A 57,671-nucleotide genomic window follows, 5' to 3' on the forward strand; every position below is an offset into this window, starting at 1 on the left:
GCAGAAGAAGAACCTGAAGGACCTGATGAAGCTTCGTGAGCTCGACAAGCGCATCGCCCCGGGTGGCTGCGCGAGCGCCTCGCGGTACAACTGGGCGTAGTCGACAACTGTCTGGCTGGACCACGGCTCGCGGGTGAAAACCCAAGAGGCCCTCACCTCGGCGCCCTAAGTCCTACGGGATATGGGCGGCTGAAGTAGACGGAAAGATACCATGCAGAAGAAGAACCTGAAGGACCTCCTGAAGCTTCGTGAGATGGACAAGCGCATCGCTCCGTGTAACGCGCGCAACAACCGCTACAACTGGGCGTAGTCCACTGCTGTCTGGCTAGACCCCGGCCCGCGGGTGAAAGCCCGCGGGCCGGCACCTCAACGCCCTAAGTCCTTGGGGGATATGGGCGGGCGATGTAGACGGACAGCTCACATGCAGAAGAAGAACCTGAAGGACCTCCTGAAGCTCCGTGAGATGGACAAGCGCATCGCTCCGTGCCGCGCCCGCAATAACCGCTACAACTGGGCGTAGTCGCATACTGACGAGTCGGACCAATCAACCGCTTGTCATGCGGCGCGGCTCGTGAGAACGTTTTATCTCGGCTGGAGGGGCTGACTGTAGCTTTCTTCGAAGGAACGCGCGGCACGTGGGTGAAAGTTCTCGTGCTCTGAAATCGACACCCTAAGTCCTTGGGGGATATGGGTGAGCGACGATGACGGAATGAAACCATGCAGAAGAAGAACCTGAAGGACCTCCTGAAGCTTCGTGAGATGGACAAGCGTATCGCTCCGTGCAGGGCGCGCAACAACCGCTACAACTGGGCCTAGCCGTATAGCGCTCTCGGGTCGGGGCAAACGACCGCTTGTGACGCGGGCTCGGTCGTGAGAACGTTTGACTTCGGCTGGAGGGGCAGGCTGTAGCTTTCATTGGAACGCGCGGCACGTGGGTGAAAGCTCTCGTGCTTCGGACTCGACGCCCTAAGTTCCTCGAGGATATGGGCGAGCGACCAAAGACGGAACGATACCATGCAGAAGAAGAACCTGAAGGACCTCCTGAAGCTTCGTGAGATGGACAAGCGGATTGCCCCGTGCAACGCGCGGAACAACCGCTACAACTGGGCGTAGTCCGTATCGTAAGAACGGCCTAAGCACAGCGTAACATCCCAAGACAGGCAATTCTGCAGCCGGCCCCTCCGCCGAACCTTTCTTGCAGCACCTTCAGCTTCCATCTAGCCGTATAGCGGAGCGGGCCGCTGGCCTCGCCCGCAAAGACCCTCGAATCCCTCTCGTCAGATGACCAGCTCGACCCTCACCCAGCGAATGATTCGCCGCGTGATGAGATAGAGGATGGAACGCCTCCCCGCGTAGATCTTCGCGTGCCCGGTCATCCCCGGCTTGAGCAGCCGCCCCGCGTTCTGGATGTCGCTCGAAACGCGCACGGTGTTCACGAGCTCGCCTCGCTCCACCTTCTGGCCCACGGCCAGCACGCGCCCCCAGAACGAGCGCTCGGGATATGCCGTTACTTTGACTTCTACGCCGAGGCCCGGCCGTACCGCGTCGAGCTCGCGCTCCGGCACGAAGATGTCCGCCCGCATCACGGCCGAGTCGACGACCTCGACCACGGGATCCCCCGTCCGGACGTGCGTATTCACCTTCTCGTCCATGCGCGGCGTCACGACCCGGCCGGAGATCGGCGCGTAGATCCGACTCAGGTCGAGCTGCGCCCGCTTGAAGCGCAGCTCCACCTTGTAGTGCTCGATCTCCGCCTCCGTGGCCTCGATGGTCTCCGAACGGCTACCCGCACGCAGGAGCGTCAGCGCCGCCTGCGCCTCCGCGTATTCGCGCCGCCGCACCGCCACCTCGCGCTCGGCGGCGTCGAGCTTCTCCTTCGTGACCAGGTTCTGCCTGGCCAGCTTGCTAAGTCGCTCGGCCTGCTTGACGGCGAAGTGCACCTCCGTCGCCTTGGTCGCCACCGCTTGGCGCGCCTGCGCCAGCTCCTCTCGCCGCGCACCATGCCGGAGCCGCTTCAGCTCCGACATCGCGCGACGCATCTTCGCCTCGGTGTTCTCCAGATCTGCGCGGTAGCCGTGATCGTCGAGGGCCACCACGAGCTCGCCCTTGCGGATCTCGTCGCCTTCCTTCACGTGCACGTAGCGAATCTGCCCGCTCAGCTTGCTCCGCACCACGACTCTGCTGCTCGGAACCAGCACGCAGCGCTCGTTGACCCAGAGGTCGAAGGGGATCACGGCCAAGGTTGCGACGATCGCACCCAGCGCCACCAGAACGAGGAGCGCCCGCCACCGGCGTCGTCTCCGCTTCGTTCGGGCCGCCTCCTCGATCGCCCGCTCGTCCTCGGACGCGCTCTCCGCCGCCTCAACGTCGACCGGCCTCTCTCCCTCCTCCGTGATCTCGGCGTCATCCGGTAAGGGGAGCATCTGCTCGTCGGGAGACGCGACGACCTGGGTGGGGTCGTCCGCCGTGAGGATATCCTCCGCCCCATCAGTGTTCTGATCGTCCCCGTCCTGATCCTCCCCGCCGTGCTCTGACCCAGGCGCCGGGATCGGGCCTCCACCTACGTCCGTCTGCTCCTCCGGCTCTTCCAGCGTCGAGGTGCCAAACCAATCGAGCGCCTCGGCCGTCGGACCCACTCCTCCCGGCGTCGCCTGATGCGCATCGCGCATCTCCTCGACGAGGAAGTGCAGAGAGCGCAGTCTCGCCACCAGGGTCAGCAGCTCTGTCGGTGATGGGTCCCAGCCGAGCCGCGCGCGAGCGGCTCTCGCCACCTCGGGCAAGGATCGCTTGCCGTCGAAGAGCGAGATCACGCGGTACTGGCGCTCGGTGAACTCGGCGGCGCCGGTCAGGCCAGGGGCCGCGACCCGCACCACCTTCCCGCGCGCACCGTCCATGGATTGGATGCGCAAGTCAGAGCGAAGCTGCGGTCGAGTCGAACCAGTTGACATCTATCGTCGCGCGCCGCAGGCGCCACCGGGGCACCGCCATTCGGGCGTCGCCGCCCGGGCGAACGCCTCGCCGTCAACCGAGTCCCAGCGGCCTGGCGCCGCAGCCTAATGCGGTTGCCCCGGGGCCCCTAGGGCTTATCCGCTTGGCCCTTGCGCTGTCGCGTGAGGAAGGCCTCAAGGGCAGCGCGGTCTGGGTCGTTCATGGTGAACGAGATGCCCATCGCCTGGGGATGCTCGAGCCCCTCCGCCCCGCCACCGTGCCTCACCACCTCGCCCACGCACCGCATGGACCCATCTCGTCCGAGGAGCAGCAGCTCGACCTTCGTACCGACGCGGAGCGGATCGAGCGCCGCGCCGCGAGGATAGACGAGCGCCCCGAGCGAGGAGATATCCCGCACGCCGTAGTAGTTCTGTACCTTCGAGCCGAGCTCCGAGAGCCTGACCTTCAGGCCCGCCGCGACCTTCGAGTCGCGCGCAGATCCGCGGTCGGTGAAGGGCTTCGGCGCCGGCGCTTTGCGGCTCTGCACCTCGGCCCGCGCCGCCTCGCGGCTCACTAGCGCCGCCAACTCGGCTTCGATCGCCGTCACCAGGGCCTCGTCCGGCGCCTCGAAGTGCGCCCCCACGAGCAGCTCGTTCCCCTCGAGCAGCCGCCGAACCACGGTCGCCGCCAGCTCGTAACTCCGATCGTTGGCCAGGGTGAAGCGCACCGTGCAAGCCTGCCCGATCGCCGGACCGTCGGACCCCTGGACACGGGCCAGCACCCCTGTCGTGCTCAGGTTGACCCCCCAGGCCGTCCACTGCTTTCCGTTGGCGCTGAAGTAGACGAGGTTCGAGAACTTGTAGCGGGGCGCCAGACGCAGGCAGGTGCCCAGCATGCGTTCGAGCTCACCGAAGACGCGGCCCTCGACCTTCGTCTTCCCCGTCACGATGATCACGTTCGGAACCCGGTACAGGTCCCTCAACCGCCGGTCGTCCTTGATCGACACGACGATCATGCCCGTGCCCGTTTGCGGGATCATCCGCGAGAGAAGGATACTCTCCGGATGGGCGTGGTCTGCTATCACGACCCGCGGCCAGTTGCCCTCCTCGACCCACGGAGGCACCTCGCTCAGGCGTCGGACGTGCTGTAGCTGGATCTCTGGCTTGGCGTTGAGCTCGATCAGCAGCTTGTCCAGCGTGCCATCCGCCAGCGCCAAGATACGATGGTAGACATGACCCGTCTCAGTCACGACGTTCTATCCCTTCCCTGCGTCCATGGCGACCTCTGTCTGAGCCATCCCCTCGGCTCGCGTCGGCCGACTGCCCCACCTTCGCCCTGACGTTATCACAGCGACCCTCACTTGTTAGGGTCTTCGTCCCACAGGTTGACCGCCGGCCTCTCGCCCCGTTCGTGTCCCCCGGAGCTCCCCCCCCCACGCGTCCCCGCACGCGCGCGTTGCATCTTCGGCACGTTCAACTGATGCACGAGCTCCGGCGCGTCTCCGCGCTTGGTGATGACCTTCAGCTGGCCTCCCGTGGTCGCGACGTAGGCGACCTCCTGCTCGGCCACCCGGCGATAGTCGGCAGCGTCGCGTACGCGCCGGCCCTGGATTGAGAGGATCAGGTCCCCCACGCGCACCCCGAGGTGCCGCAGCATCGAGCTCGACTCGAGCTTGCTCACGATCACGCCACCCGTCAGGTCGCCCCGCCAGCCGGCGCTCGGGAAGACGCTCAGCACCGTCGCGCCGAGGCCCACGGCGGAGCTCGCGTAGTGCTCTGCGAGGCGGGTGAGCGCGGACTTGGAGATACGCACGCGTGCCCAGACGCGATACCGGTCGCCCGCCGCGGTCCGGGTGCGCTCCCAGTAGAAGTCGGCCGGGTCGGGAGCCGCGACGTGCGCCGAGCTCCAGGCGAGGTTCGCCGCCACGCGCTGCTGCCGCTTTCGGACCTCCCCCCTCACGCGCTCGATCTCGCCTCCGTCTCCCGAGATCAGCGCTCGCTCGAGCTGCTGCAGGTAGTTCCGGCGATGTCCCAGGAAGAGCGGGGCGACGATCTCGCTCCAGCCCGCGTCGCGAATGGAGGTCCCCACGTAGTCGGCGATGAGATCGTGCGCCGCGGCCTGCGCCTCGGTGAAGGCCAGCGTCTTATCCCCTGCGAGCGACGAGTCGGCCACCGCGTAAAGGTAGTCCCCGTCGTGGTAGGTCTTCTTGTCCCTCCACTCCGGCGCCTGGGGATGGCTCGACTCCGTCGTCGGCTGCTCGGTAACGCCTCCACGAGACGGCCCTTCCCCTCCGCGCCTCGTCCAGAGCAATGCGGCCGTCGTCGCCCCGCCAGCGGCGAGGAGCGCCACGAGACCGAGCCCAACGAGACGCGTCGGCGCCCCGCCCGAGCTGGCTCGCGCGACGGGCGGCGCCACGGTTCCGGAGGCCGCGGGCGCAGCGGGCGCGAGCGCGGACTGCAGCTGCGGCCGTTCCTGCTCGGCGCGAAGGCGCGCCTCCGCCACCAGGTCTCGGACCTCCTTCGGGGCCATGGGCTGCGAGAGGCCCGACGCCCTGACCAGCACCGAGTCCTCGGCCGCGCACTTCGTCGTCCCCTTGCATTCCGTGCATTCGAGATCGGGCGCCGACGCGAACCTCAGCAGGTCGTGGAAGGCGTCCATGTCGATCTCGCGCCGCAGAACAGTCGCGCAGCGACCGCACCGGTAGGGCAACGACAAGGTCACCACGTCGGCGGGGGTTACCAGGTCTTCGGCCACATCCAGGTCGCCGAGCAGGGAGGCCGGCATCCCACAGATCCAGAGCCGCTCCACGAGCGACCGGGACTCCGCGATCAGCTGTCGCCAGAGCTTCCGCCCCGCGGTGGGCACGCGGCGCACACCGATGACGTCGAAGACCACCTCGCCCTCCAACCCCTCGACGACCTTCGAGGCCGGAAAGGTCTCGTCCACGTCGCCGGAAATCTGCACCAGGGTGCGCGCTCCAACGACCGTCTTCTGGACCTTCGTACGTCGCGGGGTGGCCGCTATCTCGTGGTCCAGGTTGCGCGCGAGAAAGGCCGCGACCTCCTCGGGGATGCGACTCGGGGTCTGGCGCGAGAGGTACGAGAAATAGGTCTCCGGGTCGTCGCTGAAGCGCATCGTGCCGCCGCACGACTCGCACGGCGCCGGCTTCGGATTCCGCCCGTGGATCTCGTCCCGGTGCGCCACCATGTCCATCAACCGCGCCTGGTCGGCACCGCAATCGTCGCAAAGGTAGGGCGCCTGAAACGACAGGATCTGCACCGACTGCATGAACCCGACGACGAGGTTCGCGTTGTCGATCACGCGCGGCGTGCAATCTATCGCATAGGCCTTCACGTCGCGCTGGTGCATCGCGCGCAGGAAGTCCATCCACTGGCGAATCCCGAACGAGGTGATGCGGCGTATCCGGCTCAGATCCAGAATGACCACCGCGCGCACGCGCTGGGCCAGCTCCTCCGCCGCGAAACCCTCGTCGACGACGCCCTCGATTCGGAGGAGCGTGATCTCCCCCTCCTCGGTCTTGAGAATGTCGAGCTTGGGCTGGACGGCCTCGGCCGGCGGCATGCGCTAGGTCATTCCGTGCGTAATGGGTAGCTGAGCGACGGACAACCGTAACACCCTCGGTGCATCACTTCAAGTTCTGCACCGTTGTCGGCGCTGGCGCGTAGCCCGCGCGCATCCCCTCGGGTGCGCGCTCGTGGTGGGATCTGCTCCGAACTCTCACTCGCGGCGCAGGCTGTCACGCGCCCCGCACCACGAGCGAGGCCACCTCCCCGAAGACGGGGTGGAAGTGCGCGGGCAACCCCCTCTCGAGCCTCTCGACGAGCTCGGCGATCGGCCCCTCTCCCTCGCGCGTGACCAGCGGCCACCGCAACACCAGATCGTTGATGCCTCGCCGCACCAGCCCCGCATCGATCCGCACCCGGCCCGTCGTCCAGCCGGTCGCCACGGAGATCGTCCCGCACGCCTGCCCGTTGACCAGCACGCCCACGCTCCGCGGCGACGCGTCGCGGTGCGAAGCGGGTGACAGCCGAAGGGTGATCTCGGCCTCCAGGGTCTTCCCCCCTTCCGTCGGCAAGAAGAAGCTCGAATCGGGCCACCACGCGCGAAGCGCGAACGGCGCACCGATCGTCCCGCCGTGGCTCGTACGGACCACCGAGTCGCAGTAGAATTCGTCGGCCAGGTCCAGGCCATCGCTCCGTCGCCCGTGCGTCGTACGGAGCACGGCCTCAACGATCTGCTCCCCGGATCGCCCGTGGCGCTCGAGGGTCCGCAGGATGGCGCGGATGGTCGGCCCCGACAGCTCTCTCAGCCCATAGGGCTTCGTGCTGAAGCCATACGGCGAGCCGTACACCCGCCGTGCCCCACCGGCCAATACCGGCGAGCACCGCGCCAGACGCGCGAGCGCGAAGTCGACCATCGTATCCAGGATGCTCGGCGAAAGCGTCACGGCCTGCTCGAGGAGGAAGTCGGCCAGGTCTCCGCGGCGCGCCCGGCTATTCAACGCGTCCACGTTGTGGCTCGCCGCGTGAAGATACGCGCGAGCCCGTAGCTCCGCCGACGGCGGGTTGAGCGCAGGACCGTGCTCGAGAACCTGGCGCCACTCGACCTCCCTCTCGTCGGTGCTGCCTGCGGCCCGAAGCACCCCGGCGGCCACCGCCGCGGCCGTGACTCGAAGACCCTCGTAGGACATGTGGCAATAGTCGAGAAAGAGCCGCCGCCCGGGCACCGGTCCGCCCGTGTACTCGGCAAAGACCTTCGGCAGGTCGACGCGCGTCCAGCCATCGAGCGCCTCGCTCTCGCGAAAGATCGCGGCCTGCTCCTCGATGAGCCGCGCCGGAAACTCGATCGTCGCGTCCCACCCCGACGCCGCTGCATCTCGCCGAAACGCGCGCTCCGCCTCGTCCCACTGGCCGAGCCCGAGCAGGGCCCGCCCGAGGAGATGCTGGCTCGAGGCGCACATGCCGCCGTCCAGCTCGATCATCCTCTCCGCGAGCGACACCACCTCGCGATACTCGCCGGCCGCGAGGAGATCCTGCCCCTTCTGGTAGAGCGCATGCCACGCCGCCGTGCCGCCCCCCGGCAGCCAGCAGACGGGCTGCCGCGCCTCCCAGTCCGCGAGGTTGTCCTCGGGAATGACGAAGACCCCCTTGATCCCCGCCACCGTGACGATCTCGTTCAGGTTGTGGATCGTATCGTCCGAGTAGGTCGCGGAGCGCCGCACCATGGCGCGGGCCAGCTCCGGTATTCCGCCCTCGCGCACGAATTCGGCGTGACCTTGCGCCGAACTCACGTCCAGATGGGCGTGGGTCCGAATGGGCCAGTTATTGCCCGTCATGAATACCATGATATCGGGCTTCAGCTGCAGAGCCTCGAGGGCGATCTCCACCGTGCCGGAGGGCGTCTGCGCTATGCGCGTAAGATCGATGATCTCAAAGATGCCTGGCCCACGCAGCGCCTGTAGCTGGTCTTCGATCAGCGAGGCGAGCGTCCGCTCGGGCAGGTGAAAGAGACCGGCTGCTGCCGACTCCCCGAAGTAGCAGACGCGAATCGGCAAGGGCCCACGCCGGGGGTACAGAGTCTGCCGGCAAGACCAATCCTCGTCGCAGTTGATATGCGGCTCGTACGATCGCTCGAAGCGCAGCTCGCCATCCTCGCCCCGAACGGGGTTCCAGATGCCGATCGGCGTGGCCTCGTCCTCCTCGGACGACGACGCCTCCGGGCCCGAGCTCGCCACGTCGCCCCCACCGTCCCCCTCTCCGCTGGCGGGCAGACCCTCCATCGGCGGGCTGGTCAGCGTCCCCGTCGCTTGCAGCAGGCGTACCGTCCGGAGCCCATCCGGACCGGTGAGAAGTCCCGCCAGCGCCTCACAGCGCTGGCGTCGAGGGTCCTTGTTCGTCTCGTCCATGGGAGTATTCCTCGAGCTGCTCGGCCTAGAAGAAGGAATAGATGGTGGGGCTGATCTCCCCCGGCGCCTCTCCCACCATCGGAGAGTAGTTCAGCGAGCGCAGAAGCGGCCGCCACTCGGCGGGCAACGCCCCGCGGTCGACGATGAAGTCCTCTAGCACCACGGCATCGATGTCCGAGTTCGCCATGCAGCGCAGCGCATCGTCCGGAGTGCAGACGATCGGCTCCTTCCGCACGTTGAAGGAGGTGTTCACGATCATCGGACACCCGGTCCGCCGATGGAAGGCGTCGATCAAGGCCCAGTACCGCGGGTTGTCCGAGGCGGAGACCGTCTGCGGACGCGCGGAACGGTCGACGTGGGTCACGGCCGGCACGTCGATCTCGGAGGTCACCTGGCAGGTCTCGAGCATGAAGGGGGAACGATGATCGAGCGCGAAGTGCTTCTCGGCCTGCTCCTCGAGCACGCTGGGCGCGAAGGGGCGGAAGGCCTCCCTCTTCTTCACGAGCTGATTGAGACGTTCGCGCATGTCCGCGACCCGCGGATCGGCGATGATGCTGCGCGCCCCCAGCGCCCGCGGGCCGAACTCCATCGCTCCCTGAAACCAGCCGATCACCTGCCCTGCGACCAGCCGGTCGACGACCGCCTCGAGCAGCTCGGCCTCCCGCCCGCGGAAGTCGAGGGCCGGGAGCTCCATGTCGGCCAGGATATCGGCCACGCGCTCCGAGGAATACGACGGGCCGAGGTAGACGTGCGCCAGCCGTTCTCCCGAATGTCGGCGGCCCGTGAGCTTGGCGTGGGCGAGGGCCGCCGCCCCGAGGCACGCGCCGGAATCTCCGGCCGCCGGCTGCACGAAGAGCCGCTCGAACGGCCCATCTCGCAGAACCCGACCGTTGGCCACGCAGTTGAGCGCCACTCCCCCCGCCATGCAGAGATTCGGCGAGTCGACCTTCGACCGCAGGTACTGCGCCTTGGCCAGCAGGACCTCCTCGAGCACGACCTGCATGCTGCGCGCCACGTCGTGGTGAAACGGCAGAATCTCCGACTCCGGGGCGCGCGGCGGCGTTCCGAACAGCTCCGCCAGGGCATCCGAGAACATGCGCGACTCGCGGAGGAAATCGAAGTAGCGCATCGAGAGCGCGTACTGACCGTCCGGTCCCTCGGTGATGAGCTCGCGCACCTGGTCCACATAGCGCGGCTCCCCGTAGGGTGCGAGCCCCATGACCTTGTACTCGGCGCTGTTCACGCGAAAGCCGAGATATCCCGTAATTGTGCTATAAAGCAAACCCAAGGAATTCGGGAAATCGACCTGTTCGAACAGCTCGACGCGCGCGCCGTTTCCTCGCCCGTAGCTCGTGGTCGCCCACTCGCCGACGCCGTCGACCGTGAGGATGGCGGCGTCCTCGAAGCCCGAGTAGAGGAAGCTGCTCGCCGCGTGCGAGAGGTGATGGTCGAACAGCTCGATGGGACCCTCGTAGCCCAGGCGCTCCCGTATCTCGAGCTCCGGGCGCTGCGCGTCGAGCCAGGGGAGCGACGGATCGCCGCCGACGGGCATGCCCGTCCAGAGCTGCCGCGAGAGCTTTCTCGCCGGCAGCTCATAGTAGGCGATGCAATGGAGGTCCTGAATGCCGATGCCGCCCGCCTCGAGGCAGAACCGGAAGGCCGCCAGGGGGAGACTGGAATCGTGCTTGATGCGCGAGAAACGCTCCTCCGCCGCCGCCGCTATCAACTCACCGTCGCGTAGCAGGCAACAGGACGCTTCGTGATAGTAGGCGGAAATGCCCACGACGTTCATGGTTGGGTCTCTCCGCACCTCGCGGGGAGGTGCCTCGCGGGCCTTGGGGCCCAGCTCTCGTTCGACGTCGTTTGAGTCGGATGATCCTCGGGCAACTCCTCGAGGCTGTCAACTCGACTAGAGGAGCCCCCACAGGTCGACCTTCAGCAGGCGCCACGCCGGCCGGAACAAGACCTTCGCCAGCGGAACCGGCTCGAGGACGATCTCGGCGCGACCGGTCATCCCCCCCACCAGCGCCAGCGACTCCGGGTTGTTGACGGGGCAGCGGGTCTCGAAGACGCGCCCGTAGCCGCGGGTGGCCGTCGCCTTCTGACCCACCTCGTTGACCGCACACTCCACCGTCTGGTCCGACGGCAGGGCCCAGAGCTTGAACCGCACCGGCGCGCCGACGTGCACGTCGGCGACGTCGTCGGCAGGAGCACGCAAGATGGCCTTCATGCGCCGGGCATCGGCAATCTCGAAGAGCCCCTCGCCGCTACCCACCCAGCGCCCCACGAACTCGGCGGGTCGCACGGTCAGGACCCGCCCGCCGATCGGCGCACGCACGACGCTGAGCTGGATCCGCCGCAGGAGCACTGCCTCCTCCACGTCGGCGCGCGCGAGCTCGGCGCGCAAGCCGAAGATCTGCTCCCGGGGAGCCTTCGCCGCCACCGTGCGCAGGCGCGCCACCGCCTCCCCGATGAGGTTCTCGCTCGAGGCGAGCTGCCGCCGCGCCACCATCTCCGCCTCTTGCGTCGCCCCACCCGCCGAGGCCAGCCTGCGCGCCCGCTCCCACTCGGCCGCGGCATAGCGCGCCCGGGTTTCTTCCAGCGCCACGCGCGCCCGCGCGACCTCCAGGCGAGGGCGCACCGCGCCACGCTTCGCCTCCTCGAGCTCGAAGCGAACGATCTGACGGGCCGCACGCACGGCCGCGAGCTGCGCCTCGAGCTGCGACGTATCCAGCCGCAGGAGCGGCTGCTGCCGTGCGACGGCCTGCCCTTCGGCCACGTAGACCTGCGCCACCCGGCCCGGCTCGCTGGCCCGCGCCATCGCGTGCGCCCCGGGCTCGAGCGTCACCGGCGCCTTCACCTTCACGCTCCACCGGACGAGCCCCATGATCGCCACCGGCGCGCCCAGGATGAGGACCAGTTGCACCAGGTGCGCCGGACGGAAGAAGGCTCCGAGGTTGCTCCGCAGGGTGCTCCAGAACATTCGCGCGAGCGGGAGGATGATGCCACCGACGGACCCGACGATGATCCCCGCGCTGATGGCCACGCCCCACCCCCCGAGGTTTGCCACGAGATAGACGCAGATCACGCCCAGCACGAAGGAGATGAGGATGTAGAGGCGCCAGAGCGTAGCGGGGATCTGATACGCGACGTACAGGGCGCGGATCGCCCCGCTCACCGGCGGCAAGATATTCGTTCCCGTGAGCAGGGAGATGAGAGCAGCTTGCGCGTAGCCCGCGGCCTCCTGGTAGAGGTTCGGCCGGCGGAGCAGATCCATGAGGATGTAGTAGCCGTCGAGCTTGATGAAGGGGACGAGGTTCAGCAGCGTTTGCAGGGCGGCAACTGCCGCCACCACCGCACCGATCGTTCCGGTGAAGGTCCCGGGAGCCGAGACACGCCAGAGGATGGTCCAGAGGGAAGTCATGAAGCAGTCGCTGATGATCCCCGCCAGCGACACGAAGACGCGGTTTCGGCGCGAGAAGAAGTAAGCGTCGCTCACGTCGCAGTAGGCCACCGGAACCATGTAGACGAAGGCCATCCCGATGGACTTGACCGTGCCACCGAAGTGCTTGCACGCCAGGCCGTGGGACATCTCGTGAAGGAACACGGCGACGGTGAGGTAGATGACGGTCGTCACCCCGACGGTCGAAACCCCGAGCGCGGAGACACTCTGCTTGATCTCCTCGGTGTTGGCCAGGAGGATGGCGACCCCCGTCACGACGGTGCTCGCCCATACGAGGAGAAAGGCAGGCGAGAAGACGAAGCCCCCGATCAGCCCATCGAGCCGCGTCAGGAACCGATCGGGGTTGAAAAGTGCGCGCCGAGTGGCGCCGGCGAACTCGCTCTTGCCGGCCGACGATGCCCGAATCGTCAGGCACGCGCGCTGGATCGCATCTCGGAAGCGCTGGGCCCGCGCGTTCTTCGGGAAGCGCTCGAGCACCCGATCGAAGCAGCCGAGGGCGCGCTGGGGATCGTTGCTGTGGAGAGCCTCGAGCCCCTCGGCAAAGAGGCTACGCTCCTCGGATCGATTGGTTCTCCGGTCGGACGCCTCCCGCGACGCCCGGCGGCGCTCCGTGGTCCCGATCGAGAAGCCCTCCTTGACGAGGTCCTTGCGCGCGATGGCGGCGATACGGGCCTGGATCTCGGGGCTGCGGTAGTTGATGGCTGTCACCACCATCAGCTGGTTGCGTCGCAAGACGTCGACGAACTCGGCGACGTCTGTGACGTCAACCTCGACCTCGAAGCTCTCGGACAGGTCGCGCGCCACCTCCGCTATCGACCGCGTGCCGTCGAGGCGATTCAGAATCTCGATCTGGAAGAAGTTGAACTCGAAATAGCGATCGAAGATGGGGTCCTTGACGATGTGCACCCCCTCCACATCCTGTGAGGCTCGGATGATCACGTCAGGACGCAGTCTAGGGCGATACGTCCGCGCCACTATCCCACTCCGCTTCGAGCACGGGGCTCAGAAAACGAACTCCACGCGCATCCACCGCATCAGCCTGCGCGTCGCCAGGTGCAGCACCGATCGCTTGCCGCAGTATATCTTGGCATTCCCGGTCATCTCGGGCTTGAGAATCTCGCCGGGATTGTGAAGCTCGCTGACCACCCGCATGCTGTTGACGAGCTGACCGACCTCGACCTTCTGGCCGATCGAGACCACCTTTCCCCAGAAGCTGCGCTCGGGATAGCTTCGTACCTTCACTTCGACGGGAAGGCCCACCCTGACCGCGTCCAGCTCCCGCTCCGGGACCTGGATTTCCGCCCTCATCACCGAGGTGTCGACGATCTCGACCAGCGGATCCCCGACCCGCACCTGGATGTTCTCCTTCTCCTCCATGCGCGGCGTCACGACCCGCCCGTCGATGGGGCTCGTCACAGTGGCCCGGCCGAGCTGGAGCTGTCGGTAGCGGAGCTCGGACCGGTATTGCTCGATCTCCGTCTTCTTGGCGTCAATCGTCTCGCTTCGGTTTCCCGCGAGGAGGAGCGCCAGGGCGGCGCGCGCCTCCTCGAACTCCCGCCGACGCACGGCGAGGTCACGGCTCGCGGCCTCGAGGCGCTCCTTCGAGACCAGGCTCTGGCTGGCCAGACGCCTGTTCCGGGCCTCGGTGAGCTGCGCGAAGCGCACCTCGGTGGCCTTGGTCGCGACGACCTGGCGCGCTTGCGCGATCTCCTCGCGCCGCGCCCCTTTCTGCAGCCGAGCGAGCTCGGCGGTCGCCCGCCGGACGCGCGCCCGCAGCTTGTCGATGTCCGACCGCAACTCGCGGTCGTCGAGCTCGACCAGGCGCTGGCCCCGCTTGACCCACTGCCCCTCGCGCACGCCGACGGCTCGAATGAGCCCATCCAGCTGGCTGCGCACGACCGTGCGGTGCCCCGGGATGAGCTCGCAGGGCTCGTTCACCCACAGCCGGAAGGGGGTCAGCGCCGCCGCGCCGACCAGCAAGCCGAGCACTCCCACGGCCACAGCGAGCCGCACGAGCCGGCGCCTGCGCCGCGAGACGACGGCCTTGAGGACCTCCTCGTCCTCCTCGTCCTGCTCACTGGGCTCCCCGGCCTCGTCGGCCTCGCCCTCCCCCGGCGCTTCGGTGGGGGGCTGCTCCGTTGGCACCTCCCGGGAGCCTTTCGCCAGGGCGCCCTCCGGCACCTGCTCCGACTCCTCGGAGAGGTCGGCAAACGAAGCGCTGGCCGAGGAATCGTCTTCGACCGGAAGGGGAGGGGGGGCAACGCGCGCCCCCGCCGGAGCGAGCGGCCACCCGCGAACCTCCGTCCGCTCGTCATCGACCGGATCGGCGTCCCCGGGGAACCACTCCTCGGGAGACATTCCCGGGGCCAGGCCGCCGCGCGGCAGGGGCACCACCACGCTGCCGTCGTGCACGAGCAGCTCGAGCGAGCGCAGGGTGGAGACGAGATTGTCCAGCTCGTCGACCGAGACGCGGACACGGAGTCGATCTCGCGCCTCTCGGGTGATCTCCTCCAGCGAGCGTCTGCCGTCGAGGAGCTGGAGGATCTGATACTGCTGGCTCGAGAAGGTCGCGGCACCAGCCATGCCGCTGCAGCTCACCTTAACCAGACCTTCCGCGGATCCACGAAGGGGTTGCACCAGCAGGTCTGGGCGCAACTGAGGTCGCTGAGCGGCCATATCTCCCGTCTGACGACGTGTGTAAGCGGAGGATATCACATCTCCGGGAGGCGCAACGGCTAGCGGGTCGGCATGAGCTGGCCGACCACCTCCTCGAGCGCGTCCGCGACCCGATCGATCTCCTCGAGCGAGTTGTAGAAGTACGGTGCGAACCGAACCGTCCCGCCGTGACCGCGCGCCGAGAGGTACGGGTGTGCGCAGTGATGCCCCGCCCGCACGCAGATCTTGAACCGGTCGTACAGCATGCGAGCGACCAGGTCCTCCCAGCGCGTGCCCTGCTGCGCGAAGGTGATGCTCGTGACCGCGGACCTGCGCCCTTCCCACTCGGCCTCGAGCCGGACGACCTGAGGAATCCGCGCGAGCCTTTCCGCGAGCCTCGCCCGGAGCTGCTCTTCGTGCGCCTGGAGCCGCGCCCAGCCGAGGCCTTCCAGGTACTCCGCCGCGCGAGCCAGCCCGAGCACCTCGGGGATAGGCGGCGTACCGGCCTCGAAGCGTGTGGGGATCCCGCGCAGGGTGTAGCCGTCGGAGGAGACGCGCTCGACGACCCCACCGCCCAGCCACGGCGGGGCGAGGCGTTCGAGCCACTCGAACCGCGCCGCGAGCACTCCAACGCCGAAGGGCCCCACCATCTTGTGGCCCGAGAGAACGTAGAAGTCCCCGCCGAGCGCAGGCAGGTTACCGCCGTAGTGCGGCACGTACTGCGCCGCATCGATCAGCACCGGAATGCCCTGCTGGCGCGCTGCTGCAGCGTACTCGGCGACGGGAGGGACCACGCCGCTGGCGTTCGAGCAAGCAGTGAGCGCCAGGAGCCCCACCTTCTCCCGGCGCAGGAGGTCGGCCAGCGCGTTCGCGTCGCAGCGCGCCGGATCGAACCACACGACCCGATGGCGGGACATCCAGGGCAGGATGTTCGCGTGGTGCTCGTAGAGCGAGAGCGCGACGGCCTGGCCGGCCCCGAGCTCCAGCCCCGCGGCCACGAGGTTGATCGCCGCGGTGCACCCCGCCGTGAAGACCACCTCGGCCGCCTCCATGCCCAGGAAGCGCGCCACGGTCGAGCGCGCCTCTTCGTAGGCCTCGCTCGCCAGCTGCGAGTGCAGGTACTTCGCGCGGTGCACGTTTGCCGAGAGCCTGACGTAGAAGTCCGTCATGGTCTCGAGCACCACGCGAGGCGTCAGCGACGTCGCAGCGCTGTCCAGGTAGAGGACCTGCGCCCCATCCTCCCGCTCGGTGAAGAACGGAAAATCGCCGCGAACGTCGTCAGAGAGCTGGCGAGGAAGCATCGTCTTCCAGCTCGAGGGCCTGGGCCACCCGCTGTCGGAGCTGCGGAACGCGCGAGACGAGCGGCGAGAATTTCATCGACGGTTGCGTGCGGAGTCGCTCCACGACCGTCACCGCCCCGACCTTCAGGTCGCACTCCGCGAGGACCCGGCGCACGTCGGCGACCACCGTCTCCGCGCTCGCCCCGCTCTCCGGATCGACCCCGATGTCGGCGCCCACCGTCTCGTCGGCCTGCTGCAGGAGCCGGTAGAAGAGCAGCGCGGCGACACGTTCCAGTCCTCGGTCGACGACGCGCACGGGTACGACGCGCGACCCGGCGACCAGGCAGTCCCCCTGGCGACCGAGCAGCTCTATCGTCGGAGAAGGGATCCCGCACTCGCAGGACTCGGTGGGGGCCGCGAGGTCCCGCTGGCGGTACCTCACGAGCGGCATTGCTTCGTTGTCGAGAGTCGTCACGACGATCTCGCCGAACTCTCCCACGCCAGCCGGCCTGCCGCGGCGCAGGATCTCCACGTACGACTGCTCCGCCAGGTGGTACCTGCCGAGGGGGCAGGTAACCGCCAGCGTCCCGCACTCCGTGGAGGAATAGCCGTCGAACGGCACGAGGCCCGTCTTGCGCGCGAGATAGCGGCGTACCGGCGCCGTGGCGAACTCCGTCAGCGTCTGCACGACCTCGATCGAGTCGGGAAGCGGAAGTCCGAGCGCGTCGAAGCTCCTGAGGAGCGACATGAGGTACCAGGGGTTGCCGAGGAGGGCCTGCGGGGCCCAGTCCCAGAGCTCGGCGTGCACGCCTCTCAGCGCCGCCTCCGACATGTACATGGGGTCGGGGGCCGACGGCAGCAGGAGGTAGCCGCCGAAGGTCCTCTCTTCGCGGCTCTGCTGCTCGATCGAGCATTCGTGGCCCGAGCAGACGGGCGGTGTGAAATCCGCGGCGCGATCCGTGCGGCTGAAGAAGGGCACCGACGAGACGGCGCTCGGTCCGAGCTCCGAGACGAGGTGCAGGGACGGCACGCGATCCGTGACCGAGGTGGACCCCGACGAGTACTCGACCGCGGCGCGCCCCGAGGAGATCAGCTCACCGTAGTCGAAGCCCGCGGCGAGGAGCCCGGTGGGAAACTGCGCTCGCACCTCCTCGCGCGAAAGCAAGGGAATGCGCCGCGCGTCCTCGATCCCCCGAAGCTCCGGCAGCAGGTGACCCCATCGGGCCTGGTAGTATGGGACCTTTGCGCCTGCCCACCGAACGAGCGCCAGCAACCGCTCCTCGCGCACCCGCCTCGCCTCGCCCCACGCCTGACGTAGACTCGCCGCCGCGTGCGTCGGCGTGGCGAAATAGCGGGAAAGCGACGCTTCGACGAACTCGCCGAACCCGTCGCGGTCGAGGCCGTCAGCCAGGCCGCGGCGCTCTAGCACTTGCCAGGCGTCCTCGAGAGAAGGCGCGCCGTCGAGAGCCCGGAGCACTTCGAGGACGAGCGGGTCTACGACCGCGCGCGTCCCCTCGACGCAATCGACGATCACAGGCCGCGTGTTGCTCTGCACCTGCACGCGAATATCGGGGCGCAACTCGAACAACGGCGGTCTCTCCTCCGGCCTGCGCGCCCACGCCCGGGCCACTGCGCAACCCTGGTCGGAGCTTCGTCGCTTCGTGCGTCACATCGGCGGCGGAAGGGGCCGGCCAAATCCGTCGGCTAGGTCAACTCGCTAACGAACCACAAACCGTCGAGACGCCTGAGCTAGGCCCAGTTGTATCGAGAGTTCCTCGGCTCGCCCGGCGCAATGCGCTTGTCGAGTTCGCGAAGCTTCATCAGGTCCTTCAGGTTCTTCTTCTGCATGGGTTTCACTTTCTCTGCAGGGAACCATATCGTCTCCGACTTAGGCTCTCTGCCTGGGAGCCTCCGGCTTTCGCCAGAAAGGCCCATTTTCTATTGAGACTCGGCCGGCCCCTTCTGCCGCCGCTGACAGTGTACCCGGGCCTCCCACCGCAGACCCAGTCCCACGCCCATCACCTTTGGCCAGAAGCTTGAGCCTCTACCATCGATTTTTAATGTATCCTATCCGCCGTCCACGTCAAGGACACCACCAGTACGACACAGGTGGCGGCGCTACACGGCGGCGCCACGAGCAGCGGTTGCGGCGTGGAACGTGGCGAGTGGGACTAGCGAGGCCGTGGACGACGCCAAGCCGACGATCTCGAGCGACCTTCGCGTGTTTCTCGATGCGTCACCGGACGCAGCGGCCGTGTTCGACGAGGAGCTGCAGCCCGTCTACGCGAACGAGGCGTATCGTGTGCTCTTCCTCGGCACACCCGCAGCTCCCGGTCGCCACCGGCAGCAGCAGACCGCGGCGCACGAGCTCGAGGGAGACCTGCTGGTCAAGCACTGGCCGGCGCGGCAGGCCCAGCAGCTCGGTACCGTGGTGCAGGTGAACGAGGTGCGCACCACGGACGCCGAGGACTCGCTGGTCTTCAACGTCACGGCGATCCCTCTGCGGGGGATCGGCGTCGTGGAGCTCTTCCGCAACGTCACCGACGAGGCGCGGGTGCACGCCCGATACCGCAACCTGCTGCGGAAGGAACGCGTCGCGAAGCAGGCCCTCGAATGGCTCGTCGCCGAGCGGACCAAGGCCCTCGAGTCCGCGAACGAAGAGCTGAAGGCGGCCCAGGCGCAGCTCGTGCACAGCGAGAAGATGGCGGGGCTCGGTCAGCTGGTGGCGGGTATCGCCCACGAGCTCAATAACCCGATAAACTTCATCTCCGCGAATGTGGACTTCCTCAAGGAATACTTCGACACCATGACCGAGTTCGTACGCGCGCTCGAGACGCAGGTGGCGCGCTACCCCGACGCGGCCCGGCACGTGGACGAGGCTCGCCGGCGGCTCGACGTCGAGTACGTGGCCAAGGACTTCGGCTCCCTGGTCAAGGCGATCCGTAGCGGCGCGGCGCGCGGCGCGCGGATCGTGGCCGACCTGAAGAGCTTCTCGCGCATGGGCCACGATACCTGGGAGGACACGGACCTGACGGAGGGAATCCGGGTCTCGCTCGTCCTGCTCTCGCCCATCCTGCGCGACCGCGTAACTGTGCATCAGAGCCTCGAACCGTGTACCGTACGGTGCAACTCCGGCCACGTGAATCAGGTCTTCATGAACGTGCTGACGAACGCCGCCCAGGCCATCCAGGGGCCCGGCAACATCTGGATCACGAACCGGAGCGAGGACGACACCATCGCCTACGAGATCTCCGATGACGGGCCCGGTATTCCTCCCGAGGTCCTGCCGAAGATCTTCGACCCGTTCTTCACCACCAAGCCCGTGGGCCAGGGCACGGGCCTCGGCCTATCCATCTGCTACCGCATCATCCAGGACCATCGGGGCACCATCTCGGTCGTACCACGTCCGGAACGCGGCACCACGGTGCGCATCGTTCTGCCCAAGAAGGGGAAGCCAACATGAACCCAGAGAATCACGCGCGGACCCGCTCCGTACGTCGGCAGCTGCACCTCGTCGGGCCGGCGAAGGTCGTCCGCCGCATCCGAATGTCGCTCGCCATGTATCCGCAGCTCGTGACCGCGGCGTACGCGACGCTCGAGGAGCTGCGGGAGGATCAGAAGCGGTCCCATCCCGACCTCGTCGTGGCCGTGCTCGAGTCGACCTCCTGGGGCGGCCGCCTTCTCGCGGCGGAGCATCCCCTGAGCATTCCGATCGTGCTGGCCATTCCGCATTCGACGCCCGAGCTCCTGGCCTTCGCTCAGGCCTCCGGCTGCTACTACGTCGAAGGCCCCCGCGGCCTCGGGCCCCGCGTCACCTCGCGCGTCGCGCGCGCCCTCGGGCTCGGCCCTCGTAAGCGCCCCGAGCACGATCTGCTCGGCCCCATCGTGCTGACCGAAGGTTCGCGCAAGCTCGAGGCAGTGCTGCAAGACGCAGCGCCGCACGCGCTTCTCGTTCGCGGCCCCGAGCTCACGGCGACCGACGAAGGCAAGCCGGCCACGCTCCACTGCTTGCGCGCCGCGGGGCCGCTCGAGCTCCATGGCACCATCGACCTGGCGGACTCCGGCTCGAAGCTCCAGTTCGCGCTCGTCCGCCTCGACGACGCCAGCCAGGCGCTCTTCGCACCCGTCGTTTGGGGCTGGACCCAGCAGGCGATCGCCCGTCGGGCGGAGGAGCCCGGCGAGCTCTCCGAACAATGGGTCACGCTCAGCCGAACAGCGCGGCAATCCGCCCGCGTCCAGCTCGAAGGCGCGACGGCGCGGCACTACTTCCGGCTCGCCGCTGCGGGGGCCGGCAAGCTGCGCCTCAAGAGCTCGGGAAATATCCCCACGCTCACGAGCGGCAAGACCATCACCATCGACGTTCAGACCCGACGCGGACCCGTAGCGCTCACGGCGCAGATCGTCGAGGAGCACGTCACGCCGGGCGAGAGCGGAAAGCCCGAGACGCACGAGCTCGTCGTGGCGCCCGCTGACACCACGCCCGAAGCCCGACAGAGCTACGACCGGCTGTTGCGCTACCTCGGGATAGAGCTCAAGGTCTCCCCCCGCAAAGAGGACCTGTCGCGCACCTACGAGCTCGTCGAGGCCGCTGCGGACGAGGTCGATCAATTCATCACCCCCGAGGAGTTCGCGCAGCACCACGAGATCCGCCTTACCGACGTCACGCGCACCGCGCGACGCCTGGGCATCGGCCGTCGCCTCCACGGCCGACGCGTCTTCCGCGAGAGCGACATCCTGGACGCGATGCGACACCACATCAGCCGCGTCAACGACCTGCGGCAGCGGAAGCTCCACTTCCACGTCCTCGCCGTGGACGACGATGTGGAGAACGTGGAGGCCATCGAACGGATCCTCCGCAAGGACTACCGAGTCTTCACCGCCACGAGCGGCGAGGAAGCGCTCGAGATCTTCAAGAAGGAGACGATCGAGGTCATCATCACGGATCAACGCATGCCGGGCATGACGGGCACCGACCTGCTGCGCAAGACCCTCGAGCTCAACCCCAACGTAATTCGCATCATCCTCAGCGCCTATACCGACGCGTCGGCGCTCACCGACGCCATCAACACGGCCAAAGCCCACCATTTCCTCCACAAGCCCATCGCCCGCGAGGAGCTCCTGAGCAAGGTTCAGGCTGCCTTCGCCGCATTGCGCGCGCAGAAACACGTTCGTGCGATCGAACTCGGACGGAGTGTCACCATTTGATGAAGCCAGCCCTCCTCGCCACGCTCGCCGCCCTCCTGCTCCCCGCGGCAAGCCGTGCTAACCCGCCCGCCGCTCCGTCCACACCCGTCCGGCTCTCGCTGCGGCATTGCGTGCAGGAGGGCGTGAAGAACCACCCCTCGCTCGCCGCGGCCAAGGAGGAGGTGCTCATGGCGGAGGGGAGCATCCTCGGCTACGACGCGCCCTTCGACCCGGTGGTGTCGGTGTCGACCAGCTTCGCCGGGGTCCGCGGGCCCCAGGAGTCGCTCGGGCTGGTCCAGGCGAGCTTCTTCAACACCTGGTCCCTCGACTCCGCACTGAGCGGAAAGCTGCGGTTGGGCAGCACCTACTCCGTCGGCCTCGGGATGAAGCGCACGGGGGTCGACTTCGACTACGCCGCGTTCAACCCGAAGTGGGAGTCCTACCTGCAGGCCTCCTTCTCGCAGCCCCTGCTGAAGGGGCTGGGTAGGCGAGCCAACCTGGCCCTGCAGGTCGGGGCGCGGCACCGACGGGACGCGGCGCTGCACCGCCTGGCCACCATCGTTCAAGGCCACGTGGAGCGGATTGCCCAGGCCTACTGGAACCTGGCGCTCGCGCTTCGGCTCAAGGAGATCGCCGAAGAGCTGGTGCAGCGCGCCAAAGACCAGCACAGCCTGACGATGGTCCTCTTCAAGGGGGGGCGAGTGTCGCAGCCCGAGCTCATCCAGGCTCGCGCCGCGATCGTGCGCCGCGAGGAGGACCTGGCGCTTCACGACCGGCGGGTGCTCGACGCCGAGACGGACCTGTTGCGGCTCGTCATCCCGGGGCCGAAGAGCGGCTGGGACCTCGAGGCCGACTATCGCCCCGCCGAGGCGCTGGAGGCCCCGCGCCTCAACGTCGACCTCGAGCAGTCCCTCGCCCGCGCCCTCGAGAAACGACCAGAGATCGCGGAGGCGCAGGCGAGCATCCGCAGCCGGAAAGCGCTGCTCGACCAGCGCAAGAACGCCCTATTGCCCAGCCTCGAGCTGCAGACGCAGGTGCGCGTCTTCGGCCTCGCCGGCGCGAAGAACAGCCGCTTTCCCGAGGCCGCGACGGGGCTCACCTGGAACGTCCCCGACGCCTACCAGGGGAACATCGCGCACGCCCTGGCCGGCATGTTTCGCGGCAACGTCGACTTCAAGGTCGGCCTTCTCTTCGCCCTTCCGCTCGGGAACTCGGCGGCGAAGTCTGACCTGCTCGTCACGCAGCGGGAGATCGCTCGTCTGGAGCAGGAGCTTCGCGTGGCGAAGGTGGCGATCACCGCCGAGGTGCGCCGCGCCGTGAAGAGCTACCGCTCCGACGCCGCACGGCTCGAGGTCGCCCGCACCTCCGTCTCCACCGCGCAGGAAAACCTCGCGGCTGAGCAGAAGAAGTTCCGAGGCGGTATCTCCACCAACTTCGACGTGCTTCGCGCCCAGGACGAATATGCCCAGGCCCGGCGGCGAGAAGCCGAATCCCTCGCCGCGCTGAACGTAGCCGCGATCCAGTACCAGCGGGCGATCAGCACCCTCCTCGATGGCTTCGGCCTCCGGCTGGAGGGTGCCCGCTAGTCGCAAGACCGAACGGATAGGCGCATAACAAGGAGCGAGTGCCACGATGAGTCGACGTCGGATCAGTGCGTCCCGGGCCGATATCTGCCCTCTGGACGCGGTCGAGGCCACCCTGCCGAACGGTCTCCACATCATCGTGGTGCCCATCGGCCAGCCGGGCCTGGTGGTCATCGAAACCGCGGTCCAGGTCGGCCCGCGGGACGACCTCGAGCCGGGGAGGTCGGGTTTCGCCCATTTCACGGAACACCTGGTGTGGAAGGGCAGCCGCCGCTACTCGGGAGAGATCGACAGTCAGATCCTCATGAAGGCCGGGGCGCGAAGGATCGCGCTCACCACCCCCGACTGCACTCGCTACGGGCTCATCTGCACGAAGGCCGACCTCGAGGCGCTGCTCGAGGTCGAAGGCGATCGGGTCATGCACCCCTGGTGCACCGAAGATGCCTTCGTCGCGGAGGCCGCGACCGTGCTCGCCGAGCTCAAGCGCGATGCCGCGGACCCCATCTCCGCGTTCTCCCGCGCGAACGTCGAGAACGCCTTCGAGCACCACCCCTACCGATACCAAGTGCTGGGACGGCAAGCGGACGTTGAGGGCTTTCCGGCTCTCTACGCGTACGCGGCAGAGTATCACCGGCGCCACTACCGGCCGGAACGGACGACGCTTCTCGTGGTCGGCGACGTGAACCCCGACCTGGTCATCGCTGGCGCAGAGCGCCATTGGGGGAGCTGGGAGCCGGGTACCGAACCGCGCCCCACGCCCTTCGAGCCACGCCACACCGCTCCGGCCGTCGCGCAGGCCTCGTGGCCCACCGAGATCCCGACCCTCTTCGGTGTGGGGTTCCGGGGACCGGCCTTCGACGCGTCGACGCGGGATGCCGAGGCGCTCGACGCGCTGCTCGACCTGGCCTTCGGAGAGGGGTCCGACCTCGAGCGGCGCCTGATGAGACAGCAGCAGCTCGTGGACGTCCTTTCGCCCGTGAGCCGCATATCGCTGGATCCGGACGTGCAGCTGATCATGGGCCGGATGTCGGCGGAGTCCACGCCGGAGAGCACGGGCGAGGCCATCGATGCGGTCCTCGAAACCGTCGCGGCGCTCCGGCGAGGGCAGATCTCCGAGTCGCGCCTCGCCCGATGGAAGTCTCGGAACCAAGCCCGCTTCGTGCACGTCATGGACAACGCGGTCTCCATCTGCACGGCGATCGGCGATTTCCTGCACGTCGGGCGCTCCTTCTCCGGCCTGAACGAGCACTATCGTCGCCGGGAGCTCCTCACGCCCGAGGACCTCCACGACGTCGCCGGGCGGTATTTCACCGATGAGAACCTCGTCTGCACCGTCATGTCTCACGAGGAGCAGCCGGCCGCGCTGGAGGCCGCACGCCGAGGCGTGAACAGCCGGGTGGGCCACAAGGTCGTCCTCTCCCTGGCCGCGAAGACCGTCCACCTGAAGTCAGAGCTGCCGCTGGTCCGTTTCAAGTTGGCCTTCGACGCCGGCTCGGCCTACGACCCACCGGGGAAAGCCGGCCTGGCCACGCTGACCGCCGGTATGCTCGCCTCCGCCGGGAGCCGGGAGCTGAGCTCGGACGAAATCGGCCGGACGCTCCACGGCATCGCCGGGTACTTCGTCCCCAACGTCGACCGCGAGCTCTCCACCCTCACCGGTGTGGTCCATCGCGACCACGCCGACGAGCTCGCCGATGTCGCTCTACGGCAGCTCCTCGAGCCCGGCATGCGGGAGGAGGATTTCGAGCTGCTGCGGGAGGCGCAGAAGGCGGCCCTGCTCTACGACCTGCGAGACGGGCAGGACGAGGGGCTCGCCCTCGAGCGACTCCAGTGCAACGTCTTCGCCGGGACCCCCTACGGCCACCCCTCTCTCGGGACGCTCGCGGGCCTGGACTCACTGACCCTGGAGGACGTGCAAGGCTTCGCCTCCTCCTTCTACACGCGCCGGAATCTCACGGTGGGCCTCGCCGGAAACTACGCCCCGGCGTTCGAGGAGCGCCTGCTCCGGGAACTCGAGGAACTTCCCGACGGAGAGCGCCCGTCCCCCCCCATGGTCGAGGTGGAGCGGCCCCGCGGCCTGCGCGTCGAGATCCTGGAGAAGGAGAGCGAGGTCGTCGCCATCGCCCTCGGCCTGCCCATGCCCGTTCTCCGAGCGCACCCCGACTTCGCCGCCCTGGCGGTGGCGCGTGCGGTGCTCGGGGACCATCGAACCTCTTTCGGGCGCCTCTTTCGCCTCCTGCGCACCGCGCGCGGCCTGACCTACGGCGCCTATGCGTATACCGAGTCGATCGCGGGCTCGGACCTGCAATCGGCCTATTCGAGCGCGTCCGCCAACACCGTTCGCCGAACGCAGCTCTTCCAGATCCTCATCCGTCCCGTCCGTCGAGACTCGGCCGTCTTTGCGCTAAAGGCCGCCCTCCACGAGCTGGAGCGCCTCATAGATGGCGGGGTATCCGCGGAGGAGCTCGACACCTTTCGCACCTACCTGTCGCGGAGCGTGCACCAGCTACGCCTCGGCCAGGACGACCAGCTCGGCTCGGCCATCGACGATCGCTGGTTCGGCCTCGAGGACCATGTGCGAGACCTGCTCTCTCGCCTGGAGCGGCTCACCCCGGACGCCGTCAACGAGGCCATTCGGCGGCATCTGTCTGCCACCCAGCTCGACGTGGTCATGACCGCCGGCAACGCGGAGGGATTGAAGCAGGAGCTCCTCGCGCCGGGGGTTTCCGGCGCCTCCTACGATGCTCCCCGCTCCGCAGAGGTCGCCGCCGAGGATCGGATCATCGGCGCCCGGATCCTTCACCTCACGGAGGATCAGGTGCGGATCACGCACGTCGAGGAGGTCTTCGCGGCGTGAACGCCCCATACGGGGTGAGATCATTTTACGCTGTCATGTTTCTTCGTAATTACGCCGCATTAAACACGCAATGGCCGCGTTGTCCCGATGCGCCGTACAAGATCCCATTTGACTATCACTGACAATACCGTAATCCTACTTGCATGGATGTCCGGCTGAGGTCGAGGCCCGGCAGAATGACGCGGCGCGCTGAGCAGTGGCAGCTCTTCGTGCCGCACGCACATCCTCGTCCTTGGCTGATGGACGATCCGTGCTATTCTTTCGTGTCCTAATAATTCGCTGTAGAGGGCAGGCGGCAAGAGGGGCCGGCTGCTAAGAAGGTTAACGACTCCTAGCCGCGAAAGCGGCCTGGGAGCCTCGCAGGTGCCCTAAGTCGGAAACGATATGGGCGTCCGCCTCAAAGGAAACGACCATGCAGAAGAAGAACCTGAAGGACCTGATGAAGCTTCGTGAGCTCGACAAGCGCATTGCGCCCGGAAAGTGTGCGAGTGCATCTCGTTACAACTGGGCGTAGCTCGGACTTTCGTAACTGATCGTCTATGCGCTGACGTAATCGCGGATTTCTGATAGCAGCCGGCCCCTCGCGTCGCTTACACACCATCCCACCTCCCGACGACTCCACCCGTCCGGCGCTGCCGTGACTAGGCTGCTAATTACAGCCACCGTGCGCCGCGCGTTTGCACTCCCATAGGGAGTACCGTATCCTTCTGGCCATGCAAAACACCTATGCCACGGGCGACGGAGTCGGCGCGATCACGAACTCTCACACCACGGAACGTACGGACGCCCTCATCATCTGGCCTCCCTTCCTGGCCAACGTCATGCGACAACCGTACTCTGCGGCGCACTGGCTCGCCTCGGATCTCATCGGGCAGGGTCTCTCGGCCGAGGTGTGGGACGTGAATCGGGCGGCCTTCGCCCGCATGCTCGATCGGGACTTCCTGCAAGCGGAGTATGCCTCGCTCGAGGCGCGCCGCTCGGCGCTCGAGGCGCAGAGCTCGCTCAGCCCGGACGGCGTTCGCGACTACAACTCGCTGGTCTCGAACCTTGCCTGGCTACGCCTAATACTCGACAACTACGAGGAGTGCGTCGGGCGGCATCCCCGTGACGAGCTCCTGTACCAGGAAAACGTGCCCGCCGTCGGGCTTCTCAACCAGTTCGCGCAGGAATTCCTCTTCGCCTCGGCTGACCAGTACACCGAGGTCACCGCCATCATGCGCAGCGTCGACGAGATCCGGGACCTCCTCCGCCGTCCCGACGTCGTGCGTTACCGCGAATTCCTGCGGCCGATGATCCGGGAGATGATCGCGACGCGCCGGCCGCGACTCGTGGGGCTCTCGTTCTCCTTCCAGCAGCAGGCCCTCTCGTGCCTCGTGCTGGCCCACGAGATCGCCGCCATCGACCCCACGATCCACGTCACGATCGGTGGGCAGATCGTGAGCTACCTCCGCCGCGACGAGGCGCTGCACCTCCTTTCCGAGGACGTGGGGTTCCATTCGGTCGTCTATTACATCGGGGAAGACGCCTTGGTGGCCATGGTTCGTGCGCTCCACGACGGCAAGCCGCCCCCCGAGCTCCCGAACGTCTGGTACCGGGGTGCCCCGAAGGAGGGCCCCGAACGCCCCCACTACAATCCGCCGCCACCCCGCCAGCACCTCGGGCGCTATCGTGTCCCGGACGCGTTTCTGGCGGAGATTCCTCGCGCGGTGCGCGACGTCGCCTGGCTACCCGTGTTGCAGGCGATCGGCTGCTACTGGGGGCGCTGCACCTTCTGCGACACGCGCACGCAAAACGGCACGAATGCCCTCTACGCGCCTCGCGCAGAGAAGGACATCCTGGCCGACATCGACTTCTATTACGAGCTAGGCTTCCGGCGCTTCTACATCGTCACCGACTCGCTCCCGCCGAAGCCCGCCCTCACCCTGGCGAAGGCCATTCTCGCGCGCGGGATAGACATCAAGTGGACGAGCTTCTTCAAGATCGATCGCCGCTGGGACGTCGAGACGCTGAGCGCCCTGGCCCAGGCGGGCTACCAGATGCCCATGGTGGGCATGGAGCACGCGAACGACCGGGTGCTGAAGCTGATCGACAAAGGCTACGACCGCGCAGGGATCGTGAGCTTCTTCGACCTGCTGCGCCAGGCGAATTTCCCCCCGGCCTCGATCTTGACCATCCTCAACCTCCCTACCTCCACGCGGGAGGAGAACCTCGAGGTCGTGGCCTTCGTCGAGGAACACGCCGATCGCGTGCGTCGCTTCTCCTATTCTCCTTTCGAGGTGGTTCGCAACACCCCCATGGCGCGTAACCCACCCGCCTTCGGCTTCCGGGTGGCCGACGATGCGGACCCGACGGCGCTCGGCCCGCCGCGCAATACGATCGTCCTCCACCGCTACCACGATGAGGCGGGGATGACGGCCGAGGAGACCCTCGAGGTGCAGCACGCCTTCGCGGCGCTCATCGATCGAATCGTGAAGAAGAAGCGCTACGGTGGCCAGGGCGCGCTCCTGCTCGACGAGGCAGCGCTCCCTCGCTTCGACGGCTATCGCTTCGGTTTCTCACCCACCTCGCACCTGGCCACGGACGTCGTGCGCTTCGGCCCGGACGGGCAGCGGGCCGACGAGACAGATTACCTCCTGCTCGCCACGCTCTCCGCCTCCGCCGACACCAAGGAGATCCCGACCGGGACCTACACGCTCCTCCAAGCCTTCGGGGGACAGGAGCTCAGCGTGTCCGAGCTGACAGCGGGCCTCCGCGACACACTCGGCTACGAAGCCTCCGAGGAGGAGGTGACGGAGCTGGTGCGCATGCTGGCCGGCGAGGGCTACCTGTCCTACGTGCGATCGCCGGACGGCGTGCTGCACCCTCGAGAGAATAGATAAGGCGCCCCCCGCCTCGAGCCGGCTACGCCCCTCGGGCCACGAGCGAGGCAACCTCTCCCAGCACCGGATGCAGGCAGGTCGGATAGCCGAGCTCCATCCGGTTCACGAGCTCCCCCATCGCCCCCTCGGTGACGGCAGGGGGCTCGGGCCAGCGAAGCATCACCTCGTTGGTGCCGCGACGTAGCACACCCGGAGCTACCTCCAGTCGCACCTTCTGCCATCGACTCGACGTCCGGCTGGAGCCCACCTCGCGTCCGTTGACGAAGAACCGTACCGGTCGCGCGCCCTCGCCTGCGAGGTTCGCGGGCAGCCGAAGCGTGGCCTCCAGCGTGAGTCCGCGGTCCCCGGTAGCCGGCAGAAAGAAGGACGAGGTGGGCCAGACCGCGGGGACCCGTAGCATCGTGCCGAACATGGCCCGTGGGTGCAGCCGCACGAGGTCATCCCGGTAATAGCCATCGACCAGATCGATGCCGCCACGGCGACGTCCCCGCGGAGCGCGCAGGAGCGCAGTGAGGATGGGTTCCACGGGCCGGCCATGCCGCTCCAGGACGCGCATCGCCGCGTTCATGGTGGGTGCGGCGATCTCCCGAAGCAGGTAGGGCTTCGTGCTCAACACGTAGGCCGAGTCGAGGACGCGTCGAGCCCCCGTCGAAAGCACCGGCTCGCACCGGCTGAGTCTCGCGGTCGCGTAGTCCTGAACCGTGTCGAGAATCCCCGGCGAGATCGAAACTGCCTCGGCGATGAACTCCTCCGCGAGCGCCCCCCGACGGGCCACCACGTTCATGCAGTCGACGTTGTGGCTCGCCGCGTGAAAGAGAGCCCGGGCTTGCACCTCGGCGGAGGGAGGCGCCGGCGCGCGCTCGAAGACCTTCTGCCATTCGACCTCACCCGGGCGAGTCGAGCCAGCCACGCGCAAGATCTCTGCCGCGATCGCCGCCGCGGTGACCCTCAGACCCTCGTGCGACATGTGACAGTAGTCGAGGAACATCCGCCGGTCGGAGAGAGGCGTGCCGGTATGCTCCGCGAAGATGCGCGGCAGATCGACCACGCCCCAATCCTCGAACGCGGCATGTGAGCGGAAGAGCTCCTGCTGCTCGGGAGTGACCCGGGTCGCAAAATCGAAGGTCGCATCCCATCCGCACGCGGCGGCCTCGGCGCGCAGCGCTGCGGCGGCCTCCTCGGTTCGCCCCAGGGCCCGGTAGGCCAGACCCCCGAGGCGCAGACTCGACGCGCATTGTCCCTCGTCGAGCTCGAAGAGCTGCTCGGCCAGCGAGAGCGCCTTCTCGTGCTCCCCGCGGCCCAGCGCCGCCGAGCCCTGCTCGAAGAGCGCGTGCCATCGCCGGACGCCGTCGCCGGCCATCCACCAGACGGGCTGCGGGATGTGGAAGTCGATCAGGTTCGTCTCGGGGATGACGAAGATCCCTTTCGCGTTGCCTGCGGCCGCGACCTGACTGAGATAGGAGATGCCCATCTCCGTCGCATCGGCCGTCTCCCGATACATTGCACGCGCAAGTCCCGCGATCCCCTCGCCGCGGATGATCTCCGCGTGGTCCTGCGAGGCCCTCAGGTCGGCGTCGGCGTAGGTCTTTCGCGGCCAGTTGTTGCCGGCAAAGAACACCATGATGTCCGGCTTGAGCTGCAGGGCCTGGACCGCAATGTCCAGGCAGCTGCTCAGCGTCTGCGACACGCGCGAGAGGTCTATGACCTCGAAGAGCCCCGGCCCGCGAAGGATGCGCAGCTGCTCCTCGATCAGCTTGCCTAGCGTGAAGTCCGGCAGATAGAAGGCCGCGGCGGCCGCCGACTCGCCGAAGTAGCAGACGCGGATCGGCAGGGGGTTCGTCCGCGGATGGAGCGTCTGGCGGTGCGACCAATCCTCGTCCATGTTGATGTGCGGCTGGTAGGCGCGCTCGAAGCGCAGCCCCCCCTGCTCGTCGGTCTGCGGCTCCCAGATGCCGATCGGCGTGGGCTCATCCGCCTCCTCGGACGCCTCGGACTCGGAGGGCTCCGAGGGCGCGCCCTGGCTCGCGGACGGCTCGGGAGGGCTCGCCAGGGTCTTCGTTCCCTGGAGCAGTCGGACCAGCTGAAAAGCCTCGCCGCCCTCGAGGAGCTCGGCAATGGTGTCACATCGTTGTCTGCGCGGATCGTGCGCCATGGATTACACCCAGCGTAGTTGGTGCTTTGCGGTTTAGAAGCTCGAGGCCGTCGCTCCCGGCGCCTAGAAGAAGGTATAGACGGTCGGGCTCGTCTCGCCACGCACGTTCTGTTGCTCGTAGGGGAAGAAGTTCATCGACCGGAGCAGGGTCGTCCACTGACTCGGCAACGCGTCACGGTCCACGATGTGGTCCTGGAGGACCACGGCGTCGATCTCTGAGTTGGCCATGCACATCAGCGCGTCGTCGGGAGTGCAAACGATGGGCTCCCGCCGCACATTGAAGGACGTGTTGACGATGACCGGACATCCCGTCCGCCGATGGAAGGCCTTCAGCAGCGCCGCATAGCGCGGATTCGACGCGGCGGACACGGTCTGCGGCCGCGCAGACCCGTCGACGTGGGTGATGGCCGGCATCGCGATCTCGGAGGCGACCTGGCAGGTCTCGAGCATGAAGGGCGACGGGTGGTCGAGCTTGAAGTGCCGCGCGGCCTCCTCCTCGAGCACGCTCGGTGCGAAGGGACGGAACGCCTCCCGCTTCTTCACCAGCCGGTTGAGCCGTTCCCGCATGTCTTCGAAGCGCGGGTCGGCGATGATGCTCCGCGAACCGAGGGCGCGTGGTCCGAATTCCATCGCCCCGTGGAACCATCCGATCACCTTCCCCGCCACGAGGCGGTCCACCACGGCCTCGAGGAGCGCGTTCTCCTTGCCCCTGAAGTCCAGTGCCGGGAGCCCCATGTCCTCCAGGAGCTCGCCCACCTCGTCGGCAGTGTAGGACGGCCCGAGGTAGACGTGCTCGAGAGGCGTGTCGCTCGGCCGCCGCCCCGTGAGGCGAACGTGGGCCAGCGCCGCCGCGCCCAGGCAGGACCCCGCGTCCCCCGCCGCCGGCTGCACGAAGAGCCGCTCGAAGGGGCCGTCCTGCAGGATTCTCCCGTTGGCCACGCAGTTCAAGGCCACGCCCCCCGCCATGCACAGGTTCGGCGAGTCCACTTGCTCGCGCAGGTAGCGCGCCTTGGCGAGCAGGATCTCCTCGAGCACGACCTGCATGCTGCGTGCTACGTCGTTATGGAAGGGCGCGAGCTCCGACTCCGGCTGGCGCGCCGGCTCGCCGAAGAGCTCCACCAGCGCGTCGGAGTACATCCGCTCGCCCGCCAGGAAGTCGAAGTACGCCATGTTCAGGGCGTATTGCCCCCCGGGTCCCTCGGCGACCAGCTCGCGGATCTTGTCCGTGTGGAGGGGTTTCCCGTAGGGGGCGAGGCCCATGACCTTGTACTCGGCGCTATTCACCCGGAAGCCGAGGTATGCCGTAATCGTGCTATAGAGCAATCCGAGTGAATTGGGGAAATCGACGTACTCGAAGAGCTCGATGGAGCTCCCGTTCGCCCGCCCGTAGCTCGTGGTCGCCCACTCTCCCACGCCATCGAAGGTCATCACCGCGGCGTCAGCGAAGCCGGAGAACAGATACGCGGCGGCGGCGTGCGAGAGGTGATGGTCGAAGGACTCGATCCGCCCTTCGTATCCCAGGCGCTCCCGGATCTCCCGGAAGGGCCGGTCCACGTCGAGCCACGGCAGGCCGGCGTCTCCGCCGCTGGGCTGTCCGGTCCAGAGCTGTCGCGAGACCTTCTTGCGGGGGGACTCGTAGTAGGCCACGCAATCGACGTCCTCGACTCCGAGGCCGGCGCGATCGAGGCAGAACTGGAACGCGAGCAGCGGGAGGCTCGCATCGTGCTTCACCCGGGTAAAGCGCTCCTCGGACGCGGCCGCGATGAGCTTGCCGTCCTGGAGCAGGCAGCACGACGATTCGTGGTAGTAGGCCGAAATGCCGATGATGTTCATGTCAGGTCTCGGGGGGTGTCAGGTCGTCGAAGACGAAACGCGAACCACCGGCGGAGAGGCAGGGGAATCGGCCTCGAGCCCCGTCGCCGGTGATGCATGCAAGCTGGTTCGTACAGGGGGGCATCGTCTCGCAGGCCGCGCGTCGTTGTCAAGCGACGGAGCCAGCCAGCCGGCGACGAGCTCGCGTCACGCGCCTCTGGAATTCCGACGGTCACGGCGGTCACGTTCGAATCGCGGCTAGCAGCTCCTGGGCCAGGCCATGGGGGTCGGGAAGCGCCGACCTGATCGCGGCAGGGCCGGCCACGAGGAGCAGCGAGCGCCGGGGATCGAAGACGCGCCGAGCCTGCGCCCGGACCTCCGCCGCCGTGACCCGCCCCACCTTCTCCGGCAAGCGCATCACCTCGTCCACGGACATGCCGAAGCTCAGGCTCCCGGCGATGAGCCGGGCCAGTCCCTCGTTCGAGTCCCGCCCCTGCACCGTGTCGGCGGCCAGGGCCGCCGCCCTGGCCACCGCGAGCTCGTCGGCGCTCGGCAGCTCGGCGCAAACCGACGTCAGTACCTCGACCAGCGCGGCCAAGGCCTCGGGCGCTCGTTGCGGCTCGGACGAGATGGACATCGAGAGGTGCGAAGGGTCCGCTCCCTGCGGCAGAAAGATGTTCGGCGAGTAGTCGAGTCCTCGGCGCTCGCGGATCTCGTGAAAGAGCCTCCCCGCCGGTCCCCCCAGCACCTTCTCCAGCACGAGGAGCGCCGGCCAGGCCGGGTCCGTACTCGGAGGCGAGGAGAAACCCCAGAAGAGCCGCACCGCCTCGGTCTCGACGGCCTCGAAGGTCCATTCGAACCCCTCGCGCGCGGGCTCCTGCGGGACGGCCGGTGCGGGGGGCGTCGCGCCGGGGGCGTCGACGAGCCCGCGCACCCTTTCGATCACCTCTCGGGGCTCGACGTCGCCGACGACGACGAGGTTCAGCCGGCCCGGAGGATAGAGGATGGGATAGAGGCGGCGCAGCGTCCTAGCCGAGAGTCCCTCGAGGCTCTCCTCGGAGCCGTCGGGATCGCGCCCGTACGGGTGCACCCGGTAGAAGCGTCGCGCGAAGAGCGTCGCTGCGAGGGCCAGCACGGTGTCGTCACGCGACTGTACGGACATGAGAGCTACCTGGCGGGCCTGTTCGACCTCCTCGGGCGGAAACGCCGGGGCGAGAACGCAGTCCAGCATGACCTTCAGACCGTTCTCCCAGTCCGAGCGCACGAACAGCCCCTGCAGGCTCAGCGTGTTCGCACCGGCCCCTCCGCTCATATAGCCGCCAATGTCGTGGATCGCCCGCTTGAGCTGCGCCTTGGGCATGCGCCGCGTCCCGCCCGTCAAGCTCTCGGCCATGACGCCGCTGATGCCCGTCAGCCGTGAGTCTTCGTACCGCGAGCCCCCGGGGAAGATCGCCGCTACGCCCACGCTGGACTTGCCCGCTCGCTGCACGGCCACGACCTGTGGCCCGCCGGGAATACGCGCGGCCTGCCAGGCGAAGGGCGCCTTCTTGCTGGCTCGCGCGGTCGCGGCGACCCTCGACGGCGTGCGCTCGGGCGCCGGCAGCCGTCCCAGCCAGGGGGCAAGCACCGCCGCGTCACCGACTCCGTCTGCCCGAGGAAGCTCCACGCCCTTGCTGAGCGTCTCGAGCCAGCCCCGGCGGCCGGCGGCCGACGCGGCCCAATCGCCCGGGAGCTGCAGGACCACCGAGAGGCGGTCGGGATGCAGGTACCGCGCGGCCAGCGCGCGCAGCTCCGCGGGCTTCACCCGCAAGAGACCTTCGTAGAAGAGTTGCTCGTGCCGGCAGTCGCCGCTGATGCACTCGAAGAAGCCCTGCCAGTAGGTCCGGCGAGCGGGGTTGTCCCGGTCGAGAACCGCCTCCACGAGCAGGGGCTGTCGGACCTCGTCCAGGCGCCGCGCCGAGAGAGTCTCCTCGATGACCTGGCGGAAGCCCCGCATGGTGGCCGCCAGCACCTTGGCCACGTCTTCCCGCGACGGATACCCCTCGACGAGGATCCTGAGGACCCCCGCTGTGCGAAAGAGCTCGTGCTCAGCCTCGAAACCGGGCATTCCCCCGCACGCGTCGCTTACCGTTCGCGCGAGGAGCGGGCTCGGCCCCTTCGTCAGGAGCCAATTGAGAAGCTGCAGCCCCGGGGTATCCGGATGGGCGAGCGGCGGCGCACGAAACGCAAAGGTCAACCGCGGCTCCGTCGCCCACGAGCGCAAGAGCGCGAGACGAGTCCCTCGCTGCGGCGGCTCCATAGCCGTCCGTTCAGCGGCCACGCCGCGCCTGGCCGCTGGAAAGGCCTCCTCGAGCAGGCGAGCGATCTCCCGCGCCGAGAATCCGCCGCTGCTCACGGCGATCATCTGCTCAGGGACGTACCAGCGCCGGTGAAAGGCCCGCAGGAGGGCCGGCGTGAATTTGCTCACCGTGGAGGGCGTGCCGAGGCCCGGGTGGCGGTAGCCGACCCGCTTGAAGACCGTGGCGTAGGTCTTGTTGGTCGACTGCAGGTACGGAAGCGTCGACGTGAACATGCGGATCTCTTCGGTGATGACCCGCTTCTCCGCCTCGACCGCCTTTGGCGAGAAGCCTGGCGCCGCGACCTGGCCGCAAAGCACGGCCACGGCCTTGGCCAGACGCGCGCCTTCCACGCCCACCTCGTAGCGGGTCCAGTCGTAGTCCGTGTCCCCGTTCGACCAGCCCCCCCAGCGCTCCACTCCGTTGGCCGCGTCCTCGCCTTTGCCAGCTTTCGACTGGAAGACCACGTGCTCGAGCGCATGCGCGACGCCGGGCGCGCCGTCCGGATCGCACGCGCTCCCCGCGCGGACCCAGAGCTGGAACGAGCCCAGCCGTTGCGCGTCGTCTCGGGTGTGGACGAGGATCATGCCGTTCGCCAGCGCGATGCGCCGAGGCCCCGGTGAATACCTACCTGGAAGCAGGTCTTTCATGCCGCTCCGTGTTTGATCACGCAACAACGTGTTTCGGTGTAGAGCTCCGCCTCTCGCGGCTACTTCCCGGTGAGCGTTCGCGCGACCTCCTCGAGGGCGTCAGCCAGGCGATCGATCTCGGCGAGCGTGTTGTAGAAATAGGGGGCTATGCGGATACCGCCCGGATATCCGTTGGTCACGAAGTAGGGGTGGGCGCAGAAATGCCCCGCGCGCACGCAGATCTTGAAACGGTCGTAGAGAATGCGCGCCACGATCTCTTCCCAGCGGGTGCCCGTGCGCTCGAAGACGAGGGTCGTCACGGCGGAGCGAGGACCCGTCCAATCGGCCTGCAAGATGGAGACGCCGGGGATCCGGGCCATCCGCGCCACGAGCCGCTCGCGCAGCTGCTCCTCGTGCGCCACCACGTTCGGCCAGCCGAGGCGCAGCAGGTACTCCGCGGCCCGTGCGAGACCGATGACCTCCGCGATGGGCGGAGTCCCCGCCTCGAATCGCAGGGGCACGCTGCGGAGCGCGTAGCTCGTGAGGCCCACCTCCGTCACGATGCCGCCTCCCAGCCACGGCGGAGCGAGGCGCTCGAGCCATTCGTGGCGCCCGGCGAGCACCCCCACCCCGAAGGGCCCGAGCATCTTGTGCCCCGAGAGGCTGAAGAAGTCTCCGCCGAGGGACAGCAGGTCGCCCCCGTAGTGCGGCACGTACTGCGCAACGTCCACGAGGACGGGGATCCCCAGGGAATGGGCCGCTGCCGCGTACTCCGCCACCGGCAAGACCACCCCGCTCACGTTGGAGCAGGCCGAGACGGCGAGCAGCCCAACGTTCTCCCGACGGATCAACTCCCCGAGGGCGTTCGCGTCACACCGCGCCGGATCGAACCAGACCACGCGCCGCCGCGACATCCAGGGAAGCACGTTCGCGTGGTGCTCGACGTGGGAGATCGCGACGGCCTTCTCGGGGGGGATCGTGAGCCCTGCGGCCACCAGGTTGATGGCCGCCGTGCACCCGGCCGTGAAGACGATCTCCGAGGAGGCGAGGCCGAGAAAGCGCCCCATCGTCTCGCGGGCGTCCTCGTAGGCCTCGCTCGCCACCTCGGAGTGCGCGTAGGTCGCGCGGTGCACGTTGGCCGACACGCGTCGATAGAAGTCGTTCATGGCGTCGAGCACCACGGTCGGCTTCAGCGTCGTCGCGGCGTTATCCAGGTAGACGACGTCTGGGCCGGCGTCGTTCTCCTCGAAAAACGGGAAGTCGGAGCGAAGGGTCTCAAAGGGCGATGTGGGCGGCATGCTTCTCGAGCTCGTAGGCCTGGGCTACCCGCTGCGGCAGGCGAGCCACCTTGGACACCAGTGGACCGAATTTCTTGGAGGGACGGGGGCTGATGCGGCGGATCGAGACGCGGTCCACCGCGAAGCCGCGCGCTCGAACCACGTCCCGAACCGCGGTGACGACGTTCTGCTCCTGCCCCAGCCGGCTCGGCACCACGCCGCACTCCGCCGAGACAGCTTCGTCCGGATGCTGGAAGAGCCGGTAGTAGAGGAGGTCCTCGATACCTCCGAGCTCCCGGTCGATCTCCTCCATCGGAACCACCCGCTCGCCGAGCGCCAGGCAGTCCGTGAGGCGGTGCAGCGCCTCGAAGGTGGGCGCCGGGTGCCCGCAGGGACACGCGCCGCCCTTGCGCGCCAGGTCTCCCGTCCGATAGCGCAGGAGCGGCATCGCGCGCTGACTGAGGGTCGTCAGCACCACCTCGCCGACCTCTCCCTCCGCGACCTCACGGCCGTCTCGGAGAAACTCGAGGTGGCAGTGATTCGCCACGTGATACCTCCCGAGCGGGCAGGACATGGCCACGAGGGGAACGCCACAGGTCTCGTAGATGTCGAAAGGACGGAGCCCGAATTGGCGCCGCACGTAGCCCCGGATCGGCGCGGGGACGTATTCTCCCTCGAAGAGTATCCCCTCGACCGAGTCCGGCAGCGGGAGCCCGAGCGCCTCGAAGCGCGCCATCACCGTCATCATGTACCAGGGATTTCCCCAGAAGCACTGCGGGCCGTGGGCGAGAACCTCTTCGTGGGCCGTGCGGACCTCCGCATCGGGCACGTACATCGGATCGGAGAACATCCGGAGAAAGAGCCGGACGCCCTGCGTCCGCTCCTCGAGGCTCGGGCTGGTGACCATGCACTTCGCCGTCGAGGTGGGACACGGCGGCTTGAAGATCGCTCCCCGCTCGCCGTTCTTGAAGACCGTGATGGGCAGCTCGACCTCGGCGTCGGCCTCGGAGAGGAAGTACGGCGCGCGGTTCATCGGCGAGGTCGTGTACCCCACGGAGGCCACGTCCGAAGCGATGAGCGCCGCGTAGTTCGGCCCCTCCGCCAGGAGAGCGGTCGGAAAGTGCGTGCGCAGCTCGGCGCGGGTGAGAAGCGGCAGCCGCTGGAGGTCGCCGGCCTCGCGAATCCGCCAGTCCGTCGCCCCACGCAGCTGCCGGTAGTAGGGCACCTTCGTCGACGCGTACTCGATCGCCGCCGCGAGGCCATCCATGCGCGCCGCGCGCCCCTGTTCGCGCTGATGCGCCTGCCACGCGAGGAGCTCTTCAGAAAGGAAGTACGGCGAAACCGCCGACTCGAAGAACTCGTCGAAGCTCTCGCGGTCCACCTCCGCGGCCAGCCCCGCCTCTTCCATCCTCGCCCAGGCATGGTCGAGGCTTTCCGCGCGGTCGAGACAGCGCAGCATCTCCACCACAAAAGGGTCCAGGCTCGCACGCGTGGGGCCGGTCCAATCCACCACCACCGGCTTCGCGTTCTCGTCCAGTTGGCTCCGGATATCGGGGCGCAGTTCCAGCACGATCGACTCCTCTCGAGCGCACCAGTCTAGCACGAATGGCGAGCCCTCGCCGTCCCCCACCGCGCCGTCGGTCAGCTTGACAGGAGACCGGACTTGCGCGACCATCTCGGCCATTCAAGTGAACATCTTCGAGATCCAGGGGGTCGCTGAACCAGGCGCAGTGCTCTCGCTTCTCGTCGGCCCCCGCCCTTCGTCGGGGGCCGGTCGTGAGACGAGAACGCACGCGCGCCCGGACCGCGGCGGGCCCTGCTTGCGCTGACGGCGCCCGAGCTGACGTACGGGCGAAACCGGTGCCGCCTAATCTCCCGGGAGCTTCGGCATGAACGTCATTGGCATCTCGGCCTTCTATCACGAGTCCTCGTGTTGCCTGCTGCAGGACGGGAAGCTCGTCGCGGCCGTCGCGGAGGAGCGGTTCACCCGGGTCAAGCACGACGCAAGCCTGCCCCTCCTGGCTTTCCGGTATTGTCTCGAGGCCGGCGGCATAGGCGTGAAGGACGTCGACGCGATAGGCTATTACGAGTCGCCGCGCAAGAAGCTCTCGCGCCAGCTCTGGACGGGGAAACCCTTGGGGGGCGACTCTGGTCTCCCCTGGCTCGACGTCCGGCGCCCCGAACGAGAGATCCGGCAGCGCCTCGGCTTCGACGGCCCCATCGACTACTTCGACCACCATCTCTCTCACGCCGCGAGCAGCTATTTCTTCTCCGGCTTCCCCGACGCGGCCGTACTGACCGTGGACGGCGTCGGGGAGTGGGCCACGACGACCTATGGCGCAGCGCGCGGAGGCGATATCGCGCTATTCGAGCAGGTGGACTTCCCGAACTCGCTTGGTTTGCTTTATAGCACGATTACGGGCTATCTCGGCTTCCGGGTCAATAGCGCGGAATACAAGGTCATGGGGCTCGCCCCCTACGGCAAACCCCTCTACGTCGACAAGATCCGCGAGCTGCTCACCGAGGGCCCGGATGGGCAGTACGCGCTCTCGATGCAGTATTTCGACTTTCTGCGCGAGTCGCGCATGTACTCGGACGCGCTCGCCGAGCTCTTCGGCGAGCCGCCGCGCGTCGCCGAGTCGGCGATCCTCCCCTTTCACAAGGACGTGGCGAAAAGCCTGCAGGTCGTGCTCGAGGAGATCTTGCTGGCCAAGGCGCGCTACCTGAAGTCGAAGGTCGACAGCCCAAACCTGTGCATGGCCGGCGGCGTGGCGCTGAACTGCGTGGCGAACGGCCGCGTGCTGCGCGACGGCCCCTTCGACCGGCTGTTCGTCCAGCCCGCGGCGGGCGATTCCGGGGCCTGCCTGGGGGCCGCCGCGCTCTCCTACGTCAAACGGACCGGGAAGCGCCACAGCGAGGAGCGCCTGCAACACGTCTATCTCGGACCGGCGTATTCCAGCGCTCAGGTCGCCGGCATGCTGGAGGATATGGGGATCGAGGCGCTCGACTTTCGCGGCCGAGAGGCGGCGCTGCTCGAGGCGGTCGTGGACCGCATGGCGGCAGGGCACGTGATCGGATGGTTTCAGGGCGCGATGGAGTTCGGCCCGCGGGCCCTCGGCGCGCGAAGCATCATCGCCGATCCCCGGTTCGAGGACATGCGGGAGCGCCTGAATCGCCTGGTCAAGAAGCGCGAGGCCTTCAGACCCTTCGCCCCGAGCGTGCTCGAGGAGCACGCCGGAAAGCACTTCGCGCTCGACCACACCTCCCCCTTCATGCTCGAGACCTGCCAGGTCTCGTCGTCCATCGCGATGCCCGCCATCACGCACGTCGATGGATCGGCACGGCCGCAGACGGTGTCCACGCGCCACAGCCCACGCTACGCGGCGCTGATCGAGGCCTTCTATCGCCGAACCGGCTGTCCGGTGATCGTCAACACCTCCTTCAACGTGCGCAGCGAGCCCATCGTCTGCTCGCCCGACGACGCGCTGATGTGCATGGCCAACTCCGACATCGACTCGATCGTCGTCGAGGACTTCATCATCGACCGCGCCGCTCTGCCCCGGCAGTGGTCGGCGCTCCTGCGCTCGCTGAAGTTCGAGCCGCCCTCCGAGGTCGGCGCGCGCGGCGAGATCAGCCCGACCGTCTACACCTTCTTCTAGGACCGACCTCGCAGGCCAGCCAGGGGAGACCGATGGGTCAGAATCCAAGCGATCCTCGAAAACAACGATGTGACGCGCTCGCCGAGCTCCTCGACCAGCCCGACGGGCTGAAGGTCGCGCGCCTGATGCAGGCCACGGGCTCCCTCGCGCACCCCGAGGACCCCACCGCGGCGCCGCCGATGGTCGGCGAGGACGAGGACGGCGAGGCGCCGGAAGCGCCAGAAGCGGACGGGGCCGGCGGTGAGGGCGAGCCGACCTCCATCGGCATCTGGGAGCCACGCAAGGACGCGCAGGGCGAGGTCACGTTCGAGCGCAGCTATGCGCCCCACATCAACTGCGATGAGTTCTGGGCGCACACGCAAACGCTCCATCCGCGAAAGACGCCCCTGCCCATCCGGGTCTGCTTCTTCGGCGAGTCGGTCGCCGCGGCCATGCTCTACCTCCCCGACCTGACGCTGGCCAAGATGATCGAAGAGCAGCTGGCCATCCTGCGCGGTCCGGGTCTCTTCGAGGTGATCGATCTCTCGCGCGTCGCACAGACGCCCTCCGGGATGGTGGGGCTCGCCGTCGAGGCCATGCAGCTCAAGCCGGACATCATGGTCTTCTTCGCCGGTAACAACTGGCCGGTGAAGACCATGGGACACCTCGACGTGAACGGGGCTCAGGAGGAGGGCGAGCTGATGCGCGAGGGGGGCCTGGCCGCCATCGCGCGCGAGATGTATCGCCGTTCGGAGTCCACCGCCGAGGACAACGTCTTCAACCTGAATCGGATCGTCACCGTGGCCGGCGTGAAGGCCGTCTTCGTCATCCCCGAGGACAACCTGATCGATTGGGACTGTCGGCAACCGGTTTGCTGGCTCCCCGGAGACCGCACCGACCGCTGGCACGCGTCCTACGAGAATGGGCTCGCCGCGCTGGAGCGCCGGGCGTGGAACGACGCGGCCTCCATCGCGCAACAGCTCATCGATCTCGACGGAGGCGCGTGCGGAGCGAGCCAGCGGCTTCTCGGCCGGGCGCACTGGGGTGCCGGGCGCCACGCCGAAGCCGAGGTAGCCTTCCGCGAGGACTCCGCAGCCTCGGCGTGGGACGCGGCCCTCGAATTCCCGGCGCGCTTGATCGAGGGCCAGTACCGAGTCCTGCGCGGATCCCGGCACCTCGAGAACTGGACGCGCGTGGACTTGCCGAGCGTCTTCGCCGAGCGCTCGGGCTCCCGACTCGCCGGCCGAGAGCTCTTCCTCGATTACTGCCACCTCTCGTACGAGGGGCTCAAGGTGGCCGCGGCGACCATCGCTTCCGCCATTCTTCGAGCCGCGGGAAGCACCAACGAAGCGGAGCTCGACTGGCACAAGGTGCTGGAACGCGCCCCCGCGCCGCCGCCTGCCACCCTGCTGGCCAGGGCCCTCGTCCACGGCGCCAGCCACAACGTCGACGCCTTGAACGCGCTGGCCCGCCGGGGAGACCTCGCCGACTATTACCTGGAGCGCGCGGTGGAGGCTTCACCGGGCGTGATGGACGCGATGATCGACTTCGGCACCGCGCGACTCAGTCGTTGCGCGCCGATCCTGTCCGCCGGCGCCCGGAGGCTCCACGACTCGCCCTACGGCTTCAGCACGAAACCCTTCGCCCTGCGCGAGATGTCCGCACCGACGGTGCGCGCCATGATGCGCGTCCTCGAGCGTCACGGCCGGTCCGTCGAGCCACTGCTCGAGGCGCTGCTTCGCGCCCCGCATGGGCGCCGCTACGGCGGCATCGACCTCGTCGACGATTACTACACCGACCTCGTGGTCCGCGTGAACAGCGGCGCGACGATCGGCACGCCGCTCATGCACGAGGCCCTGTGGCCTCGCTCGAACTTCTTCTTGCCCGCGGAAGGTCGCTCGAACCTGACCATCGAGGCCACGCTCCGGCTTCCGAGCTTCGCCCGGTCGGCGAGCGCCGCGAAGTCCGCCACGATCCGCGTGAACGGCCGCGAGGTCGGTTCGGTCGGCGTGACGACCGCCTGGAAGAGCGCCTCGTTCAAGGTCGACGCGGCCTTGCTGCACCGAGGGATCAACGACGTCGAGGTGCACTGGCCTCGCCTGGATGGCGACGGGGATCGAGCTCTCGCGGAGATCCTCGACCAGTTCGAGTCGGGACAGCCGGCGCAGCTCCGCCCCGTCTTCGGTGAGCTCGCGTCGCTCGTCGTTCGCCAGAGCTAGTGCGCACTTGAGAAGCTTCGGTATGTTGACTCGACGAAAACGCCCCTGCATATTACTGAGATGCGCTCACAATCTGGGAGGCGATGAGGCCATGCGCCAGCGACGTCCCCTTGCCATCTGGGCCACCGCGGCGTGCTTCGCCGTCGGCTGCGCCGCTTCCCCGACCCAGCCGATCGTCGGCAAGGTCGAGATCGTTCTCCCACCGCAGCTTCAGCTCGAGCAAGCGACGGCCGTGGAGGTCCAGATCTTCGACGCCGAGGGCGCGCGCATCGTCGGCACCCCCGTGGGGGTGAAGTCCTCCGAGCCGTCGGTCGTCCGCGTCGAGAACGACCCCTCGAAGCCCGGACAGCTCCGCGCGATCGCCGCGGGAGCGGGCCAGACGGTCCTCTCGGCCGTGGCGGGCGGCGTGCGCGGCGAGGCCAAGGTCACCGTGCGGTGCCCGCAGCCGACGGGCAAGGGCCTGACCCACTCCGGGCTCGTCACCCGCTCCGAGACCTGGCGGGCCGTCGACGGGCCGCACCACGTGGCAGCGGATCTCACGATTCAACGCCCGGCCGGCTCGAGCGCGCCGGTCGAGGTGACCATTCAATCGTGCAGCCAGGTCACCGTGGCCAAGGGGGTCAGCATCACGGTGGGCGGGGGAACGGCGGCGGCGCTGCGCGTCCTCGGCGGAAACAGCCCCGAGGGTCGCGTGGTCTTTCAGCCCGCGGACGCCGGACAGGGCCCCGGGTCCTGGGTCGGTCTGATTCTGAGCGAGCGTTACCCTGCGGGCGGAACGGAACAGGACCCGACGACCCTGCAGCACGCGGTGGTACGCGGCGCCGGCGGTTCCCACGGCAGCGACCCTGCCGCTGGCGTGCGGGTCGAGGGCAACGAGGGGAGCTCGACCCTCCCCACCCTCACGGGGCTCGTCGTGGACGGCAGCGCCGGGCACGGCATCGTCCTGTCGCAGTTTGGTGGCATCTCGAGCACCTCCACCGCCTGCGAGGTCACGAACTGCCGGCTCTCCGCGTGGAGGTCTCACCCCGACCAGGTTGGGAACATCGTCGCCGGGAAGACCTCCGGCAACGGCGTAGATGCGATCGAGGTGGTGGCGGGAGCGGTGGCGCACTCGGCGAAGTGGAACGTCACCGCGGTACCTTATTTCATCTCGGGCAACGTCTCCGTGGGCGGCTGGCCTCGCGAGATCCCGGGCCGACTGCTCGACCTGTTCCTCGCGATCGACGCGGGCGTGACACTGAAGTTCGCCAAGGGCACGCGGCTCGCCATCGGTATGGAGCGCAGCGCGCGGTCAGGTCTCCTCGTGCAGGGGACGACCGAGGCCCCCGTGACCTTCACCTCTGCACAAGCCCAGCCCGCGAAGGGGGACTGGGGCGGCGTGATCTTCGGGCGGTACGCCATCCCCACCTCGGTGCTCAGGAACGCTATCTTCGAGTACGGTGGCGCTCCGAACGGCGTGGCGGGCTTCGACGGCGACTACGAGCAGCCGGAGCTGGCGAACCTCGTGTTCCTGACCAGCATTGCCCGGAGCTCGGTCACCGGGGTGAAGTTCCGGCACAGCGCCGGCTACGGCGTAGCGCGCGGCTTCACCGACCTGAATGACTACGTACTGATGGGTAACCTGTTCGACGCGCCGACCCTGGCGCTCGGCACGCAATCTCCTATCACCAGCCTGACGCTCTCCGCCCCCATCGCGGCCGATGGGTCGCTCAAGCCGAACACGATCTGCGGAGAGGGTGTGAAGTCCCCCGCCGTCGAATGGAAGGTCCCCACGCCGGGTCCCACCGCTGGGAAGGGTTTCCCCGAGAAGGTGAAGTCCTTCGTCCTCCTGGTCCGCCAGGCGGGCGCGGAGAAGGCGCACTGGGCCGTGCACGGCCTCTCCACCAAGGTCACCGCGCTCGCCGTCGACGCCGCCGGAACGGGCAAGCTGCCCGAGGGAGCGGTGGAGCTCGTGCCCTTCGGCGGCGCCTGCCCCGCGGGTCCCCCCGCGACCTGCAAGCAGCTCAAGGCCGACTGCACCGCCGCCAAGCTCGGGTCCTGCCTCGAGTACGAGAAGAGCTGCGTGAAGGCCTTCCGCTTCGAGCTCTACGCCGTGGAGGCGGACAAGCTCGCGGTCGGCGCCAGCCCGTCGCTCGCCGAGCTCGACGCCGCACTGCTCCCCGTCACGCGTGGCATCGCCGACGTGTCGGCCACCTTCGAGATCCCCTAGACCCACAGGACGTCTCATGCCTGCCACGCAAGCGGCCGCACCCAAGCTCCGAGCCGACGTCAAGCTGACTGCCTCTTCGAGTCCCGAGGGCGACGAGCTGGCGGCGGTCCTCAACGACCCCGTGCGCCAGCTCGACCTGGCGCTGAACCCGCTGCAGTACACGATCGCCCAGGCCCTCGACGGCTCGCACACCATCTCGGAGATCGCGGGCCTCCTCTCCCGCGAGTTCGAGGTGGACGTCGAGGCCGAGGACGTCGCGGCCTTCGTCGACGAGCTCGAGCGCGAGCTCTGGCTGCAATCTCCCGCGGCGGAAGAGGCCATCGCCGCGTTGCGCGCGGAGCGCATCCAGCGCATCGCGGGGGCGTGGAAGGGCGTTTTCGACGAGAAGCTCGCCCAGGCCTACGACCCGGCGGGGGTGATGCGGCACGCCGGGGAGCGCCTGGCGACCCTCCTTCCCCTCCACACCGGACAGCGTTTGCTCGACCTGGCGGCCGGCACCGGCTGCGTGTCGCTCCCCGTGGCGCGCCTCGCAGAGCCTGGCTCGCACCTCACCTCGGTCGACATCTCGGTCGAGATGCTCGGCAAGCTGAAGCAGCGCAAGCAGGGCGCGACGCTCATCGCCTCGCCCGCGCCGGTAAAGGGCAACGCCTACGAGCTCCCGTTCGCCGACCGCACCTTCGACCTCGCGACCTGCGGGATCGCCATTCCGTTCTTCCCCCACGTCGAGGGCGCGCTGCGGGAGGTCCGCCGCGTGCTCAAGACGGGCGGCCGACTCGGCATCTCCACCATCAGCGAGGGCTCGTACGGCCCGGTGGCCGAGCAGGTGACGGCGCTCATCAGCGAGCACGCGGGGGAATTCCCTTATCCGAGCGAGGAATCGACGATCAGCCCCGCCGACGTGGCGAAGCTCTTCGAGCTGGCGGAGTTCTCCAGCGTCGAGGTGACGACGGAGAAAGCGACCTTCCTCATGGCCGACGAGGAGGCGTACTGGAACGGCGTCTTCTGGCAGATCGGAGCGGGGGAGTGGATCCGCACGCTCCCCGAAGCCACGATCGCCGAGATCAAGGCTACCTGCTTTCGCCTGCTCGCCCCGCTGCGCGAAGAGAGGGGCATCCCCGTCCCGCTCTGCTTGACCTACGTGCTGGGCACGCGCGCCGCTTGACCCCCGCTCGGCCCCTCCGCGCGGCCACGGACACCCGCGCTGAAGCGAACGCGTCGTGAGGTGACCCGATGAAGGTCCTGGTGATCGGCGGAACCCGCTTCCTTGGCCATTACGCCGCGGAGACGCTCGCTCGGCGCGGACACGAGGTCCTGGTGTTCCACCGCGGCATGCACCGCGAGGCCTCGTGCGAGGGAGGACCGGGGGCCCCGGAGCACATCCACGCCGACCGGCACGACCGCGCCGCGCTCGACGCGGCTGTCGCGCGGGTCGAGGCCGTCGTGGACATCGACGCGCGCAACGACGAGAACAGCCGCGCGCTGGTGGAGCTGGCCCAGGGGCGCGTCTCGCGCGTGGTGTTCGTCTCGAGCGTCCACGTCTACCAGGGGCTCGACGAGGAGCCGACCCAGCCGGTCCCCTTTCGCGAGGAGACCTCCCTCCTGCGCAGCGAGCTGCTCTACCCCTATCGCGGGATGGGCGCGGGGATGGACGACTTCGACGCGCTCCTGCTCGAACGCGGGGCGCGCGCAGCGCTGACCGACGCGGCGACCTCCGTCGTCGCCCTGCGCATGCCGCAGATCTACGGGCCGCGGGACTACTTCGCCCGCGAGTACCCCTGGATTCGCGCCGCCCAGGACGGAAGGAGCGTGCTGCTCATGGGGACCGGCCTGAGCTGGCTCGTGCAGCGCGTCTGGGTCCGCGACGCGGCGCTGGCCACGGCGCTGGCGGTGGAGACGGCGAGCACTGGCTTTCGGGCCTTCAACGTGGGCGAATGGGAGGTCGCCACGACCAAGCAACTGGCGCAGGCCGTAGGAGAGGTGCTCGGTCACCGCTTCGAGGTCGCCGCGGTCCCCGACGAGATCTTGCCCCCGCACCTGGCGTGGCTCGGCCACAAGGCCCAGCACCAGTGGGCGGACACGTCCGCGTTTCGCCGCTGGTCCGGCTTCCAGGAGCTCGGTCCAGCAAGCGATGCGCTGCGGGAAACCGTCGCGTGGCACGTCGAGCACCCGCCGTCCGAGGAAACGTGGCCGGCACCGGACTACGCGGCCGAAGACGAGATCCTGCAGCTCCTGCGCGAGGGGTAGTTCCCGACCGAGAGCCCGGCGGCGCCCGGCGACTGTGGCGTCGTGTCCGGTGCGAACCTACCCGGCATACCGTCGCACACGAGCCGGCGCGACGCCCCTCTCGCGCCTCGCCGGCCGTTGCGTCGACGAACTGCGCCGAGTACACTTTTTCACATGCATCGCAGCCAGAGTGGCGTTCTGAGGGCTGACCTGCGTCTGACCTGCGACGGAGACCCCGCGGACGAATCGTCGACCTGGGCGCTCTACGATCCCATCACGCTCCGCTCGTTCGAGGTCCCCTCGCTCCAGGCGCAGGTCCTGCGCGCGCTGGAAGAGGGACGCTCGCAGCGCGAGATCGCCGCGGAGCTGGCGGCGGACGACGACCCGGAGGCGGCCGAAGCGATGCTCGGCGAGTACCTCGCCTCTCTCGACGACCTAGCGTTGCTCCGCGGAGAACGGAGCGCCGACGAGATCCGCCGCCTGCAGCGAGAGGCCCGCCGCAGGGAGCTCAAGGAAGACCAGCGAGCGGCCCTCGGCTCCATGCTCGCGCGCGTAACCCGCGTCATCCCCTACTACCAGGACACGCTGGCGCCCCTCGGTCCCGAGGAGCAGGACCACGCGATCGATCGCCTGCCGATCCTCTCCAAGGACACCCTGCGAGCGGAGTTCCCCCGCTTCCTCCCGTCGGCCGAGGTCATCAGCGCGATGGGGAGCGACGCGGCGTGGGGCTCCACCTCGGGGACGACGGGCGACCGCCTCCAGGTGGTGTCGAGCAGCGCCTACAGCATCGACGCCTGGAACCGGATCTACAACTTCAACGCCCAGGTCGTGCGCTCGCTGCGGAAGGACCGGGAGCTGCGCGCGGCGCGGCTCACCTCTCCCATCTGCTCCGGGACCGAGTGCCACGTCGGGCGCTCGGTGCCCTACGAGGAGCGGGCGGACGACGGTGAGCTGCTCCTCGAGACGAGCATGAACATCCTGGGCGACCTGGATGACATGTTCGAGAACATGCTGAAGGAGCTGCACCAGTTCGAGCCCGACTACCTGATCGTGAATCCAAGCTATCTCGCCGCCTTCGCGCGCTACATCGTGCGCCACGGCGCGACGGTGCCGCGGATCAGCTTCGTGGTCACTACCTACGAACTGCTCAGTCGCGTCCACCGCAAGCTGATCCAGACCGCCCTTTCCTGCCCCGTCTGGGCGGGCTACGCCTCCTCCGAGAGCGGCCCCATCGCGATGGAGTGCGAGCACGGACGGATTCACGTGAGCGAGCGGGACACGCTGGCGGAGGTCAGGACGAACGGCCGCGCCGCGACGGCGGGGGAGACGGGGCGTCTGGTGCTCACCACCTTGAACAAGCCGCTCACGCCGCTGCTGCGCTACGACTCGCAAGACCTCGTGACCGTCGCCCCTCCCTGCGACTGCGGACGCTCCGAGACGGACGTGTTCGCGAGCCTCGAAGGTCGCCTGAAGGACGTGGTCTTCAGCGGTGCCGGTCTGCCCGTCACCCCGAATCAGGTGGACGAAGCCTTCTTTCGCGCCGAAACGAGCATTTGCTTCTATTCGCTGGTGCAGCGAGGGCCGCGCCTCTTCACGGCCAACGTGGTGGCGGAGGAGGGTTTCGACAAGCCCATGCGCGACCGCCTGACGGATTCCCTGCATTCGCTCCTGGGCAGCGACGTGCGGATCAACGTGGAGGCGCGGCACGAGCTGCGGCCCGAGGTTTCGGGGAAGTTCAGGCTCGCTTACCAGGAGAACCCGACCGGTTTGAGCGAGCTCTTCCTTCCCTGAGGCCCCGCGCCGAATAGACGGATAGGTCAGGCAACCCTTGGATAGATGCATATCGTCCGTTCCGACGGACGCGGAGAGTCCATGGCGCTAGACGTGCGCGAGCTGCGACAGGAGTTCCCGGCCCTCGACCGGATGGTGGGAGGCAACCCCATCACCTATCTCGACAGCGCCGCGACGACGCTCAAACCGCGAGCCGTCATCGACGCGGTTGTGGGATACATGTCCCGTTACAGCGGAAACATCCACCGCGGCAAGCACCTCTTCTCCGAGGAGGCGTCGGAGGCCTTCGAGGGGGCACGAGAGGCCGTGGCGCAGTTCGTCAACGCCCGCGTCGAGGAGGTCGTCTTCGTCCACGGCACGACGGAGGCCATCAATCTGGTGGCGGACGGGCTCTGCTTGGCGCGCGACGAGAACGTCGTCGGATCGATCCTCGAGCATCACTCCAACATCCTCCCCTGGCGCGCGCGTTGCGAGTACCGGGCTGCGCCGCTGACCGCGGCCGGGATTCCGGACGTCGCGGCTGCCGAGGCGCTCATCGACGCACGGACCCGCGCCCTGACCGTCACGCTCTGCTCGAACGTCACGGGCGTCGTGATCCCCATCGACGCCTGGGTCGCGCTGGCACGCCGACACGACCTGCCCATACTCGTCGACGCTGCGCAGGCCGCCCCCCACCGGCGCCTCGACCTCCGAGCTCTCGACTGCGACTTCCTGGTCTTCTCGGGGCACAAGATGCTCGGCCCCACCGGCGTCGGGGTGCTCTGCGGCAAGAAGGAACGGCTCGCCGCGCTCACGCCGCGCAACCTGGGGGGCGGCACGGTGTCCCTCGTGCGCAACGACATGTCCTACGAGCTCCGCGAGCTGCCGTGGCGCCTCGAGCCCGGCACCCCCGACATCGCGGCGGTGATCGGGCTCAAGGCGGCCGTGCGTTTTCTCGAGGACCTCGGTCGGGACGAGCTGGAAGAGCACGATGCGACCATGGCCGCCTGCCTCGCCACCCATCTCGGCGCCGTGCCCGACCTCGCGGTCTATGCGCCCGCGCGCGAGCTCCCGCGAGCCGGCATCGCCTCCATGTGGGATGCCTCGGGGACCATGGCCCCGGATTATCTGGCCCGGGTGCTCAGCGACACGTTCGGCATCATGGTTCGCGGCGGACACCACTGCGCCCACCCGCTGCACGACCTGATAAACCCCCGCGGCTCGGTGCGCGCCTCCACCTATCTCTATACGACGGAGGAAGAGGTGGAGCGCCTCGCCGGAGCCCTGCGCCGCGTGATCGGGTCGCGGCGCACCTGAGCGGTGCTGCGCCTGGACGACGACTTCCCACGGCACGACGACCTCCGCGCGCTCGACCGCGACTAGACAAGCCGGACGGCCGTTGCTAGATTGGCGCTTCATCCAGCCGGAGAGTCCCTGTTGGTGCACGTACTTGCGCAGCGTGCGATCGATGAAGCCATGCGGCAAGGCGCGACCTACGCCGAAGCCCGCGTCATCCGCCGCACGACCGAGGGGGTCGCGGTCCTGGACCGCGTCGTGCAGCCCGTGCGGTCGAACGCGGATCTCGGCTTCGGCGTGCGGGTGCTCGTCAACGGCGCCTGGGGTTTCGCCGCCAGTCAACTCGTCACGCCCGACGAGGTCGAGCGGGTAGCGCGTCTCGCCGTGAGCGGTGGACGCGTCGCTGCGGCCTTCCGCGAGCGGCCGGTGGAGTTCCGCCCGGCCAAGGCCTGCCGCGCGCAGTGGAAGACCCCGATCGAGATCGACCCGCTCAGCGTCTCGCAGAAGGAGAAGGTGGAGCTGCTGCTCTCCTATCAGGAGCTTGCCTTCCGGGAGCCCTGCGTGACCAACATGATGTTCGACGTCTACTCGGTGCGCGAGGAGCGGCACTTCGCGTCGAGCGAAAGCTGCTACGTCGACCAGGAGCTCTACTACGTCTGGCCGAGCTTCCTGCTCGTCTCCATCGACGAGGAGACGGGCGAGCCGATACAGCGGGCCTCGGATACCCACGCCGCCGCGAAGGGCTGGGAGCACGTGCAAGAGCTCGACATCCCCGGTCACATCGAGCACCTGACCGCGCAGCTGAAGGAGAAGCTCTCCGCCTCGCCGGTCGAGCCTCGGCGGAGGGCGCTGGTCCTCGACTCCTCGAACCTTCAGCTCACGCTGCACGAGACGATCGGCCACGCCGTCGAGCTCGACCTCGCTCTCGGTGGTGACGCGCAGAGCGCCAGCGCGACCTATTGCACGCTCGACCGCCTCGACACGCTGCGACTCGGGAGCAAGCTGGTCAACGTCACCGCGGACCGCTCGACCCCCGGCGCCCTCTCGACCTGCGGCTTCGACGACGAAGGCTACCCGACCGAGACCTTCAGCGTCGTACGCGAGGGGCTCTTCGTGGGCTACGCCACCTCCGCGAGCCACGCGCTCGAAGCGCGCGGACAACGGCCCCGCGGCTGCGCCTATGCGGCTACGTGGGCCGACGTCCCCATGCTGCGGGTGCCCAACCTCACCCTCGCCGCCGGACCCGACCCGGTGAGCGTCGAGGACCTCATCGCCGCCACCGACGACGGCATCTACCTCGCGGGTGCCGGCTCCTTCAGCATCGACGAGCAGCGCGGCAACGGGCAGTTCGGCGGCCAGGTGGCGTGGGAGATCAAGCGGGGGAAGCTCACGCGCATGCTGCGCGACGTAGGTTACCGCTGCAGCTCGCTCGAGTTCTGGAACAGCTGCACCGTGCTCGGTGGGCCGGCCACCTGGACCATGGGCGGCACGCTGATGTGCGGTAAGGGGGACCCCGCGCAGTACTGCCCCTCCGGGCACGGCGCCCCTGCCGCGCGTTTCGACAACATCGATGTGTTCAACACGCGAGCCGAGTGATGCTCCTCTCCGAGAACGAAGCCCAGGAAATCTGCCGCAAGCTCCTCGGCGCCGTGACGGGCGAAGACGCGCTCGTCTCCCTTACCGGCATGCGCACGAGCTCCACCGCGTTCGCGCGCAACGAGGTGCTGAGAACCGCCGCGCTCCACGACCTGGAGGTCTCGGTGACCGTGACCCTCGCCGGGCGACGCGGTCACGCCGTGACCAACCAGGCCGACGATGAGTCCCTGCGCCGGACGGTGGCCACGGCCGAACGAAACGCCTCCGTCGGACACGCGGAAGGGGAGGTGCCGCCGACCCTTGGCCCTCAGGACTATCGGCAGAGCCTCTCCTGGTTCGCCGACGCGGCCGAGGCCGGGCCGGACGCGCACGAGGAACACGTGCGACGCTCTATCGAACGCTGCCGCCACGAAGACCTTCTCGGCGCGGGAACGGTGGAGACGGGAGAAAGCCTCCACGCCGTCGCCACGCTACGCGGCCTCTTCGGGTACCAGCGACGTAGTCGCGCGCGCTTCTCGACGACCGTACGGACCAGAGCTGGAGACGCGGCCGGCGAGGAAGCCGCCTACGGCTTCTCGCTGGCCGACCTGGACAGTCGCAAGGTCGTCGAGGCCGCCGTCGAATGCTGTCGCCGCTCTCGCGGAGCCATGGCCGTCGAGCCCGGACTCTACACGGTCGTCTTCGCCCCCGTCGCGGCGGCCGACGTCTACGGCTGGATCTTCACGCAGCTCGATGGCTGGAGCACCGAGGTCGGAGAGACCTGTTTCTCGCAGCCGGGCGGAGAGCTTCCGCTCGGCAAGCAGCTGCTCAGCGAAAAGCTGTCGATCTGGACCGATCCGGAGGACCCCCACGCACCCGCCGCCGCGCTCGACGACGAGGGTCTCGCCGCGCGCCGCATCCACTGGGTCGAGAACGGCGTGCTGCGCATGCTCGCCTACGCTCCCCAGAAGGCGGTCGAGCGCGGCCTGGCCGTCGTGCCGGCGCCCACTAGCTTCATCCTGAGCAGCAGCGCGACCACCCTCGACGGCCTCGTCGCAGAGGTCGACCGAGGCATCCTCGTCTCGCGCACGCAGTACGTCCAGCCGACCGACGACGGGCATCGCTATGTGGTCGGCGGAGTGACGGGGATAGGGACCTTCCTCATCGAGCACGGCAAGGTGACGCGACCGCTCCTCAACCTGCGTTTCACGGAGGACGTCCAGCGCGGCCTCTCGGAGCTCGAAGCGCTCGGCTGCGCGGCTCGCACGTTGCCCGTAGCCATCGACGCGCAGGAGCTGTGCTACTTCCCCAGCCTGCGGATCCCGAGCTTTCGCGTCGAGGAGTGCCTCGCGGGGGTCTAAACGAGCGTCGCCTGAGCGGGGGACTTCGACCATCGGTCGCGCCGAGAGGACGTGAGCATGAAGATCGCGGTGATTGGGGGCACGGGGTGGCTCGGACCCTACGTCGTGCAAGAGCTCGTCGCCTCCGGGCACCAGGTCACCGTCTTCAATCGGGGGCTGAGTCAAGGCCAGCTCCCCGCCGCGGTGAGGCGGCTACAGGGCGATCGTCACGACGTGTCGCTCCTGACCGAGGCCTTCCGGGGCTGCGACGCGGTCGTCGACCCGCACCCGGCCAACGCGGAGGACACACGCGCCGCCGTGGAGGCCTGTCGGGCGGCCCGCGTCTCCCGGCTCGTCGCCGTGGTCTGCGCCGAATCCTACTTCGCCGCCATCGCCGAAGGACTCGAGGACCCCGAGCTGATCCCCGCCAGCGAGCTCGCCCCGACCCGGGAGCTCGGCACCGACAACCCGCACGACGGCCGCGACGAAGGGGGACGGGTGCACGCCCGACCGCTCGTCGAGGCCGAGCTGCGCGCCGCCGGGGCCTCGGCCGGCCTCGCGACGACGATCCTCAGGCTGCCGGTGCTCTACGGTCCGCACGACCCCGTGGCGCTCGACTATCGCTTCTTCATCCGACGGCTCCTCGACGGCCGCGGGCGCCTCCTGCTCGGCGGTGGAGCCTGCCTGCTCGGCCACCGGCTCTACATCGAAGATGCGGCGCACGGCGTGGCCCTCGCGGTGGCGAGCTCCGCCCCGGGCTCTCAGCTCTTCAACGTGGCCGAGGAGTGCGTCTACACCCTCGAGCAGCGCTTCCACGCCTACGGCCGCGTGCTGGGGGTCGAGACCGACGTCCTGAGGGTGCCGGACCTCGCGCTCCCCGAGCACCTGTCGCAGTTCTACACCCGAGGCCAGCACCACGTGCTCGACACGACGCGGGCCCGCACCCTCCTGGGCTATGTCGAGCGCCATAGCCCCGAGGAACGCCTGCGACGCACCGTAGAGTGGGTCCGGCAGCACCCACCCGCCTTCGACGCGGACTGGGAGGCCGAATACGCGCTGGAAGACGACGTGGCAGCGCAGCTCGCAGCGCCGCAGGAAGAGGAGTCCGCCGACGATGCCGAGGAAGAGACCCGCTAACGGGTTTCTCCTCGCAGGCAGACCCTTCCAGCCGGCGAGCGCACGTAGGCCAGATACCGTTCCCGCACCAGCATGCGCACGAGCTCGACCACGTCCTCCTCGGAGGCCTCGTAGCCCAGCGTGTCGCGGAGCAGCTGCGTCAGTTCCGGCACGTCCAGCTCGCGGCCACCCACCGCCCGCAGAACCTCGTAGGTATCTGCGGGAACCTCGTTCGGCTCGTAGGAAGTCGAGAGCGTGCCGAGGAGGTAATAGCTCTCGTCCTCGCTCCGCCGGCCATCGCGGGTGAAGCGCACCACGTCGGTCGCCAGGTGTGCAGCCGGCGAGAAACCGAAGCGGTAACCATCCAGGAGCGGCGGGGCCTCCTCGCCGAGGAGCACCGTCCCCAGCCCACCGTAGAGGCCCTTCAGCACGTAGCCGTAGATCATGTCGTCGAAGGCCTGCCGCACCTCGGTGGTCTCGGCGGCCGTCATCCCGCTATCGTCGTGATAGCGGTGAACGTACATCGTGTTGCGCCGCGGGCCGAAAGCGGTCGGATCGTCGTCCTCGGCCAGCCGCAGCCCGAACTTCGCCGGCTCGCGCGACATGGGCGTGTTGCGCACGACCTCGAACGGGGAGTACGAGACCCAGCCCACGCGATCCGCGTGCTTCGCGATGAAATCCACGACCTCCAGGTTCTCCGCCTTGGTCGACGTGGGGAGGTTCAGGATGAGCAGCATCCAGGCGGGGGTGAAGCCCGCCTCGCGCACGCGGTCGAAGAAACTCACGATCCCCGCCTGATCGTACCCCTTGTCGATGAGCTTGAGGACCCGATCGTTGGCGTGCTCCATGCCGATCATTGGCAGCTGATAGCCCGCCCGCGCCATGGCGCTCAGCGTCTCGACGTCCCAGCGGCGATCGATCTTGAAGAAGCTCGACCACTGGATCTGCATGTTCCGCTCGAGGACCCCTTTGGCGATCGCGAGAGCGGGCTTCGGCGGCAGGGAATCCGTCACGATATACATGCGGCGGAAGCCGAGCTCGTAGTAGTAGGCGATGTCGGCGAGGAGCTCGTCCTCGGCGCGCGGCGAGTAGAGCGCGTTCGTGCCGTTCTGGGTGCGTGAGTCGCAGAAGGTGCAACGCCCCCAGTAGCACCCGATCGCCTGCATCACCGGGATCCAGACCGTCGGGCGCACGGCCGGCGGGATGCCGAGGAGGTCCTTCTCCGGCAAGCGGTACGAGCCGAGGTGTCCCCGCGGTGGCGGCGGGTTGTACCGGGGGCGCACGAGGCCCTCCGCGGGAGTGCCGCGATACCAGACGTTCGGAAGCTCGGGCAGAGGCTCCCCGTCGCGAAGGGCGCGAACGATGGCCCCGAGGGCGTCCTCGCCGATGAAGTAGGTTACCGAGTGAAACCCGACGTCCTCGTGGAGAAGCTGCAGCGCCTCGTGGCGCTCCAGGTAGCTCACCATCTGGCCGCCAACGGTGATGTGGATGCTGGGATCGATTGCCGCTATTTCGTGCGCCAGGACGAGCACCGACAGGGCGTGGTGCGGGAAGGTGAACGAGAGACCGACGAGCCTCGGGCGGCGCCTCTCGATCATCTCCTTGACCATGGGCCGAATGAAATCGCGGTAGCGAACCACGTCGGGGCTGGCGAGCAGCTCGCGAATTCCCTCGACGGTGCGCATGCTCGCCGTCACCTCCATGTAGCGCGCGGAGGAGGCGAAGAAGAAGTCCTCGGCGAGCGGCGTGAGGATCGAGATGATCGGCACGTTCTCGCGGAAGAGGAGCTCGTCGCGGCTCCCCGCGCGCGTGACCTCCTCGTGGTTCTCGAGCACCAGCCGCATCCTGACGATCATCGAGAGCAGGCTGCGGTAGGTCGCGGCGTCCTCGGGCGAGAGCTCGGCTTGCTTCTCGAACGCGTCCCGTCGCGCCGTCATGGCTTCGTGAACGCCTTCCAGGAAGTCACGGTCGAGCATGCGCCCGAAAGCGGCCCGGGCGACGTCCCACACCTCCGCCGAAAACCCGTGGCCGATCAGGTCCGACGCAAGCCAATAGGGCGCGGGATAAGGACGTTTCACCGCATCCCAGGCGAATGGCGGCCAGATGATCAGCGCGTCCGACAACCGCTCGGCCCCCGCAGTCGCGGGCCGAACACCCGAAACGCCCTCGCGCGCATGGTTTTGCATGGCCCGGAGAATAGCTGATGCAGGTCAAGCCGGCAAGGCGGCCCCCCCCCAACAGCTCACGCCTCGAACGTGCAACACCGTCGCTGGCGCCGCGTTTGCGCACCGGAGCGGCGACGCTGCGCCGACATCATCGCACCCAGGCGCCTTCCGGCCACTAAGGTGCGATGTTTCCGTCGCTATTGCTTGCGAGAAAGCGTTTTCGTCTCCGCCAAAGAATTTGACTTCACTGATCGCGTTCGGTACCTTGACCGTATTACTGGCATCCAAAATTAATAACGCCACAAGGAGAGGTGAGCATGCGTTCGCGCCTTATGGGTCTCGCGTTGGGTTTGGTGGGTCTGACGGCCGTCGCTGGAGGATGCGGCGGTGGTACCACTATCAACCCCGTTCCTAACCTGCTCGGAACCTGGGATTGGGACTTCTCGGGAGTCATCGGCCCCGGCGCCCGGCAGCTGACCTACTACTCGGACGCGCCGAAGCTCTGGGCGGCCGCCGACATCAGCTTGGACCAGAAGGCGTGGTGCCGCATGTACCTCGGCTGGTCGGTGGTGAACCCGGAGAGCGACACGAAGTTCACCTGGTCGTATACCGTTAACGCGGACGCCTGCGGTGAGAAGAAGGGCGCGACCGGCACGGTGAAGATGGACATGAACACCACCGTCTCGCCGGTCACGATGAATGCCGTCAAGGCGGGGATGGAGAACCTGCCGCCGCTCAAGGTCGTGAAGTGCGGCACCGACCCGCTCGTCGAGACCGTGTGTGGCAAGTCCCCCGGGCTCGGCAAGCCGGCCGCCCCGCAGTAAGCCGTAGCGCACTCCCCAACTTTCAGCGATGCCTCCGACGTCACACCGGCCACACGGGCCTCTCACCCTGCTACTGCTCGGCGCGCACCTGACGCTCGCCGCAGCAGGGTGCGAGGGCCCGGAGATCCCCCCCGCACCCTGCGTCGGCGAGAGCTGCCCGAATGCCGGGATGGATCTCAAGGTCTTCTTCGACGACGAAGCGCTCGACCCCGCTGCACGGCAGCGCCTCGCCGACTCGGAATACATCGGCACCCTCTACCTGCGGGTCTTCAATCGCTGGCCCCCGTATTCGCTGGCGCTGGCCACCTCTCTCGCGGAGTTCTATCCCACGATTG

32 protein-coding genes (1 of these 32 running past the window's edge) are annotated in these 57,671 nt (G+C 68.1%); 17 read left to right on the top strand and 15 right to left on the bottom strand.

Features of this window, described 5'->3' with window-relative positions; genetic code table 11:
- Positions 1-1,277: 1,277 nt before the first annotated feature.
- The 9 genes from IT371_15845 to IT371_15885 form a co-directional block, all read right to left on the bottom strand.
- Positions 1,278-2,894 (bottom strand): HlyD family efflux transporter periplasmic adaptor subunit, encoded by a 1,617-nt coding sequence (locus IT371_15845; protein MCC6749134.1) that lies wholly within the window; start codon positions 2,892-2,894, stop codon positions 1,278-1,280.
- 182 nt (positions 2,895-3,076) lie between these two features.
- On the bottom strand, positions 3,077-4,177 hold the full coding sequence (locus IT371_15850; protein ID MCC6749135.1) for a PilZ domain-containing protein: 1,101 nt from the start codon (positions 4,175-4,177) through the stop codon (positions 3,077-3,079).
- A gap of 107 nt (positions 4,178-4,284) precedes the next feature.
- Positions 4,285-6,510 (bottom strand): hypothetical protein, encoded by a 2,226-nt coding sequence (locus IT371_15855; protein ID MCC6749136.1) that lies wholly within the window; start codon positions 6,508-6,510, stop codon positions 4,285-4,287.
- Between the two features lie 175 nt (positions 6,511-6,685).
- Complete coding sequence (locus IT371_15860) at positions 6,686-8,854, bottom strand: hypothetical protein (GenBank protein MCC6749137.1); 2,169 nt, start codon at positions 8,852-8,854, stop codon at positions 6,686-6,688.
- 25 nt (positions 8,855-8,879) lie between these two features.
- A complete protein-coding gene (locus IT371_15865) occupies positions 8,880-10,646 on the bottom strand; it encodes a carbamoyltransferase (protein ID MCC6749138.1) in 1,767 nt (588 codons plus the stop codon).
- Between the two features lie 117 nt (positions 10,647-10,763).
- A complete protein-coding gene (locus tag IT371_15870) occupies positions 10,764-13,223 on the bottom strand; it encodes an HlyD family efflux transporter periplasmic adaptor subunit (protein ID MCC6749139.1) in 2,460 nt (819 codons plus the stop codon).
- A 96-nt stretch (positions 13,224-13,319) separates the two neighbouring features.
- A complete protein-coding gene (locus IT371_15875; GenBank protein ID MCC6749140.1) occupies positions 13,320-14,900 on the bottom strand; it encodes an HlyD family efflux transporter periplasmic adaptor subunit in 1,581 nt (526 codons plus the stop codon).
- A 152-nt stretch (positions 14,901-15,052) separates the two neighbouring features.
- Positions 15,053-16,273, bottom strand: a complete 1,221-nt coding sequence (locus tag IT371_15880; protein ID MCC6749141.1) for an aminotransferase class V-fold PLP-dependent enzyme — start codon at positions 16,271-16,273, stop codon at positions 15,053-15,055.
- Positions 16,251-17,840 (bottom strand): phenylacetate--CoA ligase family protein, encoded by a 1,590-nt coding sequence (locus IT371_15885; protein MCC6749142.1) that lies wholly within the window; start codon positions 17,838-17,840, stop codon positions 16,251-16,253. Before IT371_15885 ends, IT371_15880 begins: the two co-directional genes overlap by 23 nt.
- A 594-nt stretch (positions 17,841-18,434) precedes the next feature.
- On the opposite strand from IT371_15885, the gene IT371_15890 reads away from it, so the two are divergent.
- The 5 genes from IT371_15890 to IT371_15910 all read left to right on the top strand — a co-directional run bounded on the left by IT371_15890 (position 18,435) and on the right by IT371_15910 (position 28,755).
- Positions 18,435-19,715: a PAS domain-containing protein gene (locus IT371_15890; protein ID MCC6749143.1), complete on the top strand. Its 1,281-nt coding sequence runs from the start codon at positions 18,435-18,437 to the stop codon at positions 19,713-19,715.
- Complete coding sequence (locus tag IT371_15895; GenBank protein MCC6749144.1) at positions 19,712-21,457, top strand: response regulator; 1,746 nt, start codon at positions 19,712-19,714, stop codon at positions 21,455-21,457. Before IT371_15890 ends, IT371_15895 begins: the two co-directional genes overlap by 4 nt.
- Positions 21,457-23,022, top strand: coding sequence for a TolC family protein (locus IT371_15900; GenBank protein ID MCC6749145.1), 1,566 nt, complete (start codon positions 21,457-21,459; stop codon positions 23,020-23,022). The genes IT371_15895 and IT371_15900 overlap by 1 nt, the downstream gene beginning before the upstream one ends.
- A gap of 46 nt (positions 23,023-23,068) precedes the next feature.
- Positions 23,069-25,876 (top strand): insulinase family protein, encoded by a 2,808-nt coding sequence (locus IT371_15905; GenBank protein ID MCC6749146.1) that lies wholly within the window; start codon positions 23,069-23,071, stop codon positions 25,874-25,876.
- 713 nt (positions 25,877-26,589) lie between these two features.
- The gene (locus tag IT371_15910; GenBank protein ID MCC6749147.1) at positions 26,590-28,755 is read left to right on the top strand and encodes a radical SAM protein; all 2,166 of its coding nucleotides are present in this window, start codon (positions 26,590-26,592) and stop codon (positions 28,753-28,755) included.
- 22 nt (positions 28,756-28,777) lie between these two features.
- Here IT371_15910 and IT371_15915 read toward each other — a convergent pair whose 3' ends face one another.
- From IT371_15915 to IT371_15935, 5 genes are all read right to left on the bottom strand, one after another.
- A complete protein-coding gene (locus tag IT371_15915; GenBank protein MCC6749148.1) occupies positions 28,778-30,907 on the bottom strand; it encodes a hypothetical protein in 2,130 nt (709 codons plus the stop codon).
- A 63-nt stretch (positions 30,908-30,970) separates the two neighbouring features.
- The gene (locus IT371_15920; protein MCC6749149.1) at positions 30,971-32,740 is read right to left on the bottom strand and encodes a carbamoyltransferase; all 1,770 of its coding nucleotides are present in this window, start codon (positions 32,738-32,740) and stop codon (positions 30,971-30,973) included.
- Positions 32,741-32,960: 220 nt separating this feature from the next.
- Positions 32,961-35,705 (bottom strand): insulinase family protein, encoded by a 2,745-nt coding sequence (locus IT371_15925; GenBank protein ID MCC6749150.1) that lies wholly within the window; start codon positions 35,703-35,705, stop codon positions 32,961-32,963.
- A gap of 59 nt (positions 35,706-35,764) precedes the next feature.
- On the bottom strand, positions 35,765-36,982 hold the full coding sequence (locus IT371_15930) for an aminotransferase class V-fold PLP-dependent enzyme (GenBank protein ID MCC6749151.1): 1,218 nt from the start codon (positions 36,980-36,982) through the stop codon (positions 35,765-35,767).
- Entirely contained in the window at positions 36,960-38,531 is a 1,572-nt protein-coding gene (locus tag IT371_15935) for a hypothetical protein (protein ID MCC6749152.1), read from the bottom strand. Before IT371_15935 ends, IT371_15930 begins: the two co-directional genes overlap by 23 nt.
- A gap of 319 nt (positions 38,532-38,850) precedes the next feature.
- Between IT371_15935 and IT371_15940 the strand changes: the two genes are divergently transcribed.
- The 10 genes from IT371_15940 to IT371_15985 all read left to right on the top strand — a co-directional run bounded on the left by IT371_15940 (position 38,851) and on the right by IT371_15985 (position 54,368).
- Positions 38,851-40,620: a carbamoyltransferase gene (locus tag IT371_15940; GenBank protein MCC6749153.1), complete on the top strand. Its 1,770-nt coding sequence runs from the start codon at positions 38,851-38,853 to the stop codon at positions 40,618-40,620.
- 32 nt (positions 40,621-40,652) lie between these two features.
- Positions 40,653-42,818, top strand: coding sequence for a hypothetical protein (locus tag IT371_15945; GenBank protein ID MCC6749154.1), 2,166 nt, complete (start codon positions 40,653-40,655; stop codon positions 42,816-42,818).
- Positions 42,819-42,909: 91 nt separating this feature from the next.
- On the top strand, positions 42,910-45,027 hold the full coding sequence (locus tag IT371_15950; protein MCC6749155.1) for a hypothetical protein: 2,118 nt from the start codon (positions 42,910-42,912) through the stop codon (positions 45,025-45,027).
- A gap of 16 nt (positions 45,028-45,043) precedes the next feature.
- The gene (locus IT371_15955) at positions 45,044-46,189 is read left to right on the top strand and encodes a PqqD family peptide modification chaperone (protein MCC6749156.1); all 1,146 of its coding nucleotides are present in this window, start codon (positions 45,044-45,046) and stop codon (positions 46,187-46,189) included.
- A 68-nt stretch (positions 46,190-46,257) separates the two neighbouring features.
- Positions 46,258-47,271, top strand: a complete 1,014-nt coding sequence (locus IT371_15960) for an NAD-dependent epimerase/dehydratase family protein (GenBank protein ID MCC6749157.1) — start codon at positions 46,258-46,260, stop codon at positions 47,269-47,271.
- Positions 47,272-47,424: 153 nt separating this feature from the next.
- Positions 47,425-49,041 carry a phenylacetate--CoA ligase family protein gene (locus IT371_15965; GenBank protein MCC6749158.1) on the top strand — a complete coding sequence of 539 codons (1,617 nt, stop codon included), beginning with the start codon at positions 47,425-47,427 and terminating at the stop codon, positions 49,039-49,041.
- Positions 49,042-49,122: 81 nt separating this feature from the next.
- Positions 49,123-50,337: a cysteine desulfurase gene (locus tag IT371_15970; GenBank protein MCC6749159.1), complete on the top strand. Its 1,215-nt coding sequence runs from the start codon at positions 49,123-49,125 to the stop codon at positions 50,335-50,337.
- 159 nt (positions 50,338-50,496) lie between these two features.
- Positions 50,497-51,912 carry a TldD/PmbA family protein gene (locus IT371_15975; protein MCC6749160.1) on the top strand — a complete coding sequence of 472 codons (1,416 nt, stop codon included), beginning with the start codon at positions 50,497-50,499 and terminating at the stop codon, positions 51,910-51,912.
- A complete protein-coding gene (locus IT371_15980; GenBank protein ID MCC6749161.1) occupies positions 51,912-53,252 on the top strand; it encodes a hypothetical protein in 1,341 nt (446 codons plus the stop codon). The genes IT371_15975 and IT371_15980 overlap by 1 nt, the downstream gene beginning before the upstream one ends.
- A 57-nt stretch (positions 53,253-53,309) precedes the next feature.
- Positions 53,310-54,368, top strand: a complete 1,059-nt coding sequence (locus IT371_15985; GenBank protein MCC6749162.1) for an NAD(P)H-binding protein — start codon at positions 53,310-53,312, stop codon at positions 54,366-54,368.
- Here IT371_15985 and IT371_15990 read toward each other — a convergent pair.
- Entirely contained in the window at positions 54,365-56,425 is a 2,061-nt protein-coding gene (locus IT371_15990) for a radical SAM protein (GenBank protein ID MCC6749163.1), read from the bottom strand. The genes IT371_15985 and IT371_15990 overlap by 4 nt on opposite strands.
- Positions 56,426-56,829: 404 nt before the next feature.
- Between IT371_15990 and IT371_15995 the strand changes: the two genes are divergently transcribed.
- Both IT371_15995 and IT371_16000 read left to right on the top strand, forming a co-directional pair.
- On the top strand, positions 56,830-57,336 hold the full coding sequence (locus IT371_15995) for a hypothetical protein (protein ID MCC6749164.1): 507 nt from the start codon (positions 56,830-56,832) through the stop codon (positions 57,334-57,336).
- Positions 57,337-57,505: 169 nt separating this feature from the next.
- A protein-coding gene (locus tag IT371_16000) for a hypothetical protein (GenBank protein ID MCC6749165.1) crosses the window boundary here: on the top strand, positions 57,506-57,671 show its 5' end (the start). 374 nt of this gene lie beyond the right edge of the window; the window shows 166 of its 540 coding nt (coding positions 1-166); its start codon is at positions 57,506-57,508; its stop codon lies off the right edge, out of view.

The sequence above is a fragment of the Deltaproteobacteria bacterium genome (genome assembly GCA_020848905.1).
In the GTDB taxonomy this organism is placed as follows: domain Bacteria; phylum Myxococcota_A; class Polyangia.

Bases quoted from the DNA above. Each gene is read 5' to 3' on its own strand.
- IT371_15845 (MCC6749134.1), bottom strand. From the start codon at position 2,894: ATGGACGGTGCGCGCGGGAAGGTGGTGCGGGTCGCGGCCCCTGGCCTG.
- IT371_15855 (MCC6749136.1), bottom strand. From the start codon at position 6,510: ATGCCGCCGGCCGAGGCCGTCCAGCCCAAGCTCGACATTCTCAAGACC.
- IT371_15860 (MCC6749137.1), bottom strand. From the start codon at position 8,854: ATGGACGAGACGAACAAGGACCCTCGACGCCAGCGCTGTGAGGCGCTG.
- IT371_15865 (MCC6749138.1), bottom strand. From the start codon at position 10,646: ATGAACGTCGTGGGCATTTCCGCCTACTATCACGAAGCGTCCTGTTGC.
- IT371_15875 (MCC6749140.1), bottom strand. From the start codon at position 14,900: ATGGCTGGTGCCGCGACCTTCTCGAGCCAGCAGTATCAGATCCTCCAG.
- IT371_15880 (MCC6749141.1), bottom strand. From the start codon at position 16,273: ATGCTTCCTCGCCAGCTCTCTGACGACGTTCGCGGCGATTTTCCGTTC.
- IT371_15895 (MCC6749144.1), top strand. From the start codon at position 19,712: ATGAACCCAGAGAATCACGCGCGGACCCGCTCCGTACGTCGGCAGCTG.
- IT371_15900 (MCC6749145.1), top strand. From the start codon at position 21,457: ATGAAGCCAGCCCTCCTCGCCACGCTCGCCGCCCTCCTGCTCCCCGCG.
- IT371_15905 (MCC6749146.1), top strand. From the start codon at position 23,069: ATGAGTCGACGTCGGATCAGTGCGTCCCGGGCCGATATCTGCCCTCTG.
- IT371_15910 (MCC6749147.1), top strand. From the start codon at position 26,590: ATGCAAAACACCTATGCCACGGGCGACGGAGTCGGCGCGATCACGAAC.
- IT371_15915 (MCC6749148.1), bottom strand. From the start codon at position 30,907: ATGGCGCACGATCCGCGCAGACAACGATGTGACACCATTGCCGAGCTC.
- IT371_15920 (MCC6749149.1), bottom strand. From the start codon at position 32,740: ATGAACATCATCGGCATTTCGGCCTACTACCACGAATCGTCGTGCTGC.
- IT371_15925 (MCC6749150.1), bottom strand. From the start codon at position 35,705: ATGAAAGACCTGCTTCCAGGTAGGTATTCACCGGGGCCTCGGCGCATC.
- IT371_15930 (MCC6749151.1), bottom strand. From the start codon at position 36,982: ATGCCGCCCACATCGCCCTTTGAGACCCTTCGCTCCGACTTCCCGTTT.
- IT371_15940 (MCC6749153.1), top strand. From the start codon at position 38,851: ATGAACGTCATTGGCATCTCGGCCTTCTATCACGAGTCCTCGTGTTGC.
- IT371_15945 (MCC6749154.1), top strand. From the start codon at position 40,653: ATGGGTCAGAATCCAAGCGATCCTCGAAAACAACGATGTGACGCGCTC.
- IT371_15950 (MCC6749155.1), top strand. From the start codon at position 42,910: ATGCGCCAGCGACGTCCCCTTGCCATCTGGGCCACCGCGGCGTGCTTC.
- IT371_15955 (MCC6749156.1), top strand. From the start codon at position 45,044: ATGCCTGCCACGCAAGCGGCCGCACCCAAGCTCCGAGCCGACGTCAAG.
- IT371_15960 (MCC6749157.1), top strand. From the start codon at position 46,258: ATGAAGGTCCTGGTGATCGGCGGAACCCGCTTCCTTGGCCATTACGCC.
- IT371_15965 (MCC6749158.1), top strand. From the start codon at position 47,425: ATGCATCGCAGCCAGAGTGGCGTTCTGAGGGCTGACCTGCGTCTGACC.
- IT371_15970 (MCC6749159.1), top strand. From the start codon at position 49,123: ATGGCGCTAGACGTGCGCGAGCTGCGACAGGAGTTCCCGGCCCTCGAC.
- IT371_15975 (MCC6749160.1), top strand. From the start codon at position 50,497: ATGCGGCAAGGCGCGACCTACGCCGAAGCCCGCGTCATCCGCCGCACG.
- IT371_15980 (MCC6749161.1), top strand. From the start codon at position 51,912: ATGCTCCTCTCCGAGAACGAAGCCCAGGAAATCTGCCGCAAGCTCCTC.
- IT371_15985 (MCC6749162.1), top strand. From the start codon at position 53,310: ATGAAGATCGCGGTGATTGGGGGCACGGGGTGGCTCGGACCCTACGTC.
- IT371_15995 (MCC6749164.1), top strand. From the start codon at position 56,830: ATGCGTTCGCGCCTTATGGGTCTCGCGTTGGGTTTGGTGGGTCTGACG.